The sequence below is a fragment of the Microbacterium sp. genome, assembly GCF_031179285.1.
Lineage (GTDB): Bacteria > Actinomycetota > Actinomycetes > Actinomycetales > Microbacteriaceae > Microbacterium.
This window is the reverse complement of record NZ_JAPSHY010000026.1, coordinates 1-44008: the sequence shown is the minus strand read 5'-3', so window position 1 is coordinate 44008 and position 44008 is coordinate 1. Positions and strand designations below refer to the sequence as shown.

46 protein-coding genes are annotated in these 44008 nt (G+C 67.1%); 23 read left to right on the top strand and 23 right to left on the bottom strand.

What is annotated here, in order from left to right:
- Positions 1-424 (top strand): aldolase/citrate lyase family protein (locus tag RIN18_RS14200; protein WP_309104633.1); only part of this gene is annotated, 424 nt, incomplete at its 5' end.
- Positions 425-478: 54 nt separating this feature from the next.
- On the opposite strand, the gene RIN18_RS14195 is transcribed toward RIN18_RS14200, so the two are convergent.
- Together RIN18_RS14195 and aztA are read right to left on the bottom strand one after the other, a co-directional pair.
- Entirely contained in the window at positions 479-1390 is a 912-nt protein-coding gene (locus tag RIN18_RS14195) for an aminoglycoside phosphotransferase family protein (RefSeq protein WP_309104632.1), read from the bottom strand.
- A gap of 43 nt (positions 1391-1433) precedes the next feature.
- On the bottom strand, positions 1434-2087 hold the full coding sequence (aztA, locus tag RIN18_RS14190; protein ID WP_309104631.1) for a zinc ABC transporter ATP-binding protein AztA: 654 nt from the start codon (positions 2085-2087) through the stop codon (positions 1434-1436).
- A 55-nt stretch (positions 2088-2142) separates the two neighbouring features.
- On the opposite strand from aztA, the gene aztB reads away from it, so the two are divergent.
- The 4 genes from aztB to aztD all read left to right on the top strand — a co-directional run bounded on the left by aztB (position 2143) and on the right by aztD (position 6466).
- Positions 2143-3006: a zinc ABC transporter permease AztB gene (gene aztB / locus RIN18_RS14185; protein ID WP_375163535.1), complete on the top strand. Its 864-nt coding sequence runs from the start codon at positions 2143-2145 to the stop codon at positions 3004-3006.
- A 68-nt stretch (positions 3007-3074) separates the two neighbouring features.
- The gene (locus tag RIN18_RS14180; RefSeq protein ID WP_309104630.1) at positions 3075-4307 is read left to right on the top strand and encodes an ABC transporter; all 1233 of its coding nucleotides are present in this window, start codon (positions 3075-3077) and stop codon (positions 4305-4307) included.
- A 1-nt stretch (position 4308) separates the two neighbouring features.
- Complete coding sequence (gene aztC, locus RIN18_RS14175; RefSeq protein WP_309104629.1) at positions 4309-5226, top strand: zinc ABC transporter substrate-binding protein AztC; 918 nt, start codon at positions 4309-4311, stop codon at positions 5224-5226.
- Positions 5227-5254: 28 nt separating this feature from the next.
- On the top strand, positions 5255-6466 hold the full coding sequence (gene aztD / locus RIN18_RS14170; RefSeq protein WP_309104628.1) for a zinc metallochaperone AztD: 1212 nt from the start codon (positions 5255-5257) through the stop codon (positions 6464-6466).
- Positions 6467-6508: 42 nt separating this feature from the next.
- Here the strand turns inward: aztD and RIN18_RS14165 are convergent, their stop codons facing one another.
- Positions 6509-6883 carry a hypothetical protein gene (locus tag RIN18_RS14165; RefSeq protein WP_309104627.1) on the bottom strand — a complete coding sequence of 125 codons (375 nt, stop codon included), beginning with the start codon at positions 6881-6883 and terminating at the stop codon, positions 6509-6511.
- A gap of 265 nt (positions 6884-7148) precedes the next feature.
- Between RIN18_RS14165 and RIN18_RS14160 the strand changes: the two genes are divergently transcribed.
- The 3 genes from RIN18_RS14160 to RIN18_RS14150 are packed head-to-tail and all read left to right on the top strand — an operon-like array spanning position 7149 to position 9141.
- Positions 7149-7472 carry a YciI family protein gene (locus RIN18_RS14160; protein ID WP_309104626.1) on the top strand — a complete coding sequence of 108 codons (324 nt, stop codon included), beginning with the start codon at positions 7149-7151 and terminating at the stop codon, positions 7470-7472.
- Positions 7469-8719, top strand: coding sequence for a sigma-70 family RNA polymerase sigma factor (locus RIN18_RS14155; RefSeq protein WP_309104625.1), 1251 nt, complete (start codon positions 7469-7471; stop codon positions 8717-8719). Before RIN18_RS14160 ends, RIN18_RS14155 begins: the two co-directional genes overlap by 4 nt.
- The gene (locus RIN18_RS14150) at positions 8716-9141 is read left to right on the top strand and encodes a nuclear transport factor 2 family protein (RefSeq protein WP_309104624.1); all 426 of its coding nucleotides are present in this window, start codon (positions 8716-8718) and stop codon (positions 9139-9141) included. The genes RIN18_RS14155 and RIN18_RS14150 overlap by 4 nt, the downstream gene beginning before the upstream one ends.
- Here RIN18_RS14150 and RIN18_RS14145 read toward each other — a convergent pair.
- Positions 9096-9947: an endonuclease/exonuclease/phosphatase family protein gene (locus RIN18_RS14145; protein ID WP_309104623.1), complete on the bottom strand. Its 852-nt coding sequence runs from the start codon at positions 9945-9947 to the stop codon at positions 9096-9098. The two genes, RIN18_RS14150 and RIN18_RS14145, sit on opposite strands and share 46 nt — an antisense overlap.
- A 173-nt stretch (positions 9948-10120) precedes the next feature.
- Between RIN18_RS14145 and RIN18_RS14140 the strand changes: the two genes are divergently transcribed.
- Entirely contained in the window at positions 10121-10990 is an 870-nt protein-coding gene (locus RIN18_RS14140) for an NAD(P)-binding domain-containing protein (protein WP_309104622.1), read from the top strand.
- 37 nt (positions 10991-11027) lie between these two features.
- Here RIN18_RS14140 and RIN18_RS14135 read toward each other — a convergent pair whose 3' ends face one another.
- Entirely contained in the window at positions 11028-11618 is a 591-nt protein-coding gene (locus RIN18_RS14135) for an XRE family transcriptional regulator (RefSeq protein WP_309104621.1), read from the bottom strand.
- A gap of 165 nt (positions 11619-11783) precedes the next feature.
- On the opposite strand from RIN18_RS14135, the gene RIN18_RS14130 reads away from it, so the two are divergent.
- Positions 11784-13052: an MFS transporter gene (locus tag RIN18_RS14130; protein WP_309104620.1), complete on the top strand. Its 1269-nt coding sequence runs from the start codon at positions 11784-11786 to the stop codon at positions 13050-13052.
- Here RIN18_RS14130 and RIN18_RS14125 read toward each other — a convergent pair.
- On the bottom strand, positions 12976-13758 hold the full coding sequence (locus RIN18_RS14125; protein ID WP_309104619.1) for a hypothetical protein: 783 nt from the start codon (positions 13756-13758) through the stop codon (positions 12976-12978). The genes RIN18_RS14130 and RIN18_RS14125 overlap by 77 nt on opposite strands.
- 139 nt (positions 13759-13897) lie before the next feature.
- Here RIN18_RS14125 and RIN18_RS14120 point away from each other — a divergent pair, with 139 nt between their 5' ends.
- Both RIN18_RS14120 and RIN18_RS14115 read left to right on the top strand, forming a co-directional pair.
- Positions 13898-15130, top strand: coding sequence for an ATP-binding protein (locus RIN18_RS14120; protein ID WP_309104618.1), 1233 nt, complete (start codon positions 13898-13900; stop codon positions 15128-15130).
- A gap of 33 nt (positions 15131-15163) precedes the next feature.
- Complete coding sequence (locus tag RIN18_RS14115; protein ID WP_309104617.1) at positions 15164-16552, top strand: FAD-dependent oxidoreductase; 1389 nt, start codon at positions 15164-15166, stop codon at positions 16550-16552.
- Here RIN18_RS14115 and RIN18_RS14110 read toward each other — a convergent pair.
- The 6 genes from RIN18_RS14110 to RIN18_RS14085 all read right to left on the bottom strand — a co-directional run bounded on the left by RIN18_RS14110 (position 16503) and on the right by RIN18_RS14085 (position 23425).
- A complete protein-coding gene (locus RIN18_RS14110) occupies positions 16503-17180 on the bottom strand; it encodes a Pr6Pr family membrane protein (protein WP_309104616.1) in 678 nt (225 codons plus the stop codon). The two genes, RIN18_RS14115 and RIN18_RS14110, sit on opposite strands and share 50 nt — an antisense overlap.
- A 175-nt stretch (positions 17181-17355) precedes the next feature.
- On the bottom strand, positions 17356-17709 hold the full coding sequence (locus RIN18_RS14105; protein ID WP_309104615.1) for a hypothetical protein: 354 nt from the start codon (positions 17707-17709) through the stop codon (positions 17356-17358).
- Positions 17710-17763: 54 nt separating this feature from the next.
- A complete protein-coding gene (locus tag RIN18_RS14100) occupies positions 17764-20172 on the bottom strand; it encodes a TIM-barrel domain-containing protein (protein WP_309104614.1) in 2409 nt (802 codons plus the stop codon).
- A gap of 18 nt (positions 20173-20190) precedes the next feature.
- Positions 20191-21006 (bottom strand): carbohydrate ABC transporter permease, encoded by an 816-nt coding sequence (locus RIN18_RS14095; RefSeq protein WP_309104613.1) that lies wholly within the window; start codon positions 21004-21006, stop codon positions 20191-20193.
- Positions 21003-21989, bottom strand: a complete 987-nt coding sequence (locus tag RIN18_RS14090; RefSeq protein ID WP_309104612.1) for a sugar ABC transporter permease — start codon at positions 21987-21989, stop codon at positions 21003-21005. The genes RIN18_RS14095 and RIN18_RS14090 overlap by 4 nt, the downstream gene beginning before the upstream one ends.
- A gap of 56 nt (positions 21990-22045) precedes the next feature.
- Positions 22046-23425 (bottom strand): extracellular solute-binding protein, encoded by a 1380-nt coding sequence (locus tag RIN18_RS14085; RefSeq protein WP_309104611.1) that lies wholly within the window; start codon positions 23423-23425, stop codon positions 22046-22048.
- A gap of 114 nt (positions 23426-23539) precedes the next feature.
- On the opposite strand from RIN18_RS14085, the gene RIN18_RS14080 reads away from it, so the two are divergent.
- A complete protein-coding gene (locus RIN18_RS14080; protein WP_309104610.1) occupies positions 23540-24553 on the top strand; it encodes a LacI family DNA-binding transcriptional regulator in 1014 nt (337 codons plus the stop codon).
- Positions 24554-24573: 20 nt separating this feature from the next.
- Here the strand turns inward: RIN18_RS14080 and RIN18_RS14075 are convergent, their stop codons facing one another.
- Positions 24574-24996 carry a DUF6196 family protein gene (locus tag RIN18_RS14075; RefSeq protein WP_309104609.1) on the bottom strand — a complete coding sequence of 141 codons (423 nt, stop codon included), beginning with the start codon at positions 24994-24996 and terminating at the stop codon, positions 24574-24576.
- Between the two features lie 125 nt (positions 24997-25121).
- Here RIN18_RS14075 and RIN18_RS14070 point away from each other — a divergent pair, with 125 nt between their 5' ends.
- Together RIN18_RS14070 and RIN18_RS14065 are read left to right on the top strand one after the other, a co-directional pair.
- Entirely contained in the window at positions 25122-25946 is an 825-nt protein-coding gene (locus RIN18_RS14070; RefSeq protein WP_309104608.1) for a metalloregulator ArsR/SmtB family transcription factor, read from the top strand.
- The gene (locus tag RIN18_RS14065; protein WP_309104607.1) at positions 25933-26526 is read left to right on the top strand and encodes a dihydrofolate reductase family protein; all 594 of its coding nucleotides are present in this window, start codon (positions 25933-25935) and stop codon (positions 26524-26526) included. Before RIN18_RS14070 ends, RIN18_RS14065 begins: the two co-directional genes overlap by 14 nt.
- 29 nt (positions 26527-26555) lie before the next feature.
- Here the strand turns inward: RIN18_RS14065 and RIN18_RS14060 are convergent, their stop codons facing one another.
- Complete coding sequence (locus RIN18_RS14060) at positions 26556-27293, bottom strand: SDR family NAD(P)-dependent oxidoreductase (RefSeq protein ID WP_309104606.1); 738 nt, start codon at positions 27291-27293, stop codon at positions 26556-26558.
- 122 nt (positions 27294-27415) lie between these two features.
- Positions 27416-27742 carry a hypothetical protein gene (locus tag RIN18_RS14055; protein ID WP_309104605.1) on the bottom strand — a complete coding sequence of 109 codons (327 nt, stop codon included), beginning with the start codon at positions 27740-27742 and terminating at the stop codon, positions 27416-27418.
- Between the two features lie 238 nt (positions 27743-27980).
- Between RIN18_RS14055 and RIN18_RS14050 the strand changes: the two genes are divergently transcribed.
- Positions 27981-28376, top strand: a complete 396-nt coding sequence (locus tag RIN18_RS14050) for an ester cyclase (protein ID WP_309104604.1) — start codon at positions 27981-27983, stop codon at positions 28374-28376.
- 32 nt (positions 28377-28408) lie between these two features.
- Here the strand turns inward: RIN18_RS14050 and RIN18_RS14045 are convergent, their stop codons facing one another.
- Both RIN18_RS14045 and RIN18_RS14040 read right to left on the bottom strand, forming a co-directional pair.
- Entirely contained in the window at positions 28409-28789 is a 381-nt protein-coding gene (locus tag RIN18_RS14045; protein WP_309104603.1) for a hypothetical protein, read from the bottom strand.
- A 116-nt stretch (positions 28790-28905) separates the two neighbouring features.
- Positions 28906-29673, bottom strand: a complete 768-nt coding sequence (locus RIN18_RS14040; RefSeq protein ID WP_309104602.1) for a LacI family DNA-binding transcriptional regulator — start codon at positions 29671-29673, stop codon at positions 28906-28908.
- A 290-nt stretch (positions 29674-29963) separates the two neighbouring features.
- Here RIN18_RS14040 and RIN18_RS14035 point away from each other — a divergent pair, with 290 nt between their 5' ends.
- Entirely contained in the window at positions 29964-30836 is an 873-nt protein-coding gene (locus RIN18_RS14035; RefSeq protein ID WP_309104601.1) for an NAD(P)-dependent alcohol dehydrogenase, read from the top strand.
- A gap of 83 nt (positions 30837-30919) precedes the next feature.
- On the opposite strand, the gene RIN18_RS14030 is transcribed toward RIN18_RS14035, so the two are convergent.
- The 5 genes from RIN18_RS14030 to RIN18_RS14010 form a co-directional block, all read right to left on the bottom strand.
- The gene (locus tag RIN18_RS14030; RefSeq protein WP_309104600.1) at positions 30920-32476 is read right to left on the bottom strand and encodes a trypsin-like peptidase domain-containing protein; all 1557 of its coding nucleotides are present in this window, start codon (positions 32474-32476) and stop codon (positions 30920-30922) included.
- 45 nt (positions 32477-32521) lie between these two features.
- The gene (locus RIN18_RS14025) at positions 32522-32992 is read right to left on the bottom strand and encodes a hypothetical protein (RefSeq protein WP_309104599.1); all 471 of its coding nucleotides are present in this window, start codon (positions 32990-32992) and stop codon (positions 32522-32524) included.
- A 28-nt stretch (positions 32993-33020) separates the two neighbouring features.
- Entirely contained in the window at positions 33021-33395 is a 375-nt protein-coding gene (locus RIN18_RS14020; protein ID WP_309104598.1) for a DUF4870 domain-containing protein, read from the bottom strand.
- Positions 33396-33987: 592 nt separating this feature from the next.
- A complete protein-coding gene (locus RIN18_RS14015; RefSeq protein ID WP_309104597.1) occupies positions 33988-36762 on the bottom strand; it encodes a BTAD domain-containing putative transcriptional regulator in 2775 nt (924 codons plus the stop codon).
- 58 nt (positions 36763-36820) lie between these two features.
- Entirely contained in the window at positions 36821-37573 is a 753-nt protein-coding gene (locus tag RIN18_RS14010; RefSeq protein ID WP_309104596.1) for a DeoR/GlpR family DNA-binding transcription regulator, read from the bottom strand.
- Positions 37574-37637: 64 nt separating this feature from the next.
- Here RIN18_RS14010 and RIN18_RS14005 point away from each other — a divergent pair, with 64 nt between their 5' ends.
- A complete protein-coding gene (locus RIN18_RS14005) occupies positions 37638-38351 on the top strand; it encodes an NUDIX domain-containing protein (RefSeq protein ID WP_309104634.1) in 714 nt (237 codons plus the stop codon).
- Positions 38352-38793: 442 nt separating this feature from the next.
- Here the strand turns inward: RIN18_RS14005 and RIN18_RS14000 are convergent, their stop codons facing one another.
- Positions 38794-39729 (bottom strand): alpha/beta hydrolase, encoded by a 936-nt coding sequence (locus RIN18_RS14000; protein ID WP_309104595.1) that lies wholly within the window; start codon positions 39727-39729, stop codon positions 38794-38796.
- Positions 39730-39792: 63 nt separating this feature from the next.
- On the opposite strand from RIN18_RS14000, the gene RIN18_RS13995 reads away from it, so the two are divergent.
- From RIN18_RS13995 to RIN18_RS13975, 5 genes are all read left to right on the top strand, one after another.
- A complete protein-coding gene (locus tag RIN18_RS13995) occupies positions 39793-40350 on the top strand; it encodes a TetR/AcrR family transcriptional regulator (protein ID WP_309104594.1) in 558 nt (185 codons plus the stop codon).
- Positions 40351-40457: 107 nt separating this feature from the next.
- The gene (locus tag RIN18_RS13990) at positions 40458-41162 is read left to right on the top strand and encodes a GDSL-type esterase/lipase family protein (RefSeq protein ID WP_309104593.1); all 705 of its coding nucleotides are present in this window, start codon (positions 40458-40460) and stop codon (positions 41160-41162) included.
- A 268-nt stretch (positions 41163-41430) separates the two neighbouring features.
- Positions 41431-42156 carry a GrpB family protein gene (locus RIN18_RS13985; protein WP_309104592.1) on the top strand — a complete coding sequence of 242 codons (726 nt, stop codon included), beginning with the start codon at positions 41431-41433 and terminating at the stop codon, positions 42154-42156.
- A gap of 203 nt (positions 42157-42359) precedes the next feature.
- Positions 42360-42788: a MarR family transcriptional regulator gene (locus RIN18_RS13980; RefSeq protein ID WP_309104591.1), complete on the top strand. Its 429-nt coding sequence runs from the start codon at positions 42360-42362 to the stop codon at positions 42786-42788.
- A 94-nt stretch (positions 42789-42882) separates the two neighbouring features.
- Positions 42883-44008 (top strand): SPFH domain-containing protein (locus tag RIN18_RS13975; protein ID WP_309104590.1); only part of this gene is annotated, 1126 nt, incomplete at its 3' end.

Below are 44008 nucleotides of genomic sequence, written 5' to 3'. Positions count from 1 at the left end.
CCTCGCCACCGGAGAGGCCGATCTGCGTGCCGAGCTCGGCGTGCCGGCGGGCAGTGCCGGCGAAGCGGGACTGGCGTGGTCGCGCAGTCGCGTCGTCAATGCGGCTGCTGCTGCGGGCCTGCCGGCGCCGTTGATGGCGGTGTACGCCGACGTCGACGATCTCGACGGACTCGAGGCGAGCTGCCGCTCCGGCCGCGCGCTCGGATTCGGCGGCCGCACGGCCGTGCACCCCCGCCAGCTCGACATCATCCGCCGTGCGTTCACACCGGACGCGGCCGAGGTCGAACGGGCTCAGCGCGTCGTCGATCGCGTGCGATCCGCCGCGGTCGACGGCACCGGAGCGTTCCTGCTCGAGGACGGCACGTTCGTCGACATCGCGATGGTGCGGGCCGCCGAACGCGTGCTCGCCGCCGCCCGACCCTGACGGCTCCGGCGTCCCCGCACACGCGACCGGCGAGGTCTGCGGCCGCCGATCGGGTCAGCCGACCTGCCGGTGGTCTTCGATCACGGCGTCGATGGTGCGCCGGGCCTTGCGGGTCTCGGTGTCGGGCGAATGCGAGCCGGCGAATCCCGCCGCCACGATCAGCGCCTTCCAGATCGCCCACCCGCGTGCCCGTGCCCACGCATCAGCATCGAGCCCGCGGTGCTCACGGAACGCGTCACGCGCGGCGCCGCGCATGGTCGCCAGCCCGATCACGAGGTCGCAGGCGGGGTCGCCTGCACCCGAGGTTCCGAAATCGATGACGGCTCTCAGCCGGCCTTCGTCGTCGACGAGGAGATTGCCCTCGCTGACGTCACCGTGGAACCACACCGGTTCGCCGCGCCAGCGACTCGACGTCGCCGCACGCCACACATCGTGCACGGCATCCGCATCGATGCTGTCGCCGAGCACCTCGATGGCGCGAAGCGTCTCGGCCTCGTAGACCGCCGGCGAGTCGCCGCGGAAGAAGTTGTGAGCGCCCGGGAGCGGCGCGCCCTCGGCCGGCGCACGCTGGAGCGCGGCGAGGACGTCGCCGAGGCGAGCGGCAAGGGTCACGTCGGCCGCGATGAGCTCCGCCGACGGCGGCTCTCCGGGGAGCCACCGGTACACCGACCACGGGAACGGAAACCGCTCAGACGGCCTCCCGAGCCCCACCGGCTCGGGAATCGCGACGGAAAGGAGCGGTGCCAGAACGGGCAGCCAGCGCTGTTCCTTCTCGACCTGGAGCACGTACGCCTCGCTGCTCGGCAGCCGGACGCTCAGCTCGTCGCCGAGTCGGAAGGTGCGGTTGTCCCAGCCACCGGGGACCAGCTGGGTGATCGGCAGGTCAGCCCAGCGCGGGAACTGCTCACCGATGAGCGCCTCGACGAGCGCGACATCGATGGTCGGAGGCTGCTGCGGATCGGCCATTCCGTCATCATGCCAGTGCGGAACGTCGAGCAGCGGCTGGCTCTCATTCGGTGGCGGCGACCCGCCCGTCGAGGAGCCGGATCGTGTCGTCGGCGTCGCCGATCACCGCCGCGTCATGCGAGACGCAGACCACCGCTGCGCCGCGCTCGGCCTCTTCGTGAAGGACCTGCCTGATCCGACGGCTGCTGGCTGCATCCAGCCCGGTCGTCGGCTCATCGAGCAGAAGAAGATCCGCCCGCCGCGCGAGTCCTTGCGCCAGGAGCGCACGCTGCTGCTGGCCGCCGGAGAGAGACGAGAACGGATGCTTGGCGAGGGCGCCGATGTCGAGCCGCTCGAGTGCGCGGTCGACGCCGTCGCGCGCCGCCGAGTCCATGCGTCGCCACAGACCCAGGCCGCCCCAGGCGCCCACGCTGACCACGTCTCGCACAGAGACCGGCAGCCGTGGCGGGATCGACGCGCGCTGCGGCACGAACGCCACCGCACCCTCCACCCAGCGCTCCCCCGTCGACGGGACCAAGGTCCCCGCGATGACTTCGAGCAGAGTCGACTTTCCTGCCCCGTTCGGACCCGTGATGACGGTCGATACGCCCCTGAAGATCTCCGCACTGACCCCGGCCAGCGCCGGTCGGCCGTCGTACCGGACGACGACATCTGTCAGCCGTGCGACGATGACGGCGGTTATGGCGAGGGAGGTCATATCCTCAGTCTACGAGTTTGATAATCATTCTCAACTAGGTCTAAGCTCGCTGAACGTGACCCCCTCTGTTGCCATGCCGTTCGCGCCGTTCGCGCTGGAGTTCCTGCAGCGCGCGTTGATCGGCGGCGCCCTCGTCGCGATCCTGTGCGGGATCGTCGGCACCTGGGTCGTCATCCGCGGCATGGCCTTCCTCGGCGAAGCGCTGGCGCACGGGATGCTTCCCGGTGTCGCGCTCGCCACGGTGCTGTCGTTGCCGGTGCTCGCCGGGGGCGCGCTCAGCGCCATCGCCATGAGTCTGGGGATCGGCGCCCTGCAGCGGCGCGCGAAGCTGTCCTACGACACCAGCATCGGACTGCTCTTCGTGTCGATGTTGGCGCTGGGGGTCATCATCATCTCCCACTCGGGCAGCTTTGCAACCGACGCCACAGCGATCCTGTTCGGTGACATCCTCGCGATCGATCAGCGCGACATCATCCTGCTGGCGGTCGCCACCGCCCTCGGTCTGGCGGTCGCCGCGCTCTGTCACCGTGCCTTCGTCGCACTTTCGCTCGACCCGCGCATCGCGTCGGTGCTGGGTCTGCGCCCGCGGCTCGCACAGGCCGCCCTCGTCGGTCTCGTCACGCTCGCGATCGTGGCGTCCTATCAGGCGGTGGGTTCCATGCTCGTCGTCGGACTCCTGCTCGCGCCTGCCGTGGCGGCCGGCCACTGGACCACTCGCATTCCGAGTCGCATGATCCTGGCGTCGGCCTTCGGGGTGACGGCGGTCGTGCTCGGTCTGATCGCGTCGTGGTACGCGGCGACCGCCGCCGGGGCATCCGTCGCCGGTGCGGCGATCCTGCTGACCTGCGTGTCGTGGGCAGCGCGCGCCGCTCTCTCCTCGCTCCGCGGTCGCTGGGCCGTGCCCGCTCTCGCGACATGAGGCGGCACCCGGCGGGCCCCGCTGAGTCCGCCCACCGCACGAACTCGAAAACAGACAGGAACAACCCCGTGCGCTCTCGCTTCACCCTCCTCGCATCCACCGGCGTGCTCACGCTCGCCCTCACCTCGTGCGCCGGGCAGCCGGCAGCGCCCGCCTCGAGTGCACCCGACGGTGCCGCAGGAGACGGTCACGGGGCGGTCTCCAACGCGGAGGAGGTCGCCGAGCCGCAACTCGGGCTGACCGTCATCGACCCGGCCGGAGCGGTCACACATCTCGATCTGCTCGACGAGAGCGTCTCCCCGCTGGGCGAAGTCGCCGCTCCCACGGCCGTGTCGACCGACGGGCGCTACCTGTTCGCCGAGACCGACGGCGCCGTGGAGATCGTCGACAGCGGCGTGTGGACCTGGGATCATATCGACCATTTCCACTACTACCGGGCGGCTCCCCGGCTGCTCGGCGGGGTCGAGGGCGACGGACAGGCGACGGTCGCGACGACGAACCTCTCCACCACCGGGAGCACCGGCATCTCCTTCGCCGGCTCGGGCGACGCCGTGCTGCTGGACACGGAGGCCCTGTCGAAGGGGGAGGTCACCGAGAGATTCCGACTGCGGCGCGAGCCGCACGATGGCCTGGTCGTTCCCGTCGGCTCCTTCGCGCTCGTCACGGAGGCGACCGACGGAGTGGGCACGGAGATTCTCGGCTACACCGCGGAGGGCGAGAAGACCGGTCTCGAAGAGCCGTGCGTCGACCCGGCCGGAACGATCACCACACGCGTCGGCGCGGTCATCGGCTGCGCAGACGGCGCCCTGCTCGCGCACGTCGTCGACGACGAATTGCAGGTGGAACGCATCCCGTACCCGGCGGGCACCGATGCCATACCGGTTCGGGACTTCGACAACCGTGAGGGGCGTCCGACCGTCGCAGGACTCGCCGGCGAAGGCGGCATCTGGCTCCTCGACACCCGCGACCGGGCATGGACGCTGCTGCCTGCACCGACGCCGCTCGCTCACGTCACCGCGGTGGATGACGAAGACGGGACTGTGCTGGCTCTCGCCCAGGACGGACGGGTTCTCGTGCTGAACGGCACGGACGGATCCGTCACCTCCGAAACCACACCGCTCGTCGCCGGTTCGCTCGCCGCCGGCAGGGTGCCGACACTCATCGCCGATCAGCATCGGGCATACCTCAGCGCGCCGACGGAGAAGCGACTCTACGAGATCGACTACGCCGACGGCGCCCGCATCGCGCGCACCTTCGACACCGTGACCGAACCGGCGTTCGTCGCCGAGACGGGACGCTGACATGCGCTCGGCCAGACGTCTCGCGGCGCTCATGCTCGCAGGCATCGGCGCTCTCGGTCTGAGCGGGTGCGCCGCAGCGGACGACGCACGCCCCCTCATCGTGGTCTCGACGAACATCCTCGGCGACGTCGTCGAAGAAGTCGCCGGAGACCAGGCCGAGGTGATCACGCTCATGAAGCCGAACGCCGACCCGCACTCCTTCGAGATCTCCGCGCAGCAGGCGGCGACGCTGCGCGGGGCCGACCTGCTCGTCTCGAACGGCCTCGGGCTGGAAGAAGGGCTGCAGCAGCACCTCGACGCGGCCGCGACAGAGGGCGTGCCCGCCTTCGTCGCCGGCGACGCCATCGAGGTCCTCGAGTACAGCGAAGGCGACGCCGAGGGGATGCCGGATTCGCACTTCTGGACCGATCCCGCACGGATGCTCGATGTCATCGACGCTCTCGAACCCGTCCTCGCCGAGATCGACGGCATCGACGACACAGCCCTCGAGGTGGCGGTCGAGAGGTACCGCGGCGAGCTTCAGGATCTCGACGCCGAGATGACGGCCGCCTTCGAGAGCATTCCCGAAGAACGCCGCGCCCTTGTGACGAATCATCACGTGTTCGGGTACCTCGCCGAGCGGTTCGATTTCGAGGTGGTGGGCGCGGTGATCCCTGGCGGCACGACACTGGCCGCGCCCTCGGCATCCGACCTCGCCGACCTCGTCGACGCGATCGAGCAGACGGGTGTGCCGGCGATCTTCGCCGAGTCCTCGTCCCCTGACCGTCTCGTCCAGGCGCTCGCCGGCGAAGCAGACGTCCACGTCGAGGTGATCGAGCTGTTCACCGAGTCACTCACAGGCGCCGACGAGGGCGCTCCCGACTACCTGACCATGATGCGCGTCAACACCGAGCGCATCACCACCGGTCTCACTCGCTGAGACCACTCCCCCACAGAAAGAGGAATCCATGCGAACCTCCCCATTGCGCCGCGCGCTGATCAGCGCAGCGGCCATCGGCGCGGTCGTCACGCTGGCGTCGTGCTCCGCCGGCGGCGACTCCACCGCCCCCGCCTCCACCGCCGACGAGGCCTCCGGCCAGGAGGCCGGCGCCCGTGTCGCCGTCGCCTATGAGGGCGGCATCCTCGTCCTCGACGGAGAGACCCTCGAAACCGTCGCCGACTTCGAATCCGAGGAGTTCACCAGGCTCAACCCCGCCGGTGACGACCGGCACGTGATGGTCACGATGAGCGAGGGCTTCCAGGTGCTCGACACGGCGGCCGGGACCGCCGACGAGCCCGAGCTCACCGACACGATCTTCGAAGCGGAGGCCCCGGGGCACGTCGTCCGCCACGCCGGAAAGACGATCCTCTACGCCGACGGCACGAGCGACACGACGATCTTCGACACCGCCGACCTCGCCTCCGCCGACGGCAAGCCCGAGGTCGAGACGATCCCGGGCGTCGAGGCCCACCACGGTGTCTCGGTCGTGCTCGAAGACGGCACCTTCCTCACGACGGTCGGCAACGCCGACGGTCGCAACGGCATCACGGTGAAGGATGCCGGGGGCACCGAGATCGCCAGCTCCGACCAGTGCCCCGGCGTTCACGGCGAGGGGACGGCGAAGGACGAGGTCGTCGTGTTCGGATGCGAGAACGGCGCGCTGCTGTACGCGGACGGCGAGATCGTGAAGCTCGACGCACCGGATCAGCCTTATGGCCGCATGGGTAACGCCTACGTGAGCGAGACCAGCCCGATCGTCGTCGGCGACTACAAGAACGACGTCGACGCCGAGGGCTACCTGCTGAGCGCCGTGACCCTCATCGACACCGAGGCCAAGACCCTTGAGGTGGTCGAGCTTCCGGAGGGCGTCGAGTACACCTTCCGCGACGTGGTGCGGGGCCCCGACGACCTGGCTTACATCCTCAGCGCCGACGGCTCCATCCACGTCCTCGATCCCGAGACCGGCGAGGTCACCGAGAGCTACCCGGTCATCGAGCCGTGGGAGAGCCCGGCCGAGTGGCAGGACGCGCACCCGGCCATCGTCGTCGCGGGGAACGTCGCCTATGTCACCGAGCCCGCAGCGAACAGCGTGCACGCCGTCGACCTCACCACCGGCGAGGTGCTCGCCAGTGCAGAGCTCGAGGTGACGCCGAACGAGGTCGCACCGGCCGCCGGCTGATCCCCGCAGCAGGACAGATCGCAGGGACGGGCGGAGCGCTGATCACGGCGCTCCGCCCGTCTCTTTCGTTCGCTGGGCGAGGTCATACGCCCGCCACACCTTCTGGGGCACCACCATGCGCCACGCGTCGATGACGATGTCGCGAGCCTCCACCGGATCCAGGGCGGCGAGTCGCGCGTGCACCCAGTTGAAGCGCATGTCCGCCGGATCGGGCAGCTGGAACTTGTGCGGCTCGCTTCCGACGAGTCCGGGCCGGTTCTCTCTCGGGTACGCGAAACCCATCACCGACTCGTCGAGGGAGAACGCGACATAAACGAGCTGCCCGACGCGGAACTTCAGCCGTCCCCGTACGCGCACCTCATAGGAGCGCTCGAGTTCGGTCCCGAGAAACCTGACATCGTCGACTACTGCAGCCATTCGTGCTCCTTCGCGCGAGAGAAGGCTCTCACTGCTGACCGGACGGCGCCACCCGCCCGTTCGGCCGCCGCCTATCCCCACCACGAACGGATCCGGCCGGATCGGACATCTCCGCTATCGCTGAGGGCGTCGGGGGAAGAGAATGGGACGGATTTCCGAGCGGCTGTCCGATCGGGCCGGTCTCGTTCGTGGTACTGGTGTGGTACCGGCGCGGCCGGACACCGCCGCATACACCGAACACTCGTCGCCAGCAGGGAGAACCTCGATGAAATACCTCGTCTCCGTCGTCCACGACAGGGATCAACCGGACGATCCGGGTCGCAGACCCGCCATCAGCGCCTTCAACGAGCGACTGGTCAGGGAAGGCTATTGGGTCTTCGCAGGCGGGCTGGCGGACACCGACGCCGCCACGGTCGTCGACAACCGCGGAGAGGAGCCGGTGTTCAGCGACGGTCCGTTCCTCGAGTCGAAGGAGTACCTCGCCGGTCTCTGGCTGTGGGAGGTTCCCGACCTCGATGTCGCCCTGCGCCTGGCGGCGGAGGCGTCTGAAGTCTGCGACCGGAAGATCGAGGTGCGGCCGTTCGTGTGAGCGACGTCGAGAAGGTGATCGCTGCAGTCCACCGCGAGGAGTGGGCTCGCGTCGTCGCGGCCCTCACCCGCCGCTTCGGTGACTTCGATATCGCCGAAGAGGCTGCGGCTGAGGCGTTCGCGACCGCCGTCGAGCGGTGGCGTGTCGACGGTGTGCCCCCGAAGCCGGGGGCGTGGCTCACCACCGCCGCCGCGCGGAAGGCCATCGATCGTATTCGGCGTGAGAACCGCCGGGACGACAGGCACAGGGAGGCGCGGATGCTGTACGACAACCCTCCCGAGCCGGCCGGCGCCATCGAGGATGACCGCCTCCGACTGATCTTCACGTGTTGCCATCCTGCTCTCGCGATGCAGACGCGTGTAGCGCTGACGCTGCGAATGGTCGGCGGCCTGAGCGTGGCGGAGATCGCTCATGCGTTCCTCACGCAGGAGGGTGCCATGGCCCGGCGGATCACCCGTGCGAAGGCGAAGATCAGGGCGGCGGGCATCCCCTACCGCGTGCCGACCGCCGCGGACTTCCGCGTTCGGCTCTCCGGGGTTCTCGCCGTGCTGTACCTCGTCTTCAACGAGGGGTATCTGACCAGCGGCGGATCGGCGGATGCCGTCCGGCTCGATCTCACCGCCGAGGCGATCCGGCTTACGCGCCTGATCCATACCCTTCTCCCCGACGACGGCGAAGTCGCCGGCCTTCTGGCCCTGATGCTGCTGACCGACGCCCGCAGCGGCGCTCGGCTCGCGGGTGAGGGTGAACTCGTGCCGCTCGACGAACAGGACCGCCGCGCCTGGAACCGTGAGCTCATCGATGAGGGACATCGTCTGGTCCGCGCGCGCCTCGTCGCGGCCGCCGATGGCGAGCCCGCGGGTCGATATCAGCTCCTCGCCGCGATCAACGCGGTCCACACCTCTGCTGACGATTTCGCCCAGACCGACTGGCCGCAGGTTCTCGCTCTGTACGACCAGCTCGGCCGGATCGAGCCCTCGCCGATCGTCGCCCTGAACCGAGCGGTGGCCGTCGCAGAGATCCATGGCGCCGAGGCCGCGCTCCATCTGGTGGAGCACCTGTCGGGGTCGTTGGACGACTACCACCCGTACCATGCCACCCGCGCCGACCTGCTCCGCAGGCTCGGCCGGCTGCAGCAGGCGCGCCCGGCGTACGAGCGCGCCATCGCGCTTGCCGGCAACGCCGGCGAGATCGCAGCGCTCGCCCGGCGCCGAGACCGAACACTCCGAATCGAGCAGACACCATGACCTTTCCAAGCGACTCCGACGCCACCGCCCCTGCCGACCGGACGGACGCCACGACGGCATTGATGCACCGCTTCAACCGCGCCTTCACCGAACACGATGCGACCGGATTCGACGATCTCATCGCCGACGATTGCGTCATGGAGGCGGTCGCCCCCGCGCCCGAGGGCGAACGCACCGTGGGGAAGGCGGCGTGCCTGGCCTTCTGGAAGGACCTCATCGAGAACCCGAGCATCCAGTTCACGCCCGAACGCATCGATGCGTTCGGCGAGGCGGCGATCATCCGATGGCGGCTCGTTGCAGGCTCAGGTCCCGGGCATCAGATGAGAGGTGTGAACCTCATGCGGGTACGCGAGGGGCGGATCGTCGAAGCGCTGGGCTATGGAAAGGTCCCCGGTGCGGAGAGGTCTGCGACCACGCCATAGTGATCGCTCGCCCAGGTGCCCGCGTAGGGCCGATCCAGCACGCGCTCGCAGGCATCGATGCGCATGATCGAGGTGCCCGATGCGCCGCACCGAACCAGGATGTGGTCGATCTCGCGATACGGCCAGCCGGGGAGTCCGGCGGCGACCAGTGGGTTCGCGGGATCGAGCGTGACGCACGTTTCATCGGGATGCACGGCATCCCACGTGCGCACGTAGACGACGCTCGCCTGGTCGATCGGCTGCTTGCCGGTGAGGAAACGCAGGCTCGCGGCATCCGGTTCCGCGTTGAAGTCGCCGGCGATGACCATTGGCGCATCGTCGGACGACGCGAGCGACTCGAGCTCCTGCGCGACGAGTACGGCCTGTCGCTGGCGTTCGATCTCTCCGTCAGCGGCGGCCTCGGGGAAGTGATTCGCGATGATCACCGGCCCGGACGGCGTATGTACGCGAACAACGAGGCTCGCCCAGATGTATTCGTCCACCGCTCGACCGCCCGCGGTGAGGTCGATCTCGGCGACCACCTCGAGCGGCCAGCGGCTGGCGACCGAGATCCCGCTGTCTTCGTCGGCCGATCGCGCCTGTGAATGCGCGATGTTCCACTTCTCGCCGAGCACGTCCGCGGTCTGGTCGTACTCCGCGGTGAGCACCTCCTCCTGAAAGAGGACGATGTCGGGAGCGGTGCGGTGGAGCCCTTCAATCAGCACCCGCCTGCGCGAGGACCAGTCAGCACGGCGCGCATAGATGTTGTGCGTGTAGACCCTGATGGCGTCCGTCTGCTTCTCGTGAGTCGATCGTGGGGCTGTCATCCGCCCATATTCGCGCAGAGCCGGAGTGGGCACCAGATGGGGATCCCACGTGTTCCGTGCGAACGGAAAGGTGCGTACCCCACTTATTAGTGCGTTCTTGTGGCGTCCGCAGCGAGCATCGACGATCGAATCGTCGCTCGATGCGATCCACGACCTGTTATGAGGAACCAACCATGAACGCACCAACCGCCGTCTCCCTCCTCGGACTCGGAGAGATGGGCCGAGCCCTGGCCGGGGCACTCCTGCCTGGCGACCATCCCGTCACCGTCTGGAATCGGACTCCGGGGAAAGCAGCCGACCTGCTCTCACGCGGTGCGGTCGAAGCCGAGTCTGCTGCATCCGCCGTCGACACGGCCGAGCTCATCGTGGTCTGCCTGTTCGATCATGCGTCTGTGCACGAGATCCTCGATCCGATCGTCGACCGGCTCCGCAGCCGCACCGTGGTCAACCTGACCACGACCTCTCCCGAGCAGGCCCGGGAGCTGGGGCGATGGGCAGAGACCGCCGGAATCGACTACCTCGACGGCGGGATCATGGCGGTGCCGTCGATGATCGGAAATCCGGGATCGGAGATCCTCTACAGCGGCGACGAGAGCGCGTTCGAACGCTTCCGGCCGATCCTGGACTGCTGGGGCACAAGCAGCTATTTCGGAGAGGATGCCGGTCTCGCATCGCTGTACGACCTGGCCCTGCTCGCCGGCATGTATGTCATGTTCGCCGGGTACATGCAGGGGGCGGCGCTCGTCGCGACAGCGGGGGTCAGCGCCGCCGATTTCGCGGGCCGAGCCGCCCCCTGGATCGCGGCCATGACAGGAGGACTCGAGGAGTACGGGCGGGTCATCGACGGCGGTGACTACACCGTTCCCGGCCAGCAGAGCCTCGACTTCTCGGACCTGTCGAAGATGCTCGAAGCGGCGGAAGAGGTCGGGGTCGGGAGCCGGCCGATCGCCATGGTGCAGGAGCTGATCTCGGCCCAGCGCGAGGCCGGCCATGGACCCGAGGCCTTCGCTCGGATCTATGAGTCGGTGCGGCGGCGCGACTGAGACGCGAGCGGGTTCGAGTTCACTCGCGCCGCGCCGCTCACTCGCGACTGCTCAGAGGGCGTGCCCTGAGGTGCGCGCGTTCGCCGCGCCCGCCGAAGATCGTGAGCAGCTCGACAGCACCGCCGCCGGTGGACCCGAACCAGTGCGGATGCTGCGTGTCGAACTCCGCGACTTCACCGGGTCCGAGGACGAGGTCGTGCTCGCCGAGAATGAGCCGCAACCGCCCCGAGAGCACGTAGAGCCACTCATACCCGACGTGCGTCCGCGTGTGCGGCTCCGATTCCGACGCGGGGATGGTGAGTTTGTACGCCTTCGGCTCGCCTTGCGCTCGCGACAGCGGCACGATCACGCGCCCCTCGGAGCGACGGGGCTCCTGTCGCATTCGAGGGTCGACGATCCGCGGGGCCGCGACGATGTCGTCCAGCGCGACCGAGAGCGCGGCGGCGATGGGCAGCAGCAGCTCGAGGCTCGGTTTGCGTTGACCGGATTCCAGCCTCGACAGCGTGCTCTGAGAGATGCCCGTCTCGCGGCTGAGTGCGGCGAGCGTGATGTTCTTGCGCTCGCGGTGTCGCCGTAGGCGAGCTCCGATCTGATCGAGGGCTGCCTCGACCGCAGGATGCGTTGCCATCCCGCCATCAGAGCATGCCTCGGCGCTGTCGGGCAACGCGACCGGGTGGCTGCGGCCCGATTCTTCCAGTTTCAGCAAAGATTCTTTGCTGTCCGTCGTCGCCGAGTCAGAGTGGGCGCGACCAGCAGACGGAACATCCGTCACGACCGGAAGTGAGACGACACGGTGAAGACAGGCACAGAGCGGTTCCTCCCGATCGGCGTGTATGTCCTCGCCTTCAGCCTTTTCGCGATGGGCAGTGCCGAATTCCTGCTCGCCGGCATTCTCCCCGCTGTCGCCCAGGACATCGACGTGGACCTCGCGGCCGCGGGCGGACTGATCACGGCATTCGCCGTCGGCGTCGTCATCGGCGGACCGCCCTTCGCGGTACTCAGCCTGCGCTGGCCGCGGCGAGCCGCCCTGATCGTCACCCAACTCGCCTTCGCCGCTTCGATCGCCGCAGGGATCGTGGCGGGGACGTATCCGGCTCTCCTCGTCTCACGCTTCGTCGCAGGACTCGCCTATGCGGGCTTCTTCGCGGTCGCCGCCGTGACGGCGGTCGGGCTCGTCGCCTCGGATCGGGCGGCACGCGCCTCGGGGGTCGTCGTGAGCGGATTGAGCCTCGCCATGATCCTCGGTGGCCCAGCCGGGACCTTCCTCGGATATCAGATCGGTTGGGCGAGCGGGTTCTGGCTCGTGGTGACGCTCACCGTGATGGGCGCGGCGACAACCGCCTTCGTCTTGCCCCGAACAACGGCGGCGACCGAGCCGAGCATCCGTCGAGAACTCGACGCGATGCGACAGCCGCGGTTGTGGCTCATCCTGCTGGTGACGATGCTCAGCACCGCCGCCTACATGATCTCCTTCAGCTACCTCTCCGAACTGCTCCGAAGCATCTCACGCGTTCCGGACGCGTGGATCGCCGCCGTGCTCGTGCTCTTCGGTGTCGGCGCCTGGGCGGGCCTGACGATCGGCGGCCGCATCTCCGACCGCCGGCCGCACCTCGCACTCGTGACGGGAGCCGTCGGAATCGCGGCGTCCTCCGTGCTGATCGCGGTGTTCGCCGCCCACCCGCTCATCGTCGTCCCCCTGGTGCTCGTGCTGGGCGTCTTCGGGTTCGTTCTCAACCCGGCGCTCTACGGTCGCGTCTTCCGGATCGCGGGCGATGCTCCCACCCTCGCGGGCGCGACGACCGTGTCCGCCTTTCAGCTCGGCATCGGGATCATCCCCGTCCTCGCCGCGGTCGTGCTCGAGCAGGGGCTTCCCATCACCGCTGCGGTGTGGATCGGCGCAGGTATCGCCGTCCTCACGATCCCGTTGATCGTCATCGACGCCCGGCTCGGGTCAGGGGGTCGTGAGGACGGCGAACGTCAGAGCGTCAGCGCCCGAGTCCTACCCGGTCGACCTTCCGGTGATAGCGCATACCGGCAAGACCGCCGAGGATCGCACCGATGAGGGTGATGATGGCTGCCCCGACCGCCGTCAGGATGCCGGTGGCGGTAGCGGTCTCCGGAGTGACGGGAATGCGCGGGAAGCCCTGCAGATTGCCGAGGATGTCCCACTGGGCGCCCGCGATCGCCGTGACGACCGCGACGATGATGGCGACGACGATCGCCCAGAGCCACACTGCGAGGCCCTGCTTGGCGCCGCTGAAGCGGGCCATCCGACCGGCGACGTAACCGCCTGCGTAGTACGAGATCAGCAGAACGAGGCCGATCGCGATGACGGCGGCGATCCCGGCGGCGCCGAACGCGGCATCCGCGGCTTCGTCCACGGTGGTGCCGTTGCTGATACCGATCGCTGCACCGATCGCCGTGATGAGCGCGGTGAGGAGCACGGTCGTTCCCATGGCGGTGAGCCAGCCGAAGAAGGCGGAACCGAACTTGAACCCGCCGAACTCCGCTTTCTCGCGGGCGTGGACGTCATCGCGGAGCGAGCGGGTGTCGTCGGTTTCACGGGCCACCTCGGAGGCGTGGCGCGGACGCGTGTCGTGGGATGCGTCGGTGTCTCGCAGCACTTCGGTGTTGCGGGCGTCGTCGGCGTGGTCCACGGGGCGGGTGTCGTCGACGTGGTCCACAGGGCGGGTGGCGTCGCGGTCGTGGAATCGCGCGTCCGGCTCACGGGGGCTGCGGAAATCTGGGGTGCTGTCGGGGGTGCTCATGCCGTGAAGCTAGGCCCCGCCCACAGGCTGCTCATAGGTGCTTGAACTGCAGCCCGATCAGGCGTACTGTGCTGGCTCGAATCCTGCATCAGCCCTGATAACTTTATCAACCCTTGGGTGCTCTGATAAACTTATCAGCATGCGCAGCGCCCTCAACAGTCCGTTCAGCCCCGGTTCGGACAGCGTGCCCGAGGTGTGGGCCGGTCGAACTGAACAGCTGAGCGACTGGCGAGACGTCGTCAGGCCCCGCCGCATCGCGGGCCTTCCCGAACGCGGACGCACCATCCTCGGAGAGGCAGGACTCGGCAAGTCCACCCTGGTCCGTCGGATTGCGCGGGAGGCGGCGGCCGGCGGGGACTGGGTCACCCCGCAACTGCGCATCCCGTCCGGATCGGACCCGCTCAAGCTGGTCGCCGCCGCGATCCTCCGCCTGGCGGATGAAGCCGGGCTCGCCGCATCGCGAGAAGCGCGGATCAGGAAAGCCCTCGACCGGGTGCAGGCCGTCGCCGCCTCCGGCATCTCGCTGAGCCTGCGGCAGGCCGACGGCCCCGAGCCCTACACGGTGCTCACGGATCTGCTCGTCGAGGTCGGGCGGGCGGCCATCCGAGCGGGCGTCGCCGTTCTGATCCACATCGACGAGGTTCAGAACATCACCGGCGAGAATGCGCTGTCGCAGCTGCTGATCGCGCTCGGAGACGCACTGGTGTTCGAAGAACCGGTGGCGGTGCCGGGACTCGCCGCTCAGGTGCATCGTTCGCTCCCCCTCGCGGTGTACCTCACGGGTCTGCCGGATTTCGCCGACATGGCCGGGGCGCGCAAGGGCGCCACCTTCGCTCGACGATTCAAGACCACCACCCTGTCGGCGATCGACGACGACGACCTCGCCTCCGCCCTCCAGAGCTTCATCATCGACGGTTGGCCCGTTCCGGACGGGGCCGGCGGCATCGCGAAGATCCGCATGGAGCCCGGTGCCGCATCGGCCATCGTCGACCTGTGCCGCGGGGAGCCGTTCCTGTTCCAGCTCGCGGGCGAGCGGGCATGGTACGCCGGCACCGGCGAGGTCATCACGCGCGCTCAGGTCCTCGAGGGGTGGAAGGCGGCGCGATCGGAGGCGGTGTCGCATGTGGAGCGGATCCTGGAGCGACTGCCTGCGCGAGAGACCCAGTTCCTCCGTGCCATGGCAGACCTCCGCGAAGACGACCGCACCCTCACGCGGATCGCCAAGGAGATGGGGCTCGCCAAAGCCACCGATGCCGGTCCCACCTCTCAACGCCTCGACTCGGTGAGAGGGATCATCGAGCGGGGGAAACCCTATTCGTTCCGACACCGGGCCGTCGAGGCGTACCTGAGTGGTGACTGGCCGGACCTCTGACGAACGCGCCCCGCCCGAGTACAGTTGCAACCGATGCCGTTCACTCGTCGCACGTTCCTTCTCGGCGCCGGCACCGGGATGTCACTCCTGGTACTGGCGGCCTGCACCGGGCCTGAGCCAGAGCCCACGCTCACCCCGGTGCCGCCCACGCCCCGGGAGTCCGTGCCCGAACCGTCGCAGCTGTGGCGCAGCAACTGGACGAAGGACCCGCTGTCGCGTGGCGCCGTGAGCTATCTGCCGGTCGGCTCCAATCCCGAAGACCGCGCGGCTCTGCGGTCGCGATTGGATGACCGCGTCTTCTTCGCCGGCGAGGCGACCTCGGAGGCGCCGGGGACGGTGAGAGGTGCCGCGCAGTCCGGCGCGAGGGCAGCCAGGGAGGTCATGGATGCGATGGCCGATCAGGACCGCGTCGCGATCATCGGTGCAGGTGCCGCCGGAGCGGAGGCGGCGCGCACGCTCACGGCGCGCGGCATCGACGTGATCGTCATCGAAGCGCGTGATCGTGTGGGCGGGAGGATCGACAGCCGCGAGGACGACGGCGTGTTCTTCGAACTGGGTGCCTGGAAGCTCGCCGTCGACGCCGATGACTCCGTGATCGCCGACGTCGACGCCGTACCCCTCGAGGGCGCTGTGACTGTTCCGGTCTCCGAAGGGCTGGTGACGGCGACTCTTGCTGACGTCGATGCCGCGCATCAGGGCATGAGCGCCCAGCTGTCGACGTGGGCCGTCGAGCAGTCCACCGCAGACATCGACATCGAGACCGGCCTCTCGGATTCCGGTCTCGCGGCGACGGACACGACGGTGGGCGACATCCCGGCCCAGACCGTCGTGCTGTCCTTCGTGGAGGCGGCGCGAATCGCGACCGGGGCGAACCCCACCGACATCTCCACGTGGTTCCCTCCGACCGCGATCGGCGAGCCGTCGGCGATCCCGACGGGACAGCTCTCCTCGGTGGTGAGCGGCAGCCTGGGAGACGTTCCGCTCGCTCTGTCGACCGCGGTGACCGCCGTGGCCTACGACGACGACGGTGTCAGCCTGCGGCTCAGCACGGGTGAGTCTCGCAGCGTGGACCGCGTGATCGTCACCGTGCCCCTCGGAGTGCTCAAGGCCGGAGCGATCGAGTTCGATCCGCCGCTCCCGCTCCCGATGCGCAGTGCGATCGATGCTGTCGGCTTCGGCCAGGTCGAGGTCGTGCGGGTCGCCTTCGACGATCCATTTTGGGACACGGATGCTGCGGTGTGGAGCCTCGTGGGCGGCGATGCCGAGATCGCGACCTGGATCAACCTGGTTCCGCTGACCGGCGAAGCCGTGCTGCTGGGCATCGCCGGCGGCGACGGCGCTGCCGCGCTCACAGAGCTCGGCGACGATGCGCTCAGCCAGATGGTGCGACGACTGCTGGCGCCCTTCGTCGCTCAGACGTGAACGCCGCCTGCCGCGGAGGGATGGCGACGAGGACGACGCCGACGATCGCGAAGACGGCGAGCGCGGTGCCCGACAGTGCGGCGAACTCGAACGGGTCGTCCACCTGGCCGGGGTCGAGGAAGTAGTACGGATACCATCCGACGATCGGCCCGCGGATCATGGTGATGATTCCCCACACGACCGGATAGCCGACGATGACGGCGAGGACCCGGAACGATACCCGCCGCCGCCGGGGCGAGACGATCCAGTCCAGCACCGCGATCGCCGGCAGGACGAAGTGCAGCGCCACGTCCGACCAGGGCACGTCGAGTGCCAGCCCGCGAGCGCCACTTTGCTGGACGATCAGCGCGAACACGATGCCGGCAGTGACGACGCAGGCCAGAACCACGACACGAGCGACGTCCAGCCGCGGATGGTCGAGGCCCGATCTGAGCGCCACTATGCCCCCGATGGTCGCGACCACCACGAACGCCGCGCTGCTCTGAATCGTCAGGTAGGCGACGAAGTCGGGCAGGCCGACCCACGCCTTCCCTCTCTCGAACCGTGCGACCATGCTGACGACGACGATCGCCGCGCACACCAGTCGTCCGACCCCCAGAATCCATCGCTCGACGCGACCGCGAGTCATGCCCGCCGTCCCGTCATCGATCGATCCCGCCCATCGACCCATTCTCGACGATCCCTTCCGCAGACGCAGGTCGCTCTCGCGAGATACTGACTGCAGCGGGGCACTCAGTGCTTGCCGCCCGGTCGGCACCCGGCGGCCGACAGCGTGCGGACCATGACGCTCGGGGACGTGCCGCTCAGTCCGGTTCTGCCCAGGCCGCGACGGGCAACGCGAGGTAGACGCCGACGTGGTGATCGTCTGGCAGCACATCCTGCGTGCGGCGGAGGATGTCGTCGGCGCGGCGCTGTCGGTCGCCGGCGCGAGAGGCGAACCACTTCGATTTCACCTCGATGAGGACGTCGAGGTCGAACAGGTCGATGGGGCTCGCGTCATGGAAGCGCAGGATCACGTCGCCTCCCTGAAGATCACCGTCGTACGGCTCTTCGGGGCATTCGACGGCAACGGAGACACTGTGGGGCAGCGTGCGGGCGAGTTCCTCTTTGGCGCCGCGGCTCACGCGAGCCGCACAGGTGACGTCGATGATCGGCATCCCACCAGTATCGGGCCCCGGGATGCGTGATGAGGCCGAGGGGCTCGATCGGCGCTACCAGGCCGCTATGGCCGCGAACTGTTCGGTCAACGCGTCGCACAGTTCTCGTGGCAGATCCAGGACTGCGAGCACGTCGGCCGCCTCGCCGTTTTCGACCACGTTCCAGATTCGTCGTTTGATTTCGAAGCCGAGTTCGGCTTGCTGGAGCAGATCGAAGACCCCTCGGGCGTCGAACGCCTCCGCTCGCTCCGCACCGAGGATGCGCACAGTGAACCCGTCGGTGAGATCGACGACGCCCAGGTCCGCTCCAAACCCTGCCGGGGCCAGGTCCTCGGCGTCCGCGGGCAGCGGCCCGAACGCCGACATCCTGTCCTCGTCGACGGTCACCGACTCAGCGTCGTTCACACCGGGCACCCGGATCGAGACGTGCCGCTGCGCCAACGCGGCACCGGTGTGCGACACCTCGATCGTGATATCGGCGAGACCGTCCTCGCGGACCTCGAGAGTCTGGCGAAAGGTGACCAGTCCGCGGTCGGGATTGGCCGATCCATCGTCCTCGGCGAGCGTGGAGGTGCCCGTACCGGGGATCACAAGCAGTTCGAGGCTGGTCGGCGCATCAGCCGCCTGCGACATGGGATCCGCGTCCATCGGCACGACGGCACCCGCTCTCGCGAGCACGGGGTACAGCTCCAGCGTCCGGGTGAGCGCCACGTCTCGGGATCCGCGATAGCGCAGGCCCGAGAAGATGTCGACCCACTCGCCGGCGGGCAGCCAAGCGCGCACCGTCGCCAGGTGCGACGTCGATTCTCTCGGGGTGGTGATCGGCACGACCAACAGGTGCTCCCCCAGCAAGTACTGGTTCGGATGCGCGTATGCGCCGTGGTCGCGCGAAGCGTCGTGGTAGAGCGGCCGCACGACGCTCACATGCTCGGCGTGCGCGGCCCACGCGGCCGTGTACAGCATGGGGATGAGACGATGCCGCAATCGCATGTACCGTCGCATGATCGTGGCAGCGGGCTCCCCGAACACCCACGGCTCCTTCGAACTGAACGGGTTCGTCGATGAATGCAGCCGGTTGATGGGTGAGAGCACGCCGAACTGCAGCCAGCGTACGGCGAGCTCGACATCATGTGCTCCGTGCATGTGCCCGCCGATATCGTGACTCCACCAGGTGTATCCGACGTTGGCGGCGGTCGCCGTGAACTCGGGCTGGAAGGCGAGCGAGGCCCAGCTGACGATGGTGTCGCCGGAGAAGCCGACCGGGTACCTGTGGCCGGCGCGCTCGGTGAACCGGGAGAACGTCAAGGGCCTCCGACCGTGACGGGCGGATGCGTGGAAGTGGGTGTGATTCAGCATCCACAGCGGATCCAGGCCCGGCATGGCTGATTGCGCTCCGGACTGCCAGTCGATCCACCAGAAGTCCACACCCTGGTCCTCCAGCGGACCGAGCACGTACTCCTGGTACGCGCCCATGAATCGCCGCGATGACACATCGAAGTCGATCGGGTTGCCGCCCGCAGGGTCGACCCCCATCGCGGTCGCAACCGCCGGGTAAGCGGCCTCGTGACGACGGATGCCGTCTGCGGGATGCAGGTTGAGTGTCACGGCGAGCCCCTGTGAGTGCAGTGCCTCGAGAAATCGTGGCGGATCGGGGAAGAGTTCGCTGTTCCAGGTGTAGCCGGTCCAACCGGTGCCGAGCGCCGGATCGACGTCGGTGATGTGCCAGTCCATGTCGATCACCGCGACCGACAGCGGGATGCCGTTGTCACGGAACCTCGCCATCAAGGCGAGATATTCGCTCTCGTCGTATGCCCAGTACCGGCTCCACCAGTTGCCGAGCGCGAACCTCGGTATCAGCGGGATGGGACCTGTGAGCTCGTGGAAGTCGCGCAACGCCGCGGAGAAGTCGCGGCCATATCCGAAGAAGTAGATGTCGGTGGTGTCGCCGCACCCTTCCCGGGGGCGGATCCACCCGTCTTCGGTGAGCAGCAGCGAGGCGGAGTCGTCAAGAACGCCGAATCCATAGGTCGAGAGGATGCCGGGCGGGATCTCGATGGCACCATCGACTTCGTCGAGGGTGCGCGCCGTGCTGCCGAGGTTGCCGCGCAGCGGCGGAGTCTGAGGGTATTCCTGTGCATACCGCCAGGTCGCGTAATGCACGTCCGTCGCACCGTTCAGGAGCGTGATGGCGAGGCCGGAACTGCTGGGCTTCTGCTCGTCATAGCGCAGCTTCAAGGTGCGGGTCGTGATCTCGATACCCGTGGCGGTGCGGACGACGTCGAAGCACGGCAGCGGGAAGGTCCGGCTGACCACCTGCTGGGTCTTCTCGTCGACGAATCTCTCGTCCGGATCCCACTCGACGCGGATCAGACGGTCCGTGAGCACGGTGATGCGGTAGCCGCGCCCGGTGACGATCGCCCCGTCTGTCGCCGGTGCCCTCTCGCCATCGGAGAGCGAGATCATCGTTTCTTCCTGCATGCCTCAGCCCTTCAAGGCCGCGCTCGCAGCCCCGGCGATGAACCGGCGCTGGAACACGATGTAGACGATCATCACCGGCACGATCGCCAGCGTCGTAGCGGCGAACAACCCGCCATAGTCCGTGCCGTACTGCCCTCTGAAGGTGGTGAGCCCGACCGCGAGCACCTGCTTCTCCTCGGACGAGATCATCAGATACGGCCACAGGTAGTCCTCCCAGACCCAGAGGAAGATGAAGATCGACAGCGCCGAGATGGCGTTGACGCTCATCGGCACGACGATCCGGTGGAAGATGAACCACTCCGACGCCCCGTCGATGCGCGCGGCCTCGAGGATCTCGTCGGGCACGGCATCCATGCTCTGTCGCATCATGAAGATGCCGAACGCGCTGATGACGGCGGGGATGATGATGGACGCGTAGCTGTCGGTGAGTCCCACCTCGCGGAACATCGTGTACCGGGGGATGATGACGACCGCCCAGGTGACCATCATGGTCGACAGGATCACCGCGAACAGCGGGCCACGGCCACGGAAGCGGTACTTCGAGAACACGAAGCCGCCAACGAGGCTCGTGTAGACGGAGAGTGCCGTGATCGTCACGGACAGGAACACGCTGTTGAAGAACAACCGGAGGAAGTCGAGCTTCGTCTGGATCGAGATGAAGTTCTCGAACGTCCATTCCTTCGGGAAGAAGGTCTGGTCGAAACCGACGATCTCAGCATTGGACTTGAACGCCGACAGGATCATCCAGAAGAACGGCAGGACGATGATCAGGCCGACCACGAGCAGGGTCGCGTTCAGCGCGAAGACACGCACCTTCATGAGGGGTTCCTTTCGGAGCGCTTCGCGGCACGGCGCCGGCGCCGCGGTGTATCGAGCGCAGACTGATTCATGCGCCAGGACGCTGCGGTCAGCACGGCTGTGATGATCAGCAGGACGAACGCGATCGCGGACGCATAGCCGAAGTCGTACTTCACGAACGCCTGGTCGTAGATCATGAACGAGATGAGCTGCGTCGAGGTGCCGGGGCCGCCGTTGGTCATCACGAGCACCTGTACGAACGCCTGCAGGTAGCCGATCATCGAGGTGATGACGATGAAGAACAGCATGGGCCGCAACAGTGGCAGGATGACGTGCCAGAACCGGCGCCACGCGTTCGCGCCGTCGACGGATGCCGCCTCGAGGACGTCCTCGGGGATCGCGTAGAGGCCGGCGAGGAAGAGGATGACGGCGAAACCGAAGTCCTTCCAGATCGTCATGATCACGATCGCCAGCAGCGAGTATCGCTGGTCGAAAAGCCAGTTGATGTCGAGGCCGAACAGCGTGTTGATGGCGCCGAACTGCGGGTTGTACATGAGGGTCCACAGAAAGGCCACGGCGACGAGGGGCATGACCGTCGGCAGGTAGAAGATCGTGCGGAAGAACGTGCGCCATCGGCTGAGTTTCGAGAACAGCGCGTAGGCGATGGCCAGCCCGAGGACGACACGGCCGACGATGGCAAGGACGCCGAAGACGAGCGTGTTGGCGGAGGCGCGCCAGAACGTGGCATCCGCGAACAGCTCGGCGTAGTTGTCGATGCCGGTGAAGTCGAAGGTGCCGTTGAGCGGGTTCCAGTTGTGGAAGCTGCCGACGAAGGCGATGCCGATCGGGATGAGCAGCAACACCACGAGAGACGCCATGATGGTGCCGACGGTGAGGTTGCGCAGCCACAGTTCACTCGCCGGCTTCTTGATGCGGCGGGTGTCCTGCGTGACCGGGGCCGGCGCCTCAGGGGCGGCCGAGCGCGTGCGTGTCTGAATGGTCATGCGGGTGCCGCTCCCGGCCGCCGAGACGGCCGGGAGCGCTCCTTCCTGCGTGGTTCTCAGTTGGCGGCGTAGAACGCGTACAGGTTCTCGGCAGCGACGAAGTCCTTGCCGTCGAGGTCCTTCTCGATCGCCGTCTGCGCCGCGGCGAGTGCGTCCTCGGGGGCGACGCCGTTGTAGAGGATTTCCTCCCACATCGTCGCGGTCGAGGTCTCGAAGGTCGCCGGGACGGGGCCGGGCCAGATATAGCGCTCGATGTCGCCGAATGCCGCGAGTGCCGGGTTCTCGGCGAAGGCCGGGTCGTCGGCGATCGGCTTGTACGCCGGGAAGATGCTGAAGCTCAGCGCGAGCTCCTTCACCGATTCCTCGTCCGTCAGGTAGTAGCGCAAGAAGTCCTGTGCCACTTCCTTCTCAGCATCCGTGCCGTTCGCATTGATGCCGAAGGTCGACTCACCGTTGTAGCGGTCGAGCGCATAAGGCGTCTCACCGGCATCGGGCACAGGCGTCTGGAACGCGCTCCACGGCACGTCGGGGTAGTCGTTGGTCAGCGTGCCGGAGTACCAGCCCCAGGCGTATGTCATCGCCGACAGGCCCTGCCCGAAGCTCTCGGTGCCCGATGCGCCGAAGTTCGCGTCGCCCGAGCCGTCGGCGTAGATGTCCAGGAAGCGGTTGATGACCTCGAGGTTCGCGTCGTTGTCGACGGTGGGTGTGCTGCCATCGTCCGCGAACAGGTTCTGTCCGAGCTGGTAGGCCATGCCCATCTGCATCGCCTGCGCCCCGCCGTTGAAGTTGAACCCTGCCTGGCGCAGCTCGCCGCCCTCGCGGATCGTGAGCTTCTTGGCGACCTCGCGGAACTCGTCCCACGTGGTCGGGATGTCGGCGTCGGTCAGCCCGGCCGCCTCCCACATATCGGTGTTGTAGTAGATCGCTCCGCTCATGAGACCGAGATCGATGTAGTAGGTCTCGCCGTCGATGACGTGGGCGGCGGCACCCGTGTAGTCGGCTTCGAGATCGGCCGCGTCGATGTCGTACGGCTCCATCCTGGCGATGAGGTTGTCGTGCTGCGAGTTGTGGACATTGAAGATAGCGGGGCCGCCGTCGGACTCCAGCTCAAGCGGGAGCTTGGTCCAGTAGTCCTCCCACGGCTGGTTCACCACCTTGATCGTGACGTTCGGGTGGATCTCGCTGTAGGCGTCGGCGATGGCCTGGAACTGCTCGATGTGGCTCCAGGCCCACCACTCCAGCTCAATGGGCTTTCCATCGTTGACGAGCGTGTTCGGGTCGTAGGTGACGTTGACTCCCGCGATCGGGAGCCCCTTGTCCGCCTGCGTGTCCTCGACACCGCCGCCTCCGCTTCCGCACGCCGCCAGCGTCACCGCGAGGACGGATGCTGTTCCGATCGCTGATACGGCGCGGGCTCGCCGGCCTACTCGAATCATGTCGACTCCTTTGTCAAGGTTTACCGGTAAAAGTGTACCGGTAAACTATTGTGCGACAGGCCAGCCATCACGTCAAGGTGCAAGATGTCTCACAGATGAAAGAAGGTGTCCCACATGGTGACGATCGCCGATATCGCACGGGTGTGCGGCGTGTCGAAGATGACCGTGTCGAATGTCCTGAACGGTCACGACGACCGCGTCTCAGCGACCACGAAGGCCCGGGTGCTGAGCGCGGCAGACGAATTGAACTATCAGCGAAGCGCGGCTGCGCGATCTCTGTCCGTCGCGCGAAGCGAGATCATCTCCCTCGTCTACTACGCCGCAGCCGAGGGCGACCTGGGCCTGTCGAATCCACACGATGCGATGCTTCTCGGCGAGATCGAGCGGCACATCAGCGCCGCCGGGAAGCATCTGATGATCCACGCCGCCACCGACGCCTCCGACACTGCCCGCCGGCTCCGCTCTTGGAACGTCGACGGCGCGCTGTTCCTGGGCGTGCTGGCCGACGAAGTCGAGCAGCTTCGCCGCCACCAGGACATCCCGATGGTGTTCATCGACGCCTATGGCGAGGCCGAGATCTCCACCGTCGGGCCGGACGACGAGCAGGGCGGCTACGAGGCAACACGGCATCTGCTCGCGGCCGGCCATCGTTCGATCGCCTTCGTCGGACCGGGTGCGAGCAGCGCCGGCGTCATCAACGCCCGCCATTCCGGGTTCACTCGGGCTCTCGCCGAGGCGGATGTCAGCGACGAAGGCACCAGGGTGATCGCGAACCTCACGTTCGCCGGCGCCGAGAGTGCCGCCGACGATCTGCTGTCCCCCCGCGGCCGCTTCACAGCCGCCGTCGTGACAGCCGACATCCTGGCGATCGGTCTCATCAAGGCGTTCGCGCGTCGCAGCATCCGGGTGCCGGATGACTTCTCGCTGGTGGGCTTCGATGATCTCCCCATCGCTGAGATGATGATCCCGTCTCTCACCACGGTTCGGCAGGACATCGCCGAGAAGGCGCGCGTCGCGGTCGAACTTCTGATGGAACAACTGGACGGGCAGCGCGAACCGCGGCGCATCACGCTCCAGCCGTTGCTCGTCGAGCGGGAGTCTGTAGGCGAGCCGGTACGACTCCCGTAGATCGACCCCGCGACCGCGTCCTACCGGTCCCGGCGAAGGTCCTCGAGCACGCGCCGCGCCTGGTCGCGAAGTTCGACGGGGCAACCCCAGTAGTCGTAGATGCCGCCGCGCGACGAGTTCTGTCCGCAGACCACGAAGACGCCCGTACCCAAGCGCTGCTTCAGCACCGTGGCGAGCCACCCCACGAACCCGCTGTTGTCGGCAGCCGGCGGGAAGTGGAACGAGAAGACGGCGAACGTCTCCTCCGCGTCTGCTTCTGCCGGGACCAGCCACGACCAGCTGTTCTCGTCTCTGACGACGGCGAGCATCTCCGAGGTCAGTACCGGCGGCTGCTCGAGGGGTGATTCCTTGAACGCCCACGCCCCATCGAACTCGACGAGCTCGGCTGCGGCGATGACGCCGAGAAGCCGGCGCTCGGTCTGCTCGGGCGATTCCCGACTCACACTGACCATGCTTCAAGCTACCTCCGCCGGGACCTCACTCGGGCCGACCGCTGGCCGTCGCCTCGCGGAAATAGTCATTGACACGAATATTCACGTAAACGCATACTTAAGCCATGCTCGAATGGATGACCGCCCTTTCCGACGCCTCACGATGGCGCATCGTTCTGCTCCTCGCGGAACGCCCCCGCTCGGTCGGAGCCATCGCGACATCGGCTGACTTGCGTCAGCCTCAGGCGAGCAAGCACCTGCAGACCCTGGAACGCAGCGGGATCGCCGTTTCTCGCCGGAGCGGGCAGCGCCGAATCTATGCTCTGGAGCCAGAGGTGCTCCGCTCGCTGGCTGCGGAGCTCCAGCGGGTCGCCGACCTCGCGCATCACGGTCGTGACCTGTTCGATCAATACTCTGCTGCCGTCGACGCCGAGACGGTCGCCGCCGACCGGCCGGGCTGGGCCGACGGACGCGAGTACGTTTTCCGCCGACGTCTGGCGGCTTCCGCCCCGCTGGTGTGGCGCCACCTCGCTGACTCGGAGTTGCTTTCGCGGTGGTGGGCTCCGAGGGATCTGCGCCTGGCCGAGTTGCGATGGAGCAATCAGCCCGGCCAGGCAGTGACGCAGGTATACGTCGACGCAGACGATCGAGCGGGTGACGAAGGCGTGATCGGGGAAGCCACCGGCTTGATCGAGTCCGTCGACCCGGGTCGCCGTCTGTCGTTCGTGCTGTCCCCGAAGCTGCCCGATGGCAGCCTCGGATTCAGGGCACGCTACGACTGGCAGATCGAGGCTTCAGAGTCCGGCACCGAGCTCGAGGTGCGTCTGAGGATCGATGACGCGGCAGCACCCTCGGCGGAATTCGTCGCCGGCATCGAACTCGGCTGGAATCAGAGCCTCGATCGTCTCGCCCTGCTTCTCGCGGACACCACCAACGAAGGGAATCGAAATGTTCACCAATGAACGACGGATCGTCGCGAACATCGCTGTCAGCCTCGACGGCTACTATCAGGGTCCGGGCGGTCCTGCTGACATGGGCTGGCTCATGCCTTACGCCATCAGCGACACCTCGCGTGACCATCTGACCAGTCTCTGGAAGAACGCCACCACGGCACTGCTCGGCCGCACCAATGCGGAGGGGTTCTTCGCTTACTGGCCGACCGTCGCCGACGATGAGAACGCCGACGCTCGCGACCGGGGTTACGGCGCCTGGATGCGCGATGCGGAGAAGGTCGTCCTGTCGAGTTCGCTCGAGTCGGCTCCCTGGTCGAATACGCGCATCTTCGACGAGCCCGCGGAAGACGTCGTGAAGCGGCTCAAGGCAGAACCCGGTGGCGACATCGTCGTGTTCGCAAGCGCGAGCGTGATCAGAGCACTCCTCGCCGCCGACGCGCTTGACCGGCTGTCGCTCACCGTCTTCCCTCAGATCCTCGGCGGCGGTGAGCGACTGTTCGACGGCGCCTTTCCGCCATCCGCTTGGACCCTCGCGAACACCACGAGTGGGGAGGACGTGCTGTCGCTGAGCTACGACAGGCGACGCTGAGCGGGCGCCACTGGGCCCGTCACCCCGCTTCACCAGGGGACGGGTCCCGCGGCGCTGATGAAGGTACCAGAGGGCGCATCGGCCGGGAGCGTCGCCGCTGTCACGACGACCTGCGCTGCCTCATCGGCGCTCGTCGGGGCGTTGTCTCGATTTCCCGGTGCCAGGCCGGTCTGAACCCACCCGGGGCACACCGCCGTCACCTTGATACCGGTTGCGGACAGCTGCTTGCTGAGCCCGACGGTCAGGCTGTTCACCGCTGCCTTCGACGCCTGATACGCCGGCAGCACGCTGCCGTAATAGGGAGAACTGGGGTTCGACTGGTCGCTCAGCGATCCCATCGTCGAGGAGATGTTGACGATCCGACCGGCCGAGCTCGATCGCAGCAGCGGCAGGAAGTGCTCGGTGACGTTCGCGACGCCGAGCACATTGGTCTCGAACGTTCTCCGGAAAGCGTCGATGTCCGCGAACTCGTTGCTTCCGTCTGACGCGGCCTCCGGCAGGATGCCCGCGTTGTTCACCAGGACGTCGAGCCGTCCGTGACGCTCGGCGACGGCGTCTGCTGCGGCCCTGACGTCAGCAGGAGAGGTGACATCCATCGCGAGCGCCTCCACCGCCAGTCCCTGCCCGGCGAGCTGGTCAGCGGCAGTTTGCGCCGAAGCCGAGTCTCGCCCGGTGATGATGACGCTGGCACCGGTGCGGGCGAGCGCTTCCGCGGTGGCGAATCCGAGTCCTCGGTTTGCGCCGGTGACGAGTGCGATGGTGGGCATGAAGGTCCTTTCCGCTCGCCACGGCGACGAGCTGCCTTCATCCATCGTTGCGTCGGGAATCCGCCATGTCCGGCGGAAATCGGACCTCGCATCGGCGCTGCAGCCGGATACGTGCCCGCGCCCTAATCGAAGTCGTGGGCGAGGTCTCCCGGCAACTCCAGCGGCGCCGCAGTCGGCGACTCGACGCCGCGGGTCCGCTTCAGCAGCCGCTCCACCAACTCCCGGTCCTCGATCTCGGGCCCGGCACCATCCGCGGCTTTGGAGACGATCTGACTCGCCGGACCGATGAGGAACTTGGCCTTGACGATCGCGCCGTCTCTCTCCCGGACCGGTATCTCGACGATCTCCGCGCGGTCGTCCTCTCCCAACGCACGGCTGTACGCCAACAGTGCGCTCGCGATGTCGTCTCCTGTCAGATACTCGTCTCCGGCGTAGATGATCTTCTGCATGCCTCTTTTCTATGCCTCGATGGGCAGATTTGTGGCCACCCTTGCTCCGGCGTCGCGGGACTGCTATCGAGCACTGCGAACGATCAGCCAGGGCCGATCCGCCGGGCACCGTACGATGCAGGAATGAGTGTCGGCGCGCCCGGCGATCATCAGCGAGATGGTCGATCGTCTCGTCGTCGCGATGCGTCCGCCAGACGCGCAGCGGTGAAAGGAGGACATCATCGACGGCTCAGCCGACGTGGGGCCGGACCTGAGAGGCTTCTACGCGAACTACATCCGACGTTGCAACGTACATGGGGTCGACGACCTCGGCGAGTTCGTCGCAGAGACCGTCACGGGTTCAGCGCAGGGACTCGACGAATATCGTGACGGGCTCCGGGACGTCATCTCTGCTTTCCCCGACTATCACTGGACGGTCGAGCACCTCATCGTCGAAGGTGACACGATCGCCGTCCGGCTCACCGGGACCGGAACGCACCTGGGATCTTTCCGCGGCATCGAGCCGACCGGCCGCGTGATCCGGACTCAGGAATTGGCGATCTACCGCATCGAGGGCGGACGCATCACGGCCTGCTGGGGCGACCTGGGGTCGACGGTCCGCGACGAGCTCGTCTCCGGTTCCGGGTCTGAATGAATTTCGGGTGGCTGGTCCTCACGCCGTCGTGATCAGGTCCAGGACTGTTCCCGTGCGTCGACCAGATGAATGAGGTCTGCCGGCGACGATATCCAGAAACCATCGAACCCCGTACCGAGGTCTTCGATCTCGTCCCGGCGCGCGATCCCCGCCTCCTGCAGCACCTCGGCGGCAGCCTCGGTGTGCGGGGTCACCACTTCGAGCCAGATCTCCGCCTGCGACAGCCCAGGACAGTTGTCGATCCACAGGTTGCACTGGCCGAACTCGAACCCGATGGCATCGCCGGCCGGCCCGGCGATGGGAGGCAGCCGCAAAACGTCCTGGTAGAAGGCCACTGTCGCGTCATAGCGGTGGGGCGGAATTTTCATGGCGATATTGCGACCGCCGGAGAAGGCGGGATACTGATCGGTCATGGCTCTCCTTCGTCGGATTGGACTTAAGAGCAACCTTAGAGTTGCGTCCCGGCGATCGCAACTTGCTAGTTGCAAAACGTAGTCCGATCGGTTCCACGGTAAGGAAGATCCGCGCATCACAATGCGGAGGTATCGCTGTCTCGGCGACCGGTCGCCAATGCGCGCGCTGCGAGGTTCGGATGAAAGTCGAGCTCTGCGATCGCCGCCTCGACGCGGGCGCGGGTCGCGGGCGAAACCCGTACGGCCCCGGTCACGACGTTCGACACGGTCTTGATCGAGACACCGGCCCTTGCGGCGACATCCAGCATGCGGGCGGGGCGATCCACCGGCGCGATCACATCGGAGGCCGAAGCCTCGGGAGAGTTGCGGCGCCGCATCTTGATGTAGTTGCCGCAACCCTGCATCGAGCACCACCGCCCCGACCGATTGCGCGAAGAGTCCCAGTACGCCCACCGGCACGAGTCGCGTGAGCAGGCCTTGACCCGGGGCCAGTCGCCCTCGGAACGAAGGGTGTCGACCGCGGCGAGGATCGGCTCCAGGAACGAATCGCGCTCAGATGCGAGATGGGGCCGGCCGTCGGCACTGAACCGCAGGTGCAGCGGCGAACGCGCCAGCGCGACGTTGAGTTCACTGATCGCATCGCCGAGCGGTTCGTGTCCGGCCTGCAACAGCAGGACCTCGCGAAGACCTTCGCGCACCCTGCGCGCATGACTCAGGTGTTCGTCTGTCAGCCTTTCGCGTGCGCGACCGGCTCGCAAGTGAAGCCATGACGCCAAGGCGCTCGGCGAGCTCCAGGCCTCGTCGTCGACCTGCCATTCGACCGTGTTCACGAAATCGATGACCAATTGGGCGGCCGGCGGGATGCCGTGTCGAACGGATGACATGACACCAGTGAACATTGATTGACGGTGTCATGCAAGCGCCGACGAAGGGAGGATCTCGGCCGATCGGCCGATGCACGTTCCGCGTGGCCCGGCCGATCGGCCGATGCACGTTCCGCGTGGCTCGGGAATGCTGACTGCATGCCTTCTTCCTCTCTCAGGTTCCGAATGTCTCGTCGAGCGACGGCGCGCTGCCGCCGCCATGATGTGCCCAGCAGAGCCGAGCGGCGCTGCCCGATCGAGGGAGGCCTCTCGTGAGGGCCGTGGTGTGTCCGGCGTACGGTGCGCCGGACGTGCTGGAGATCCGTGACGTGCCGATACCCGAGCCGCGCGCCGGTGAGGTGCGGATCCGCGTGATCGCGACGACCGCGCACGTCGGCGACGCGCGCATTCGCCGTGCCGATCCCTTCGCTGCACGGCTCAAGTACGGGCTGCTCCGGCCGCACCCGGGCCTGATCCTGGGGCTCGAGCTCGCCGGAGTCGTGGATGCCGTCGGCGGTGGCGTCTCGACATTCGCTCCCGGCGACGAAGTGATGGCCTTCTGCGGTTTCGACCTGGGCGGGAATGCCGAGTACCGCTGTCTTTCGGTCGCCGGCGGCAATGCGGAGAAGTCGGGTGCGGTGGTGCGCAAACCGGGATCGTTCGGCTTCGACGAGGCCGCGGCATTGCCCACGGGAGCGGTGACCGCACTGAAGAATCTGCAGAAGGCGCGACTCGGCGCCGGCCAGAGCATCCTCATCAACGGCGCCTCGGGAAGCCTCGGCACCTACGCGATCCAGCTCGCGAAGCACCTCGGCGCCGAAGTGACAGCCGTGTGCAGCGGGCGCAACCGCGAGCTGGTGGAAGGTCTGGGGGCGGATGCCGTGATCGACTACACGACCCAGGACTTCACACGGCTCGGGCCGCGATTCGATGTCGTCTACGACGCGGTGGGCCTGTCGACGCCACGCACGTCCCGTGGCCTGCTGCGCCCGGGCGGCACTCTTGTTCGGAACCGAGGGTTGGGTCGCATCACACACGAGAACGTGGCCGACGTCGCGGCGCTCGCCGACGAGGGCGTGCTGCGCCCGGTCATCGACCGCGTCCTCCCCCTCGACGATGTCGCCGAAGCGCACCGCTATGTCGACACTGCTCGCAAACGGGGCAGCGTCGTGCTCACGCTGTGACGACGCGGCACGAGGGGTGACGAGGCAAACCCCCGCCGACCGAGGAGGTCGACGGGGGTTGCCGTACTGCGTGATGGATGACATCAGAAGCTTGCGACGAAGCTCCCCAACACGCGGTCGATCGTGGCGAGGTCCTCTTCCGTGACGGACTGGACCGCGAGAGCGATCACGTACGATCCGTCGGAGGAGTAGGCCGACAGCATGAGGTACTGCGCTCCGACGCCGCCGCAATCAGTCCAGTACGTGTACGCGCCGTCGTGCAGCCCGTCGGAGTACACGTCCTCCGATGCCTGGGTGCACCCGGACTGAGTGAGGTGCTGCGCGGCCATGCTCAACCACTCCTCGGGAGCGTAGGTCGCACTCGAGGTCGGGGCGGCCATGATCGACACGCCCGGTGTGCTCCAGTTGTCGACGGACTGGAACGCAGCGATGTCAGGGCTGGCGTCGATGTGCGCCCACTCCCCGCCGGCGGGGTCGGTCCAGACACTGGTGTCCAGTCCGCCCCAGTGCGCCGGGACGTCCACCGCGACGCTCTGGGTGTCGTCGACGACCGTCGTGTACTCGGTGTCGGCTGACTGGGCGCCCCCTTCGGTCGCGCCGGCCTCCTGCGCGACCGACACCGCCTCGACGGCGTCGCCGTTGACCTGCCCGGCGTAGTAGATCCCCTCGCCGGAGCGGAACAGCTCGACCGCGAGGGTCGCGTCGGTACCGTGGGTCTCCAGAACACTGCAGTAGTCGGCCATCGTGCCGTCGGTACCGAGGGAAACACCCTCCATCTTCGTCAGGAGGTCGCCGGGCTCGATCCCTGCCTTGTCCGCCGCAGAGCCCGAGGCGATGGAGTTGATCCAGATGCCGAGGCCCTCGCCTTCCTCGGTCATGAGAGCCGTGCCGTTGATACCCAGGCTCATGACGTTCTCGCCATCGATGAGCTGGTCGATGACCCCCTGGACCTCGTCGCGGTGAATGGCGAGGTTCTGATCATGCTGGTCGTTGCCTGCGTAGTTGACACCCACGAGCTTGCCGGCGTCATCGACGAGCGGGCCACCCGAGTTGCCTGCGCGGATGCGTGCGTCGTGTTCGATGACGTGGCTCAGCGAGGCCCACGGGGTGTCCATGGCAGTATCGGCCTTCGAGACGATCCCGCGGGTCATGGTGAACTCCGGGTCGCCGAGGGGGAAGCCCGCCGCGTACACGTCGGTCGCGGTCGGGATCTCTCCTTCGCGCCAGGAGAAGTACGGGTAGTCGTTCTTCTCGAGCTGGATGACGGCGAGATCCAGGCACTCCGACGATCCGAGGACCTTCGCGTTGAGGGTGGTGGAGGTGTCTCCGCCACGCCAGACCTTGAGGGTACCGGCGCCGACGACCACGTGATTGTTGGTCACGGCGAGGCCGTCGTCACTGATGAGGAAGCCGGAACCGCGGCCGGCGGCTTCGTATCCGCCCTCCTCGGGTGACACGAAGGTGCCGACGGCTTCGATCTGGATGGTCGCAGACTGGACGTCGTCGAACCCGACGCCCTCGCTGCTGCTTCCGCCCCCGGGGAACCCGGGAAGCGTGGGGAGGGAGCAGCCGGAGAGCACAGCGGCCGCGGTGAGGCCGAGTGCCGCTGCTGCGACTGCTCGGCGACGAGAGGTGGACATAGAAGGTCTCCTTGCAGGCCTGATCGGCCGATTGACTGGGCGACGTCAGACGGCGCCGACGAAAAGGAAGAGGGTCCAAGCGGCGCTCGCGATGACCATCACCGCGATCGACAGATAGCCGAGGATGAAGCCGACGAGCGCCTGGATGCGGCCGACGCCGTCGACCCGCTTCGAGCGACCGCGGCCGATGTGGCCGCAGATGACCGCGGCGAGTGCCAGCGGGAACCCGAACGCGGCGGACAGGTAGCCGGTGATCGGAATGACGGCCCAGCAACCGACGACCGCTCCGACGATGCCGAGGATCATCGCAGTGAGTGCGACACCGTTACTCGGGGCCGCGATCGGCTGCGGGTAGGAAGGCACGGGCTGAGGCACCGGCTGGGCCACCTGGGGCATCGCTTGCGCCACCTGGGGCATCGCCTGCGTCGTCGGCGGCAACGGCGCCGGCGAGGAAGCACGGTCGGCGGGCGGCATCTGCGGCTGCGCGAGAGGCGCGGTGTTCTGATGGGTGGTCATGAGTTCTCCTTGACGGTGTCTGTCTGTGTCACTTGATGAAGCGGAAGGCGAGGGGGTAGCGGTAGCGACCGGCCGTGTTCGCTCGGACCGCCGCGACGATGGCGATGATGAACCCGGCCAACTGCACGAGGCTCGCAGCGATGATGAAGACGAAGCCGACCAGCACGATGGCCAGGAGGCCACCGACGATGTAGAGGGCGAGGGCTGCGGCCGCGTAGGTGATCTGCGCGTTGAGCGCTTCCTTCGCTTCGCGATCGACAGCGTCGCTTCGGTCGCGGTAGATGAGCCACACGATGAGCGGTCCGACGAAGGAAAGCAGTCCGCCCAGGTGGGCGAACATGGTCCACCGGCGTTCTTCGTCCGCCGTGAGCGGGGCGACGTGGAGGGGCTGTTCAGCGGTCATGAGTGAATCCTTAAGGTCGTGGTCGTTGATGACGTAGCCACGTTATGAGCGCCCGATCCCCTCGTCGTCGTGAGAAACGAGCGTGCAACTTTGGGCTAACGTTCGCCATCCGGGTGTTGCTGGCATCCGCCGGGGCGCCATCCGTTGCCGCTCGCCTAGGCGATCGGCTTCCGCGCCGACGGAGACGAGCTCGGCACAGCGGCATCCGCGGCAGCGCCGCGTCGTATTCGCCGCGTGACAGCTCCTGGAGCGTGCTCGGTCGCAGGGATGGTGGCCCGTCCGATCTCGGCGGAACGGACGGGCCACTGCGTTGGATGTCTGGGGAGAGAGCATCCACACCAGGGACCGGCCATGGTGGTCGGGCGGTCCAGGGTCCGGCGGGGTCCGTGGGGAACGGACCAGCCACCGGGGCTACGAGGTCATGGGTCGTGCTTTCGTGAGAAGCACGGACTGACTCAGGAAACGCTACGGATCTGCATGTGCCGAGACGACAGGTCGTTCGGGGTGCAATGTTGGATTAACGCCCGGCTCCGCACCAGGATCGCCGTCCGGACCATCCGTTCAGCAGGTCACTGTTCAGCGGATCCGGCGATCATCGTCGGTGAGCAAGAGCACTCCCGAGCGCGATCAGTTCCTCGAGGGAGAATCGCGCACCTCGGTCATATGCGGCTTCGTACTCTCGTTTCGCGAGGCCCGCCGCGACGCGGTCCCGGTGCACCATCGCGTCCGCCCCTTCGGCAGCGACCGGGCTGTACGAGTATCGGCGACCGATCGCATCGACAGCGCCGAAGACCGCCGCGCCTTGCACGTGCTGCTCAACGAGGGCAGTAGCTCCGCCCAGAAGGTGGAGCAGCGCGAGCGCGCCGGGGAAGTCGCCGCCGGCGGCCGCCGTCTTCGCGCCATTGACGAGGACGGTCATCGCTTCGCGCGGCCGCTTCACCTCGATGAGGATCTTTCCTGCGACGTACTCGCTCGACGTGAGCGCCCAGGCGTGGCCCGCCCGGGTCGCCAGGCGTCGTGCCGCATCCAGGCTTTCGAGCGCCTGGGCGGGATGGCCCAGGGCCCGCAAGGTCTGACCCTGGCTCATCTTGAGCTCCGCTTGCAGCCAGTCCGGTGCACTCTCCGCCAACGACATGGCCTGCTCGATCAGCTGTCGGGCCTCGTCGGGGTCTCCGAACAGCGAACGCCCGTAGGCGGCATACGCGAGGAGGCTGGCCAGCGCCAACCTCTCGCCACCTGCCGTGGCGCGTTCGATACCGCGGGCAACGTAACCGAAAGCCGCCTCGGCATCCCCTGATTGGTAGGCGAGATTGACGATTCCGACGAGCGCACGGGCCTCGATCGACGGATCGCTCGAGCCGGGGACGACCAGGGCACGGTCGATCACTGCTCGCCCCTCCACCAGCCAGCCCCGCTTGAACCAGTGCCACGCTTGTCCGCCGGCCAGCCGCAGTGCCATGTCGCGATCCCCCGCCTCGATGGCGTTCTCTGTTGCCAGCTGCAGATCCGGCGCCAGCGTGTCGAAGACACCATGTGCGACCGCGGCGGAGTGCGTACGGATTGTCGGAGCGAGCTCATCGACGAGCGATGCGAAGAACTCGCGGTGCCTTCCGTACCACTGCACCGCTGTTCCCGGATCCCGCAGAGGCCGAACGAATGCCTTCATCGACTCCAGAAGGCGGTACCGGCGCTGGCCATCTTCGGTCTCGTCGACGGCGACCAGTGACTTGCGAGCGAGAGCAAGCGCCAGCTCGCGCGCTGAGCGGTCGCCCGGGGTGCAGATCCGTTCGACGGCGTCGAGAGTGAAGGGCCCCGCGAAGCCCGACAGCTCGACCAACACCCTCATCTCGTCGGCGGGCAGATTGTCGGTGCTCCACCGGATCGCGTTGTCCAGGCTCGCCTGCCGGGCGGCCCCCACCAGCGAGCCCGGCAAGCTCTCCCCGCGCCCCAGTGCGGAGAGAAGATCGTCGACGCTGAGAAGGTCCGTCCGCGCCGCAGCGAGCTCGAGCGCGAGCGGAAGCCCATCGAGCATCCGACACAGTCGTCGGATCGCTGCATCACTCCCGGGCGCTCGGTCGGCGCCGCCGCGCGCAGCGGACGCTCGTTCGCTGAACAACTCCACAGCTCTGTCGGCATCGTCGTCGAGAAGCCCGGCAACCCGGACGACGAACTCGCCCGGAATCGAAAGCGGCTCTCGCGATGTGACCATCACCGCCAGTCCTTCACAGGAGGCGAGGAGTTCCGACACGAGAGCACGCGTCGACACGAGCACGTGCTCCGCATTGTCGACGATGAGGAGAGTGGGCTTGCCTTCCACCCGGGCAGCGATCCCTTCGAGGGAGTGCGTGCTGGCTCCGAGGGCATCCGCCGTCGCCGGCAGAACGTCCGAGCCGTCCGGGACGGTCGACAGATCGACCATCCACTGCTCGACATCGATGGTCGACGTCGCGCGCCGAGCACTTTCCACCGCCAAACGCGTTTTCCCCACACCGCCCGGACCGACGAGCGTGACGAGGCGGTGCATCGATCGAGCTTCTTCGATACGCGCGAGGTCGGACTCTCGGCCGACCAGGCGCGTGAGAGGAACGGGAATTCCGTGACGCGCCACGGAACGCTGCGCTCCCCCGGGTCGCAAGGAGGGATCGCGGCGGAGGACCGCCTGTCGAAGCTCGAGCATCCTTCCGGACGCGTCAAGCCCTTCTTCTTCGAGCAGATGGTTGCGAAACCGGTCGATCACCGCCAGAGCCGACGGCTCCTGCCCGGCAGCGGCATGCGCTCGCGCCAGAGTGCTCACCAGGTCTTCGTCGGAGGGCTCTTCAGCCACCGCGGACACCAGCGCGGGGATGCTCGCGTTCGGTTCTCCCCGAGCGATGCGGAACTCCGTGAGCTGCCGCAGTATGAGGTGCCGCCGCGATGTCAGCTCTCGGCGTGCCTGTGCGACGAAGGGAAAACTCGACAGGCTCTCGAACGGCTCCGCGATCCAGGACTCGAGCGCTTGACTCCACATCTGAGCTGCAGCATCCTCGCGACCGCGGAGTTCAGCGGGTTCGCTGCGCCTGAGGAAGCGGATGACGTCCACGTCGTCAGGATCCACGTCGAGCGCGTAGCCTCCCCGTCCTCCCTGGAGCACCGCGCTCAGGGGACCGGAGCGAAGACGCGACACGTATACACGCAACGAACCAGCCGCGTTGGACGGGGGCTCCGCCCAGAGCGCCGAAACGAGGTGCTCAGTGGTCACGACTTCTCTGGGCGACCAAGCGAGCCTGGCGAGGATGGCGCTCGTCAGACCCGCCCGCACGTCGACGCGCCGACCGCCTATGTCGACGACCAGAGGACCGAAGAGACCGATGGTGCACCGATCGGTCACGGGTGTCTCCTTCTGCCATGGCTCGGCCGTGCGCGGCTGTCGTCTCTTCCTATCATTCTCATGCGGGCATGATCCGCACACGCTCACCCAGGCGCTGGACGACGTCCGATTCGATGTCGGCGTCGGTGATGACGCCCGCCGCCGCATCGAAGTCGATGACGCGGAATGACGATGCTGCACCGATCTTCTCGGAGGAGCCCAGAACATAGGTCTCGGCGGCGCGCGAGGTGAGCGCCCGCTTCATCGCCGCCTCATCGGGATCCCCCGTGGTGAGCCCGGCGTCCGGATGGATGCCGGTGACCCCGAGGAAGAACAGGTCTGCGGAGACACGCTCGGCGGCCTCCACCGCCGCCGCGCCACTCGCCACCACCGAGTGCTTGAACAGCCGGCCCCCGAGGATGAAGACATCCACTCCGGGGTGTTCGACCAGGGCGGCAGCGATGGTCGGGCTGTGAGTGATCACGGTGCAGCTCAGCGTCGGCGGCAGCAGGGAGATCATCGCCAGGGCCGTCGTCCCGCCGTCGATGATGACGGTGCTGCCCGGATCGATCAACTTCACAGCGGCATCGGCCACGCGCTGCTTCGCCCGGACTCCGACGCGCTGCCGACCCGAGTAGTCCGCGAGCGCGGGCGAGACCGGAAGCGCTCCCCCATAGACGCGCTGACAGAGGCCCTCCGCCGCCATCTCACGAAGATCGCGTCGAATGCTGTCTTCCGACAGCCCCAGCTCAGCCGCTACCGCCTTGGCCACGATCTTTCCGTCGCGGCGCAAGGTCTCGACCAGGTGTTCGCGTCGTTCTGCACTCAGCATCGCGCCTCCTGTTCATTCGTGTTTGTGCACGTTTTACCTTATTCTATCGACCGTGACCCAACCAATGCCCACTCATCGGGGGTTCCCGCCGATCGGACGTAGAGCGACGAGCGGGGGGCGACCCGGTGTCGACGTCCCCGATCATCGCGGTCGCACCGGTCTCGATCAGATCGGGCGGGATCTCGCGCGCAACCCCGACGTCGTCGTGCGAGACGTGGAGCTCGTCTCCGACGGCTGGCACGTGCTGCGCCGCACCACGTTCGACTATCGGCGCAGCGACGGCCGCTGGTCGCGGCTTCAGCGCGAGACCTACGACCGGGGTGACGGTGCGACCATCCTGCTCCACGATGCCGCCCGGTCCACTGTCCTGCTCACCAAACAGTTCCGCTTTCCCGCCTACGTCAACGAGCACCCGGACGGCATGCTCATCGAAACGGCGGCCGGCCTTCTCGACGACGACGATCCCGAGACGGCGATCCAGCGAGAGGTCGCGGAGGAACTCGGGGTGAACGTGGGTCCCGTCTCTCATGTGTTCACGGCGTACATGAGTCCGGGCTCCGTCACGGAACGGGTGTACTTCTATGCCGCGCCGTACACACCCGCCGACCGCACCGGCCCGGGAGGGGGAATCGCACACGAGGGTGAGGACATCGAGGTCGTCGAGCTCCCCATCACCGAGGCTCTCGGGATGATCCACGACGGCCGGATCGTCGATGGCAAGACGATCATGCTTCTCCAGTGGTGGGCCCTCAACGGCCAAGCGCCCTTACCCCGTTGACCCGACGTCGCGCTCCTGCGTGACGCCTCGAGTTGCAGCGGTCAGGCAGACATCCTTCGAATCGCATCGAAGGAGTCCGACGGGCTGCGGCACTCCGTGTCCTTCGTCAGGGACTTGAACCAACTGGCTTGCCGGGGCATGCGCGGTGCAGATCGAACGGGAGGGTCCTCCCACCGCGAGTCGGGCGAGAAGCGCGGCTCGAGCGACCCATGGGTGTTCTCCCAGCGGCCCAGGCGATCGCCATGGTCTCCTTTCTCGTGGATGCTGCGAATGATTGGAGGCCGGGGGCCCGAACCGCTGGCTCCCCGACCTCCGTGCTCACTCGTATCGGAGTGACGTCACCGGATCGGCGCGTGCGGCACGAGCCGCCGGCAGCTAGGGCAAACTGACCCGAGGGTTGTAAGGGAGGTTGGCGATTCGCAGCCTCGACGGCCGGATCACTTCAGTGCGCGAGGTGAGCCTTCAGGTGCTCGAGGATCTCCGTGCGGGCCGCCTCCGCCTGGGCGAAAGCGCCCGGCATGCTGAGGAAGGCGTGCACCAGACCGCGATACTCGCTGACCTGCACCGGAGTGCCTGCATCCGCGAGTCGGGTAGCGAAGACTCGACCGTGATCCGCAAGGGGATCCGCCGTGGGCAGCACCACCAACGCGGGAGCCAGCCCCCCGACGTCATCGGCATGGAGCGGCGACAGGGCGCGAGGATCTGCACCGGAGGGGACGGAGAGCTGCTGCACGAATCGCAGCAACGACAACGGGAGAGTCGGCCCGGCCGAGAACTCGGTGACGGAGTCGTACGACCAGGCGGAGGAAGTGAGGTCAAGCACCGGATTGACGAGCACCTGTGCGCGTACGTCGACCCCCTCATGCCTTGCCCTGAGCGCGGAGAGCGTGTTGATGAGTCCACCGAAGCTCTCACCGAAGAGAGCGACCCGGGTCGGGTCCACTCCCCAGGTCGGGGCGTTCTCGACGACGTGTCGAAGGACATCCCATCCATCATCAGCGGCCGCCGACAACGGGGTCTGCCAGTCGAGGAGCCGGTGCTCCACCGAGATCACGACTGCGGGCAGGTGAACCGCGAGGTGGCTGTTGATCCAGTCGCTCTGCGCTGCGGTACCGACGATGCCGCCACCATGCACGTGAATGACCGCCGGCAGCACTTCTCCCGAATCGGGTCTGTAGACACGGACAGGCACCGCTCGGTCAGGGAAGGCTACGCTCTCCCACCCGATCGCGGCTCCGGGTTCCGGCGCACCGGTGATCACGCGCGCCTCGGCCGACGCCCGTAGCCGGTTCTCCGCCATCTGGTACACAGCCAGCTCCTCGGGTGTAACCGTCTCCCAGTCGGGTTCCTTTGGGCGCATTTCAGCGATCTCACTCATCATGATCCTTTCGCTACTTGAGGTTGCGAAACTGAAGGTAGCATAATCCTGTATCGTGGGGACATGCCTTCTGAAGCTCCGCCGCGGCCACGGGGACGACCTCGCGCCGGAATCAATCGCCTCGTCTTCGATGCGACCCTCGACACGGTCGAGGAAGTGGGCTATGCACATGCCACGGTCGACAGGATCGCCGCCAGGGCCGGCATCGCGAAGACCACCATCTACCGTCGGTGGCCGACGAAGGGCACCCTGATCGTTGATTGCCTGATCGATGCCATCGGGCCCGCCCCGTTTGAGGGAGCCGACCGCCGGGAGAAGCTCGCGTCAGCAATTCGTTGGGCAGCGGACAAGCTCGGTGAGCCGGGTGTAGGAGACGCCTTCGCCGGCGTGTTCAGCGATGGCGTCAGCGACCCTGAGCTGCGCCTCGTCCTCTCCTCGCGACTGCAGGAGCCCTACCGTCTCGCCGTCCAGACGGCGCTCGACCAACCCGAAAGGGAAGCGCTCCTCTTCATCGATATCGTCGTGGGTACGCTTCTTCACCGCATGGGGATGACCGGCCGGCCGATGGTCGAAGAAGACGTCGAAGCCCTCATCGAACTTGTCACCTCGTACTTCCACTGAAGATGGCTGCTCCTGAGGGCCCAAACCCTATGACGACGTGCCCGTCTGACAGGGAATGACAATTGGCCTCGCTGTCAGTGTTGTAGACGACCCACTACCGGAGCCTCATGCCCATCTTCCTCACCGTCGCCGGCGTCCTCCTCCTCATTGTCGGGGGCATCGTCTTCGTCGCCCGACGGACGATGCACCCTCCGGTCCCGCGCCCGATTCCCGGCAAGATCACCGTCGCCGCGATCGGCGACAGCAACACCTATGGCGCAGGTGTACTACTCAAGGGCCGCAACAGATGGTCCTACCCGGCCCAACTCGCCCGACTCCTCGGCAGCCGGTACCAGGTGCTCAACTACGGACTGAACCGGCGAACGCTTCAGCGCGACGGCGATTGGCCCTATGCGGCGAACCGGTTCGCCGAGGCGTCGCTCCGGGCGCGCGCCGACATCGTGCTCATCATGTTGGGAACGAACGACGCGCGGGGCGAGAACTGGAACGCGGAGGCGTACGAGTCGGAGCTCGCCGATTTCGCCGCCCTCTACAGCGCCGACGGCACATCCACCGTGTACCTTTTGACGCCGCCGGTCGCGTTCCACAACCGCCGGGGTGTCTCCGCACCAACCGTCGCGGCAGGGGTCGTGCCGATCGTGCGTCGCGTCGCCGAGCGGGAGAGCCTCCCGCTCATCGACATCTTCGATGTCACCGATCGTGGAGTCGCGGCTCACCGCGACGGCATCCACCTCGATGCCGACGCGAGCAGACTCGTCGCGGAAGCGATCGCGGCCGCCATCGTTCCTGAACAGAACCGGACGAGCAGATGACTCACCCAAGACACCGGCGGATGCTGCTCGCGAACCCGCGCCACGGATGATGCGGATGCCTGCACGGTTGTTCACGCTGCTCAGCGCCGCGTTCTTGTCAACGCCACGCGGATCGCAGCCGTCATACGCGTGGACATGGCCCGCGTTGGGGTGAGCCGGGATTGCGCCCGACTCTGCGGCCTCTCGATCGCGGTGGTGGCGGCACCTCGCCCGTTGAGCGCTGGCGTACGAGGATCGGCAGGCTCGCTGCTTGTGCGATGGTTGCGACATGACAACACATCCTCTGTGGCGACCTTTCACCCCCGGCGCGAATGCCGCCCGCCAGGCAGAGCGAGTTGCATCCCGGCAGACAGCCCCCGGCGCCGTACAGGCACACGACGAGGGCTGGCGAGAGCAATTCGAGGAGATCAGCCGCGTGCTCACCGAGTCGATCGGAGATCTCGCTTTATCGATTCACCATGTCGGCTCCACGTCGGTGCCCGGCCTTGCCGCGAAACCCGTCATCGATGTGGATTTGACCGTTCCAGACGTCGAGGACGAACACAGATACTTGCCTCGATTGGAGGCCGCTGGGTTTCGCCTCATCTTCCGTGACGTCATGAGCGGCGACCCTCACCGCCAACTCACGTTCGCGAGACCGAACACCAACCTCCACGTCTGGAGTCCCAGCGCAATCGAACCGCAACGGCACACCGTCTTCACAGACTGGCTCAAGAAGAACCCGACAGACCGGCATCGATACAACGCCGCGAAGGCGGCCGCTTCAACAGCTGACGGGACTGCCCGCTATAACGATCTGAAAGCGGCAGCGGTGTACGACATCTACGAGCGAGCCTTCATCGCTGACCCACGGCACGACCACGACCCGCACCCTCGACCTGGCCGAGTAGCTGGGGCCGCCTCGGGGACATCCGTTCCGCGCACCGAAACCGATTACGGAAGGCTATTTCGGGGAGACGCTGCGCACCTTCGTGAATATCCGACAGGTTCGTGAGATCGGACAGACACGGACGCCGGGGTCAACTTCCGTAATCAAACCGTTGCATTCGTTACCCGGCCGTTATACAGTGATCACACGGTGAATGTTTGCTGTGGCATCCACCGCATGTGATTGCAGGACACTCTTGGTGCAAGGGAACAAGGGCCGGTCGGGAGCCTCTCCGACCGGCCCTTTACCATTCCCACTATCCTGTGAGCATGACCGATCGCAAGCTCGCCCTGGAAGCATGGGAGAGCCTGTTCCGCGCGCAGCATGAGCTGTTCGAAGAGATGGAAGCCGACTTCGACCACAGCCATCTGGCTCAGGCGGAGTACGACGTGCTCCTCACTGTCACACGCGCTCCCGAGATGACCGCCCGACTGCGCGACATCACCGCCAACATGCTCATCAGCCAGCCGAGCGTCTCGCGTCTGGTCGATCGGATGGTCCATCGCGGACTGGTCGCGAAATGCCCGGACCCTGACGACAGGCGCGGTGCGCTCATCCGTGCGACGGATGCCGGCGCGAAGGCATTCCGCAGCCTTGCCACCGTGCACGGTCGCTCGATCGCCGCCCGGATGTCCCGCCTCGACGACGACGAACTGCGCACGCTGCGCGACCTCACCGAGAAGCTCCGTCGCGGCTGAGGCCGCGTCGCCTTCCCCGATCTGGCAGGGTGGGTGGTGAACGCGCGAGACCGCGCGTCACAGACCACCCCCTCGGGGGAAAGGGAGGTCATCAATGGAGATCGCCGGAATCGTCGGCATCCTGGTCATCGTAGGAATCGCGGTCGCCGTCGCCGTCGTCCTACTGCTCATCCTGCTGCTGTTCGCGCGCAGCTGGATCAAGGTCGCCCGCGCCGACGAGGCGCTCGTGATCTCTGGTCGCAAGCAGAAGGTGCAGCGGGCCGTCATCGCCGCCGACGGCTCGAGCAGCTCCGAGATGTCGGAGTCGCCCGTCACCGTCATCGTCAACGGCAAGTCGCTCGTCAACCCGATCACGCAGCGCCACGAGATCATCTCGCTGCGCTCGCGTCAGGTCTCCCTCAACGCCGAAGCCCAGTCACTCGACAGCGTCACCCTGAACGTCGACGGCGTCGCGATCGTGAAGATCGGCTCCGACCCCCTCTACGTGCGCCGCGCCGCCGAGCGCTTCGCCTCGCAGGACAAGGCCATCGAGCAGTTCACCACCGAGCAGCTCGAGGGCGCACTCCGCGGCATCGTCGCCACCCTGTCGGTCGTCGAGCTCATGCGCGAGCGCAAGAAGTTCTCCGACCAGATCGCCGCCGATGTCTCGCAGGAGCTCGCCGAGCAAGGCCTCATCCTCGACTCGTTCCAGATCAAGGGAATCACCGACAAGGTCGGCTACATCCAATCCCTCGGCGCCCCCGAGATCCAGGCGAAGCGCCAGTCGGCGGAGATCTCGCAGACCAACGCCGACCGCGCGATCAACCAGAAGTTCATCGCCAACCAGGAAGCCAACCTGATCGAGCAGACCGCGCTCGACACCAACACGGCCAACTCGAACGCCGGCATCGGCCGCGCGCGCGCCGAAGCGGAGCAGGCGGAGAACCTGGCGCGCGAGCAGGCTCAGCAGGCCGTCCTGCAACAGCAGGCCGAGAACCGGCAGGCCCAGCTCGACGCCGACGTCAAGCGCGTCGCCGACGCGCAGCGGTACGAGGCCGAGACCCGCGCACAGGCCGAGCTGTACACCCGCGAGCGTGCGGCCGAGGCCGCTGCGATCGAGCAGGTCAAGCAGGCCGAGGCGCGCACGCGCATCGCCGAGCAGCAGGCCCAGGCCGACCGCGCTCAAGCCGCCGGGGAGGCTGCGGCCGCCGAGGCCAGGGCGACCGGTGAGGCGAACGCGC

Coding starts and splice junctions, on each gene's coding strand:
- RIN18_RS14195 (WP_309104632.1), bottom strand. CDS start 1,390: ATGGCCGATCCGCAGCAGCCTCCGACCATCGATGTCGCGCTCGTCGAG.
- aztA (WP_309104631.1), bottom strand. CDS start 2,087: ATGACCTCCCTCGCCATAACCGCCGTCATCGTCGCACGGCTGACAGAT.
- aztC (WP_309104629.1), top strand. CDS start 4,309: ATGCGCTCGGCCAGACGTCTCGCGGCGCTCATGCTCGCAGGCATCGGC.
- aztD (WP_309104628.1), top strand. CDS start 5,255: ATGCGAACCTCCCCATTGCGCCGCGCGCTGATCAGCGCAGCGGCCATC.
- RIN18_RS14165 (WP_309104627.1), bottom strand. CDS start 6,883: ATGGCTGCAGTAGTCGACGATGTCAGGTTTCTCGGGACCGAACTCGAG.
- RIN18_RS14160 (WP_309104626.1), top strand. CDS start 7,149: ATGAAATACCTCGTCTCCGTCGTCCACGACAGGGATCAACCGGACGAT.
- RIN18_RS14150 (WP_309104624.1), top strand. CDS start 8,716: ATGACCTTTCCAAGCGACTCCGACGCCACCGCCCCTGCCGACCGGACG.
- RIN18_RS14145 (WP_309104623.1), bottom strand. CDS start 9,947: ATGACAGCCCCACGATCGACTCACGAGAAGCAGACGGACGCCATCAGG.
- RIN18_RS14140 (WP_309104622.1), top strand. CDS start 10,121: ATGAACGCACCAACCGCCGTCTCCCTCCTCGGACTCGGAGAGATGGGC.
- RIN18_RS14135 (WP_309104621.1), bottom strand. CDS start 11,618: ATGGCAACGCATCCTGCGGTCGAGGCAGCCCTCGATCAGATCGGAGCT.
- RIN18_RS14125 (WP_309104619.1), bottom strand. CDS start 13,758: ATGAGCACCCCCGACAGCACCCCAGATTTCCGCAGCCCCCGTGAGCCG.
- RIN18_RS14120 (WP_309104618.1), top strand. CDS start 13,898: ATGCGCAGCGCCCTCAACAGTCCGTTCAGCCCCGGTTCGGACAGCGTG.
- RIN18_RS14115 (WP_309104617.1), top strand. CDS start 15,164: ATGCCGTTCACTCGTCGCACGTTCCTTCTCGGCGCCGGCACCGGGATG.
- RIN18_RS14110 (WP_309104616.1), bottom strand. CDS start 17,180: ATGACTCGCGGTCGCGTCGAGCGATGGATTCTGGGGGTCGGACGACTG.
- RIN18_RS14105 (WP_309104615.1), bottom strand. CDS start 17,709: ATGCCGATCATCGACGTCACCTGTGCGGCTCGCGTGAGCCGCGGCGCC.
- RIN18_RS14100 (WP_309104614.1), bottom strand. CDS start 20,172: ATGATCTCGCTCTCCGATGGCGAGAGGGCACCGGCGACAGACGGGGCG.
- RIN18_RS14095 (WP_309104613.1), bottom strand. CDS start 21,006: ATGAAGGTGCGTGTCTTCGCGCTGAACGCGACCCTGCTCGTGGTCGGC.
- RIN18_RS14090 (WP_309104612.1), bottom strand. CDS start 21,989: ATGACCATTCAGACACGCACGCGCTCGGCCGCCCCTGAGGCGCCGGCC.
- RIN18_RS14085 (WP_309104611.1), bottom strand. CDS start 23,425: ATGATTCGAGTAGGCCGGCGAGCCCGCGCCGTATCAGCGATCGGAACA.
- RIN18_RS14080 (WP_309104610.1), top strand. CDS start 23,540: ATGGTGACGATCGCCGATATCGCACGGGTGTGCGGCGTGTCGAAGATG.
- RIN18_RS14070 (WP_309104608.1), top strand. CDS start 25,122: ATGACCGCCCTTTCCGACGCCTCACGATGGCGCATCGTTCTGCTCCTC.
- RIN18_RS14065 (WP_309104607.1), top strand. CDS start 25,933: ATGTTCACCAATGAACGACGGATCGTCGCGAACATCGCTGTCAGCCTC.
- RIN18_RS14060 (WP_309104606.1), bottom strand. CDS start 27,293: ATGCCCACCATCGCACTCGTCACCGGCGCAAACCGAGGACTCGGATTC.
- RIN18_RS14055 (WP_309104605.1), bottom strand. CDS start 27,742: ATGCAGAAGATCATCTACGCCGGAGACGAGTATCTGACAGGAGACGAC.
- RIN18_RS14045 (WP_309104603.1), bottom strand. CDS start 28,789: ATGACCGATCAGTATCCCGCCTTCTCCGGCGGTCGCAATATCGCCATG.
- RIN18_RS14040 (WP_309104602.1), bottom strand. CDS start 29,673: ATGTCATCCGTTCGACACGGCATCCCGCCGGCCGCCCAATTGGTCATC.
- RIN18_RS14030 (WP_309104600.1), bottom strand. CDS start 32,476: ATGTCCACCTCTCGTCGCCGAGCAGTCGCAGCAGCGGCACTCGGCCTC.
- RIN18_RS14025 (WP_309104599.1), bottom strand. CDS start 32,992: ATGACCACCCATCAGAACACCGCGCCTCTCGCGCAGCCGCAGATGCCG.
- RIN18_RS14020 (WP_309104598.1), bottom strand. CDS start 33,395: ATGACCGCTGAACAGCCCCTCCACGTCGCCCCGCTCACGGCGGACGAA.
- RIN18_RS14010 (WP_309104596.1), bottom strand. CDS start 37,573: ATGCTGAGTGCAGAACGACGCGAACACCTGGTCGAGACCTTGCGCCGC.
- RIN18_RS14005 (WP_309104634.1), top strand. CDS start 37,638: ATGCCCACTCATCGGGGGTTCCCGCCGATCGGACGTAGAGCGACGAGC.
- RIN18_RS14000 (WP_309104595.1), bottom strand. CDS start 39,729: ATGAGTGAGATCGCTGAAATGCGCCCAAAGGAACCCGACTGGGAGACG.
- RIN18_RS13995 (WP_309104594.1), top strand. CDS start 39,793: ATGCCTTCTGAAGCTCCGCCGCGGCCACGGGGACGACCTCGCGCCGGA.
- RIN18_RS13990 (WP_309104593.1), top strand. CDS start 40,458: ATGCCCATCTTCCTCACCGTCGCCGGCGTCCTCCTCCTCATTGTCGGG.
- RIN18_RS13985 (WP_309104592.1), top strand. CDS start 41,431: ATGACAACACATCCTCTGTGGCGACCTTTCACCCCCGGCGCGAATGCC.
- RIN18_RS13980 (WP_309104591.1), top strand. CDS start 42,360: ATGACCGATCGCAAGCTCGCCCTGGAAGCATGGGAGAGCCTGTTCCGC.